The organism is Streptomyces sp. VTCC 41912 (genome assembly GCF_045799175.1).
Taxonomy (GTDB): Bacteria; Actinomycetota; Actinomycetes; order Streptomycetales; family Streptomycetaceae; genus Streptomyces; species Streptomyces albulus_C.
This window is the reverse complement of sequence record NZ_JBJMAB010000034.1, coordinates 1-55,881: the sequence shown is the minus strand read 5'-3', so window position 1 is coordinate 55,881 and position 55,881 is coordinate 1. Positions and strand designations below refer to the sequence as shown.

Sequence of the window (55,881 nt, the reverse complement as noted above, 5' to 3'; positions counted from 1 at the left end):
GCGTCACGCGTGCCGTCAGACGGCGATGGCGACCTCCGCCAGTCCGCCCTTCTGGGCGACGACCGTACGGTCCGCGGTGCCGCCCGGGACGAGCGCACGCACGGTCCAGGTGCCCTCGGCCGCGTAGAAGCGGAACTGTCCGGTCGCGGAGGTGGGAACCTCGGCGGTGAATTCGCCGGTGCTGTCCAGCAGGCGGACGTAACCGGTGACGGGCTCGCCGTCGCGGGTCACGCTGCCCTGGATGGTGGTCTCACCGGGCTTGATGGTCGAGGCGTCCGGGCCGCCGGCCTGTGCTCCACACATAGGGGTACTTCCTTGAGGGGTAGAGAGGGGGCTCTCGGGGTTACTTGTTGGCGCCGAGCTCGATCGGGACGCCGACCAGCGAGCCGTACTCGGTCCAGGAGCCGTCGTAGTTCTTGACGTTGCTCTGGCCGAGCAGCTCGTGCAGCACGAACCAGGTCAGCGCGGAGCGCTCGCCGATCCGGCAGTAGGCGATGGTGTCCTTCGCCAGGTCGACGGACTCCTGCTCGTAGAGGGCGGTGAGCTCGTCGTCCGACTTGAAGGTGCCGTCGTCGTTGGCGTTCTTCGACCACGGGATGTTGCGGGCGCTGGGCACGTGGCCGGGGCGCTGCGACTGCTCCTGCGGGAGGTGGGCAGGGGCCAGCAGCTTGCCGCTGAACTCGTCGGGGGAGCGGACGTCGACCAGGTTCTTGGCGCCGATCGCGGCGACGACGTCGTCGCGGAAGGCACGGATGGAGGTGTCCTGCGCCTTGGCCTTGTACGCGGTGGCGGCGCGGGCGGGGACCTCGGAGCCGTCGACCAGGTCGCGGGAGTCCAGCTCCCACTTCTTGCGGCCGCCGTCGAGCAGCTTGACGCCCTCGTGGCCGTAGAGCTTGAAGTACCAGTACGCGTAGGCGGCGAACCAGTTGTTGTTGCCGCCGTAGAGGACGACGGTGTCGTCGTTGCCGATGCCCTTCGCCGAGAGGAGCTTCTCGAAGCCCTCCTGGTCGACGAAGTCGCGGCGGACCGGGTCCTGGAGGTCCTGCTTCCAGTCGATCCGGACGGCGTTCTTGATGTGGTTCTTGTCGTAGGCCGAGGTGTCCTCGTCGACCTCGACGATGACGACCTTCGGGTCGTCCAGGTGTGCCTCGACCCAGTCGGCGTCTACCAGGACGTCGCTACGGCTCATGTTGTTCTCTCCTCCGGGGCAGTTGCGGGGGCGGCTTCGAGGGGTGCACGGGCGTCCCCCGGGCCTTCCGGCCAGGGGTACCCCCGATCGGCGCGGCACGGTCAGGGCGGGCAGCGCTGTTGCGGGGATTGCGTCAGGACGGCCGTGAGGGCGGCCGGCCGGGGCGGTGGAATCCCGGCTCCTGGGGAGCGCGGGGAGGGTGCCAACGGCCCGTCAGGCAGGGCGACAGAGCATGGCGGCGACGCGGCACAGGTCGACTGCCCGCCGCTTCGTCAGTACCGCTTGTCCCCGTGGACGGAGACCGCTCAATGCGCTCTGCATGGCTCCGATCGTAGGGACGGAGGGCGCGGCATGTCACCGGTGTGTCAAATGCCGAGATGTGATTGTCCGCGATGTGGGATACGCGCCGCGGAGGAGCGGGCGCGCGCCGCCCGTGGGGGCGCCGCCGCAGGTGGGGGGTCTGGCGTACGGACTTCTGTGTCTCAGGGTGTGGACGGGTGGCGGTCCGGCGGGGCGGTGCGCCACCCGTCGGGGCAGGTCAGCCGGTCAGCCGGTCAGCTTCACGTCGGTGCCGGAGGCGGTGACCGTGATGCCCTGCGCGGTCGTGGTGACCTTGTCCAGCTTCAGGCTGCCCGGCAGCTGGTCCAGCTTCCAACCGTGGTCGGTCTGGGCGCGCAGCTTGCTCTCGCAGCCGGGCAGCGCGCGGCACATCCCGGGGATGCTGTCGGCCCGCACCTGCACGGTGTCGCCGTGGACGACCTCGATCGTGCCGGTGACGTCGAACGAGCTGAGCAGCGGGATGTTCGGGGAGATCTTGACCTGCGGGCGGCCGTTCTTCTCGCCGCCGTAGGAGATCTTGACCCCGCCGCCGGCCGCGTTGGTCATGTCCGCGTAGCTGATCTCCGCGGTGGCGGTGGCCGAGGCGGCGCTCTTGATGGAGGTGTAGTCGCTGGTCAGTTCCACGTCGCGGAACTGCGCCGAGAGGTGCTTGAGGGTCAGCGTCCGCCCCTCGGAACGGGCCGCCACGTGGTCGAGGTCGGCGTCGACCTCGTCGAGGTTCCGCCCGGCGACCTGGGTCAGGAACGGGAAGCCCTTGATGGAGACCTCGGGCGTCGAGGTGATCCCCTGCATGCTGCGGAGCTTGTCCGCGGCCTTGCCCTCGGCGAAATTCACCGCGAAGCGGTCCGCCGCGACGAACAGCCCGCCGAATATGACGACGAGCACCAGCAGCACCTTGAGTGCGCGCATCGATCCACAACCCCCACTTGTGACCGTCCGGGCCGGGGCCCGCCCCGGTCGATTCGTCCAGATCCGGTACGCACGGGCCCCCAGCCCGCGCTCCGGGAACCCTAGACGACCCGTTCGGCGGAACGGGAGCGGCGGCCGTACCGAGCGCAGAACCTCGCGCTCCGTACGGCCGCCGCGGCGCCGTGTGCCGGACCCGTGGGCCCGGGCTACCCCAGGGCCCGTCCCAGGACGTAGACCGCCGGGGCGGCCAGGGCCAGCGGCAGGGCGACGCCCGCCGTCATGTGCACGAAGCGGGAGGGGTAGTCGTAGCTGGCCACCCGCAGGCCGACCAGGGCGCAGCCGCCGGCGACCAGGCCGAGCAGCGCACCGGTGGTCCCCATGCCGGTCAGCTGGCCGGCCGCGATGCCCGCGCCGGCGCCGGCCAGCAGGCCGAGCACCAGGGAGAGCGGGCCGGGCAGCGGCAGTGCGCGGGCCAGCGTCGCCAGCGCGACCGCGGCCGCGCCGACCACCACCGCGTCCGGATCGGCGGCCAGGTGCCCGGCGGCGAGCACCGCCAGCGCGGACGAGGCCAGGCCCGCGGTGAGCGCGTACATCCGCTCGTCGGCGCTGCCGCGGTTGCGCAGTTGGAGGACGATCACCAGCAGGCACCACACGCCGAGTGTGCCGATGGCGACCAGCGGCGCGTCCTCGTGCGGGGTGGCGAGCAGTCCGGCGTCGGTGGCCAGGCCGCCCAGGAAGGCCAGGGCGATGCCCTGACGGGCCGGCCACATGCCGTTCAGCCGGAACCAGCCGGCGGCGGTGACGGCCTGCAGCAGCACCACCGGGACCACCAGGAGCGGGCGGGCGACCGGCGCGGCCAGCGCCAGCAGCAGGGCGAGCAGTGCGGTCAGTGCGGCCGGCTGGATGCCGGGCGGGATGATCGGCGAACGGCCCTCGGCGCGGGCGAGCTGGTTCGGCTTGAGGGGCGCGGCGGGGGTCGCCGGTGCGGCGGCCGCCTCGGACGCGGCGGGGGCCGGCTCGGCCGGCGCCGGTTCGGCGGTGGCGGTGACGCCGTGCGCGGGCCCGTAGGCGCCCTGCTGCGCGCCCGGGGGGAGGCCGTAGGGGGCGGCGTCCTGGTGCGGGGCCGGGGGCGCGCTCTGGTGCGGCGCGGGGGCCTGGGCCGGGTAGCCGTCCTGCCCGTAGGGGGCGGCGGCCGGCTGCTGTGGCTGCTGTCCGTACGCCTCGTACCCGTAGGTCTGCTGCGGCTGCGGCTGCGGCTGCTGTTGCTGGTGGGGCTGCTGCATATAGGGGTCGTAGGGCTCGTAGGGCTGTTGCCCGTAAGGGGTGCCGTAGGCCGCCTGCTGGTCGTACCCGGGGTGCGGGGCCGGCGCAGCGTAGCGGGAGGGGTCGTCGTGCAGCGGCGCCGCGGACGGGTGCTGGTCGGGCGACGGCTGGGGGTACGCGTCGTACGGGTTGTGGTGCTGCGGCTGGTTGTCGCTCATGACCCTCTGCTCATCCTCCGGCGAACGGCGGCAGGACCTCGACGGTGCCGCCCTGGGTCAGCGGCACCCCCGCGTGGTCGCGGGAGCCGACCTGGACGCCGTCCACCAGGAAGGAGCAGCGCAGCAGGACGTGGGCGAACTCCGGGTTCGCGGCGTGCGCGGTGCGCGCCGCGTCCAGTGCCTCGGCGAGCGTCGCCGCCGCGTACGGCTCCTCTGCCGCGCCGGCGGCGGCCTTGGCCGCGGCCCAGTAGCGCACGGTGCCAGTTGTTGTCACGGCGGCCTCTTCGTCTCGGGGGCTCTTGCCGCCTCCATGATGGCGTACGCGGCGGCCGGTCCGAATCCGGGCAAGTCTGGGTAAAGACTTGTGGTGATCCGGGATGATTCCTGCACCGTTCGGAGAAATTCGATTGCCGGAGGCAAGCAGTCGCATAGGCTCCGGCCTGTGTTGGTCCGACTCGCGCGGGCGCATCTGCGGCCCTACAGGCGCTCCATATCCCTGATCGTCCTGCTCCAGTTGATCCAGACGCTGGCGACCCTCTACCTGCCGACCCTCAACGCGGACATCATCGACAACGGTGTCGTGAAGGGGGACAGCGGCTACATCTTCGGCGTCGGCGGCTACATGGTCGCGGTGACGCTGCTCCAGATCGTCTGCGCGATCGGCGCGGTCTACTTCGGCGCCCGCACGGCCATGGCGCTCGGCCGGGACGTCCGGGCCGCGGTCTTCGACCGGGTGCAGTCGTTCTCCGCCCGGGAGGTGGGCGGCTTCGGCGCGCCGTCGCTGATCACCCGGACCACCAACGACGTCCAGCAGGTCCAGATGCTGGTCCTGATGACGTTCACGATGATGGTCTCGGCACCGATCATGTGCATCGGCGGCGTCGTCATGGCGCTCAACCAGGACGTGCCGCTCTCGGCGCTCCTGCTCGTCATCGTCCCGATCCTCGGGATCCTCGTCTCCCTCATCGTGCGCCGGATGCGGCCGCTGTTCCGCGGGGTGCAGGAGCGCATCGACACCGTCAACCGCGTGCTGCGCGAGCAGATCACCGGCATCCGCGTCATCCGCGCCTTCGTCCGGGACCGGCACGAGCGCGAGCGGTTCGCCGCGGCCAACACCGACCTGTACGACATCTCGATCCGCGCCGGCCGGTTGATGTCGATGATGTTCCCGCTGGTCATGCTGATCGTGAACCTCTCCAGCGTGGCCGTGGTCTGGTTCGGCGGGCTGCGCATCGACGCCGAGCAGATGCAGATCGGGGCGCTGACGGCCTTCCTCAGCTACCTGATGTACATCCTGATGTCGATCATGATGGCGACGTTCATGGTGATGATGCTGCCGCGCGCCGAGGTCTGCGCGGAGCGGATCCAGGAGGTGCTGACCACCGAGTCCAGCGTCATCCCGCCCGCCGAGCCGGTCACCGCACTGCACCGGCACGGCGAACTGGAGCTTCGGAACGTGGAGTTCCGCTTCCCCGGTGCCGAGCAGCCCGTCCTCAAGGACATCTCGCTGCGCGCCCGCCCGGGCGAGACCACCGCCGTCATCGGCTCCACCGGTGCCGGCAAGTCCACCCTCCTCGGGCTGGTGCCCCGGCTCTTCGACGCCACCGGCGGCACGGTCCTGGTCGACGGCGCGGACGTGCGCACCCTCGCCCCCGAGACGCTCGCCGGCGTCATCGGGCTGGTGCCGCAGAAGCCCTACCTCTTCTCCGGCACGGTCGCCAGCAACCTGCGGTACGGCAACCCCGACGCCACCGACGACGAGCTGTGGCAGGCGCTGCGGACCGCCCAGGCCGAGGACTTCGTGGCCCGGATGGACGGCGGCCTCCAGGCGCCGATCGCGCAGGGCGGGTCCAACGTCTCCGGCGGGCAGCGCCAGCGGCTGGCGATCGCCCGCGTCCTGGTCCGCAAGCCGGAGATCTACCTCTTCGACGACTCCTTCTCGGCCCTGGACTACGCCACCGACGCGGCGCTGCGCGCCGCACTGGCCCAGGAGACCGACCGCGCCACCGTGGTGATCGTCGCGCAGCGGGTCTCCACGATCCGCGGCGCGGACCGGATCGTGGTCCTCGACGAGGGCCGCGTCGTGGGCACCGGCACCCACCAGGAGCTGATGGCCGACAACGAGACCTACCGGGAGATCGTGCTCTCCCAGCTCACCGAGCAGGAGGCGGCATGACCACCGCGGACAAGCAGGGCCCGGCCGCCGACCGGGCCCCCGGGGAGGCGCCCGCCGGCGCCGGTGGGGACGCCCCCGCCGCGGCGCCCCGCCGCGGCCCGGCCCCCGGCGGCGGCCCGATGGGCCGCATGATGGGCGGCCCGATCGACAAGTCCCTGAACTTCAAGGGCTCCGGCAAGCGGCTGCTGGCCCAGATGCGGCCGGAGCGCGGCGTCATCGCGGTCGCGCTGCTGCTCGGTGTGGTGAGCGTGGCCCTGACCGTCGTCGGCCCCAAGGTGCTGGGCCGGGCCACCGACCTGATCGTGGCCGGCATCGTCGGCCGTCACCTGCCCGCCGGCCTGACCAAGGCGCAGGCCGCCGAACAGCTGCGGGCGCACGGCCAGAGCGGGCTGGCGGACCTGGTCGCCAGCATGCCGGTGGCCCCCGGCCCGCACATCGACTTCGGCGCCGTCGGTACCGTCCTGCTCTGGGTCACCCTGATCTACGCCGGGTCCGCGGTCTTCGGGTTCGTCCAGGCCCGGATCGCCACCCGGGTCGTCCAGCGCACCGTCTTCCGGCTGCGCGAGCAGGTCGAGGAGAAGCTGGCCCGGCTGCCGCTGAGCTACTTCGACAAGCAGCAGCGCGGCGAGGTGCTCTCCCGTGCCACCAACGACATCGACAACATCCAGCAGACGCTCCAGCAGACCCTCAGCCAGATAGTCTCCTCGCTGCTGACGATCGTGGGCGTGCTGGGCATGATGTTCTGGATCTCGCCGCTGCTGGCGTTGGTCGCGCTGATCACCGTGCCGGTCTCGGTCCTGGTCGCCACCAAGGTCGGCAAGCGGGCCCAGCCGCAGTTCGTCCAGCAGTGGCGGACCACCGGCAAGCTGAACGCGCACATCGAGGAGATGTACACCGGCCACTCCCTGGTCAAGGTCTTCGGCCGGCAGAAGGAGTCCGCCGAGCTCTTCCGCGAGCAGAACGAGGCGCTCTACTCCGCGGGCTTCAAGGCGCAGTTCATCTCCGGCATCATCCAGCCCGCGATGATGTTCATCGGCAACCTCAACTACGTCCTGGTGGCGGTGGTCGGCGGCCTGCGCGTCGCGTCCGGTGCGCTGTCCATCGGCGACGTCCAGGCGTTCGTCCAGTACAGCCGCCAGTTCAGCCAGCCGCTGACGCAGGTCGCCTCGATGGCCAATCTCGTCCAGTCCGGCGTCGCCTCCGCCGAGCGGGTCTTCGAGCTCCTCGACGCCGCGGAGCAGGACCCCGACCCGGCGCGGCCGGTCCGCCCGGAGCAGGTCACCGGCCGGGTCGCCTTCGAGGACGTCTCCTTCCGCTACGACGAGAACAAGCCGCTCATCGACGGCCTCTCGCTCGCCGTCCACCCCGGCCAGACCGTCGCCATCGTCGGCCCCACCGGCGCCGGCAAGACCACCCTGGTCAACCTCCTCATGCGGTTCTACGAGGTCCGCGGCGGCCGGATCACCCTCGACGGGGTGGACATCGCCCGGATGACCCGCGAGGAACTGCGCGGCAACATCGGCATGGTCCTCCAGGACACCTGGCTCTTCGGCGGCACCATCGCCGAGAACATCGCCTACGGCGCCCCCGAGGGCACCACCCTCGACAAGGTCGTCGCGGCCGCCAAGGCCACCCACGTCGACCGCTTCGTCCGCACCCTCCCCGACGGCTACGACACCGTCATCGACGAGGAGGGCGGCAACGTCTCGGTGGGCGAGAAGCAGCTCATCACCATCGCCCGCGCCTTCCTCGCGGAACCGGCGATCCTGGTCCTGGACGAGGCCACCAGCTCGGTGGACACCCGCACCGAGGTCCTCATCCAGCACGCCATGGCGCAGCTGCGCACCGGCCGCACCAGCTTCGTGATCGCGCACCGCCTGTCCACCATCCGCGACGCCGACGTGATCCTGGTGATGGAGGACGGCTCGATCGTCGAACAGGGCGACCACGACGCGCTCCTGGCCGCCGACGGCGCCTACGCCCGCCTGTACGCGGCCCAGTTCGCCGAGGCGGTCACGGAGGCGGAGTAGCCGGGCGCCCGCCGCGGGCCGGGCGTCCTCGGGGGCGCACGGCGGCCCGCCGCGGGGGCCGCGCCGCCGCCGTCGTGCCCCGGCCGTACCCCCGGCCGGGAGCACTGAGCGCGAGCCCGACGTCCGGGCACGCACCCGTGCGCTCCCCGTGCTCCCCCGGCCGGTGCCGGGCCCGCCGACGGCCCGGCACGCACGGTCGGCGGCCAGCCGTGGGGCCGCCCGCACGGCGTCCGGCGGCGCGGGGCCGGTGGCGTCCTCAAGGGCGGGCCGGGCGGCCGGCCGTGGACCGGTCGGGGAGCCCGCGACCGTCGACGCCGACCCGGCCGCCGGAGCCGTCCGATCACCCTGCCGAGTACGTGATCATGTCCGCATGCTGGGACGACGCGGGGTCGGGACGGCGGAGCGCGGACCGTTCGGGGGAGCCGCCGCGACCGCTCGCGGGCCGGCCCGCGCGGCCTGCCGAGGGGGTGGCGCGGGGCCCGGGCGGGGGCGCGGGATCCGCGTCGGGGAGCGGATTCCGCGGGGTGCGGGTGGCCCCGGCGCGGTGGTCGTCGGCCGTCAACAACGTCGCCCGGTGACCACTCGAAGTGACCGACGGAACACAAGAACGCGCAAAATCGGCCTCGGGTCCGCAACTCATCTGAGCTATTCTGCTGGGCAAGAAGGATCCGGGCAGCGTCGCCCCCGGATCCTTTTGTGCTTTCACGCGCGCAAAGAGTGTGAGCGAGAGCACCCCGTACGAAGCAGTGCCGCAGACCCCCGGCCGAGCCGGGTGGTGCCCCCGTCGCAGGGACCGAGGAGGAACCAGACGTCATGGGCAAGCGAAGTGTGCAGGACAGCGAGCCGCACAGGATGAAGCTCGTCGGAAACCGGGTAGGTGGTCGGAAGTGAGTTCGCTTCTGCTGCTGACCAACGCTCTCCAGCCGTCGACGGAGGTGCTTCCGGCGCTCGGCTTGCTGCTGCACAGCGTCCGGGTCGCCCCCGCCGAGGGCCCGGCCCTGATCGACACCCCAGGGGCCGACGTCATACTGATCGACGGCCGCCGGGACCTGCCGCACGTGCGGTCCCTGTGCCAGTTGCTGCGGTCCACCGGGCCCGGCTGTCCGCTGGTGCTGGTGGTGACCGAGGGCGGACTGGCCGCCGTCACCGCCGACTGGGGCGTCGACGACGTGCTGCTGGACACCGCCGGGCCGGCCGAGGTGGAGGCGCGGCTGAGGCTGGCGATGGGCCGCCAGCAGATCACCACCGACAACGGACCCACGGAGATCCGCACCGGTGACCTCTCGGTCGACGAGGCCACCTACAGCGCCAAGCTGAAGGGCCGGGTCCTGGACCTGACCTTCAAGGAGTTCGAGCTGCTGAAGTACCTGGCGCAGCATCCGGGGCGGGTCTTCACCCGCGCCCAGCTCCTCCAGGAAGTGTGGGGCTACGACTACTTCGGCGGTACGCGGACCGTGGACGTGCACGTCCGACGGCTGCGCGCCAAGCTCGGCCCCGAGCACGAGTCGCTCATCGGCACGGTCCGCAACGTCGGCTACCGCTTCGTGGTGCCGGAGAAGGTGGAGCGGGCGGCCGCGGAGGCCCAGGCGCAGGAGGACACCGCGAAGGCGGCGAAGGACGGCGCACGGGCCAAGCGGGCCGACGGGCGGGCGCCCGCCAGGGCCTCCTCGCCGGCTGCGGGATCCGCGCCCGCGCAGCCTGCCGGCCGGTAGGACCACCCGCGTAGACTGCCGCGCGTGGCCAAGGTGACGCGGGATGATGTGGCAAAGCTGGCGGGGACGTCCACCGCCGTGGTCAGTTACGTCATCAACAACGGACCGAGGCCGGTCGCCCCGGCCACGCGCGAGCGGGTGCTCGCCGCGATCAAGGAGCTCGGCTACCGACCCGACCGGGTCGCGCAGGCGATGGCGTCCCGTCGCACGGACCTCATAGGTCTGATCGTGCCGGACACCCGGCAGCCGTTCTTCGCGGAGATGGCGCACGCCGTCGAACAGGCCGCCTCCGAGCGCGGCAAGATGGTGCTGGTCGGCAACGCCAACTACCTCGACGAACGCGAGGTGCACTACCTCCGCGCGTTCCTCGGGATGCGGGTGGCCGGCCTGATCCTGATCAGTCAGGGCCCCAGCGAGCACGCCGCCGCGGAGATCGACGCCTGGGACGCCCGGGTGGTGCTGCTGCACCGCCGGCCGGACGCCATCGACGACGTCGCGGTGATGACCGACGACATCTGGGGCGCCCAGCTGGCGACCCGGCACCTCCTGGAGCACGGCCACGAGTACGTCGCCTTCCTGGGCGGCACCGAGGAGACCCCGAAGTCCGGCGACCCGGTCACCGACCACGTGGAGGGCTGGCGGCGGGCCATGCTGGAGTCCGGACGGACGCCGGAGGGGCGCTACTTCCAGGCGCCCTACAACCGCTACGACGCCTACCGGGTGGCGCTGGAGGTGCTGGCCGGACCGGACCGGCCGCCGGCCATCATGTGCGCCACCGACGACCAGGCGATCGGCGTGCTGCGGGCCGCCCGCGAGCTGCGGATCGACGTACCGGGCGAGTTGGCGGTGGCCGGCTTCGACGACGTGAAGGAGGCGGGGCTCACCGATCCGCCGCTGACGACGGTCGCCTCGGACCGGCAGGCGATGGCCCGGGCGGCCGTCGACCTGGTGCTGGACGACGGCCTGCGGGTGGTCGGTTCGCGCCGCGAACGGCTGCGGCAGTTCCCGTCGCGGCTGGTGGTGCGGCGGTCCTGCGGGTGCGGGGGCTGAGCGTCGCACGTCCGGCGGGCGCGCCCGCCGGGGACGGCGCGGGGCGCAGCGTGATGGCGCGACAGCGTCGGAGCGGGGGCTTCCTTATACCGGGCATACCCACTTCTGTTGGGTCTCTCAGGGCGTTCTCAGACGGTTCTCATGCAGCGGCCGCAGAGTCGTGACCATGACCGAGAGCTACCGCCGTAGCGGCGAAGAGATGCCCCAGGACCGGCCGTACGCCTACGGCACCGAACACGGCACCGGCCACGGCCCGTACGGGGGCGACGTACCGCCGCCGCCCCCGTACGCGCCGGGCGCGGCGGACCAGGGCGGAGCCGGTGCGCCGGAGCCGCGGCGCCGGGCCCGCCGGCCGATCGCGCTGATCGCGGCGGTGGCACTGGCCTCGGGTCTGATCGGCGGTGGCAGCGCGGCGCTGATCGCCGGCGCCACCCAGCAGGGCAGCACCTCCGGCGGCATCTCGACCCCGCTCGTCAACGCCGGGCAGAGCACCGGCAACGGCTCCGGGGTCGCCGGGGTCGCCAAGGCGGTCAGCCCGGCCATCGTGGAGATCCAGGCGCGGACGCAGGGCGGCCAGTCCACCGGCTCCGGCGTGGTCATCACCAGCAGCGGCGAGATCGTCACCAACAACCACGTGGTGGCCGGTACCCGCAAGGTGAGCGTCACCTTCAGCGACGGCAGCAAGAAGACCGCGACGGTCGTCGGCACCGACCCTGACAAGGACCTGGCGCTGATCAAGGTCGACGGCGCCAAGGGCCTGACCCACGCGGTGCTCGGCGACTCCAACAAGCTCGCGGTCGGCGACCCGGTCGTCGCGATCGGCTCACCCGAGGGCCTCTCCGGCTCGGTGACCAGCGGCATCGTCTCCGCGCTCAACCGCGACGTCTCGGTGCCCAAGGAGAACGGCCAGAGCCAGGGCCAGGACCAGGGGCAGGGCCAGGACCAGGGTCAGGGCCGCGGCTTCTTCGGCGGTGGCGGCGGTGGCTGGCCGTTCGAGTTCGGCGGCAACCAGTACAACGGCGACACCGGTTCGTCCAAGACCACCTACAAGGCGATACAGACCGACGCCGCGCTCAACCCGGGCAACTCCGGCGGCGCCCTGATCGACATGCAGGGCCAGATCATCGGCATCAACTCGGCCATGTACGCGCCGGGTTCCTCCGACAGCAGCCAGGCGGGCAGCGTCGGCCTCGGCTTCGCGATACCGATCAACACCGTCAAGGCCGACCTCGCCGCGCTGCGCGGCGGCGGCAGCGGCGGCAGCAACAGCGGGGTCTGACCGGGCCCGCGCGCGGGCCGGGCGGGCGGCGGCCGTCCTGCGCGCGCGACCCGGGCGGCCGCCCGAACGGTGCCTTCGAAACGGTGCCTTCGAAACGGCGCCTTCGAAACGGCGCCGGCGCCGGGCGGCGGCCCGTCACCGGCGGTTGTCCACAGGGCGTCCGCCGGTGCGGCATCCGTGTCAGGCTGAAGCAGAAGAGGTCCAGTCGGCCGTCCGTCACGCAACCCGAGGTAGTCACGCACATGAGCCCCGCCGAGCACGGTGATCACCCCGCCCGCATCCTGATCGTCGACGACGAGCCCGCGGTCCGCGAGGCGCTGCAGCGTTCGCTCGCCTTCGAGGGGTACGGAACCGAGCAGGCCGTCGACGGGCTGGACGCGGTGGAGAAGGTCGCCGCCTACGACCCCGAACTGATCGTGCTGGACGTGCTGATGCCGCGGATGGACGGCCTGACCGCCGCCCGCCGGCTGCGGGCGTCCGGGGTGACCGTCCCGATCCTGATGCTGACCGCCCGGGACACCGTCGGCGACCGGGTCACCGGCCTGGACGCCGGCGCCGACGACTACCTCGTCAAACCCTTCGAGCTGGACGAACTGCTGGCCCGGATCCGCGCCCTGCTGCGCCGCAGCTCGTACGCCGCGGCGGCCGGCGCCGTCCTGCCCGACGACAGCGAGCTGCTGACCTTCGCCGACCTGCGGATGAACCTCGCCACCCGTGAGGTGCTCCGCGGCCACCGCCCGGTCGAGCTGACCCGCACGGAGTTCACGCTGCTGGAGATGTTCCTGGCCCACCCGCGGCAGGTCCTCACCCGCGAGCAGATCCTCAAGGCCGTCTGGGGCTTCGACTTCGAGCCGACCTCGAACTCCCTCGACGTGTACGTGATGTACCTCCGCCGCAAGACGGAGGCGGGCGGCGAGCCGCGGCTGGTCCACACCGTGCGCGGGGTGGGCTACGTCCTGCGCCTGGAAGGCGGCGCGGAATGAGCGCCCCCGGCGACGCGCCCGCGCGGCCCGACGCCACGCCGCCGGCGTCCGGCCTGACCAGGTTCCACCAGCTGCCGCTGCGCTCCCGGCTGGCGCTGCTCATCGCGGTCGCGGTCGCCTTCGCGGTGGCGCTGTCGGCGGCCGCCTGCTGGTTGATCACCCGCGACCGGCTCACCGAGCAGCTCGACACCAGCCTGAGCACCGTCGAGGTGAACTCCGACTACGTCCAGGCGATCAGCGCGCTCTGCGCCGGCAGCCAGCTCAACGTCCGCTTCCAGCCCACGCCGTACACCATCCAGCTGGTGTCGCCCAGCGGCTACGTCTGCACCTCGCCCAACAAGGCGTCCATCCCCGCGCAGCGCGTGGACCAGGCGGTCGCCGACGGGCGGCTGGCCAGCGCCGTGCACACCACCAAGGACGAGCACGGCGCCTCGATGCGGGTCTCGACCGTCCCCTACCGCGGCCCGATCGCCGACGCCCAGGGCAACCGGCTGGCGATCTCCGTCGCCGCGCCGATGGACCAGGTCACCGACCCGCTCAACCAGCTCGCCCTGGTGCTGCTGGTGGTCTCCGGAGTGGGGGTGCTGGGCGCGGCGACCGCCGGCCTGTGGGTGGCCCGGGCGGCCCTGAAGCCCGTAGACCGGCTGACCGCCGCCGTCGAGCACGTCGCCCGCACCCAGGACCTGACGATCCGCATCCCCACCGACGGGGAGGACGAGATCGCCCGGCTGTCCCGGTCGTTCAACGCGATGACCGCCGCGCTGGCCGCCTCCCGCGACCTCCAGCAGCAGCTCATCGCCGACGCCGGACACGAGCTCCGCACGCCCCTGACGTCGCTGCGGACCAACATCGACCTGCTGGAGCGCAGCGAGCGCTCCGGCCGTCCGATCCCGGCCGCCGACAAGGAGGCCCTGCTCACCTCGGTGAAGGCCCAGATGGGCGAGCTGGCGGCGCTGATCGGTGACCTCCAGGTGCTCTCCCGCACGCCGGAGACGGGCTCCGGCGGCACGTCGGACCTCCGGGTGGTCGCCCTCCACGACACCGTCGGCACCGCCCTCGAACGGGCCCGGTTGCGCGGCCCGTCCCTCACCATCACCGCCGAGCTCGCCCCCTGGTACGTCCGGGCCGAGCCCGCCGCCCTGGAGCGCGCGGTGGTCAACCTCCTCGACAACGCGGTGAAGTTCAGCCCGTCCGGCGGCACGGTCGAGGTGCGGTTGGCCGGTGGCGCGCTGACCGTCCGGGACCACGGCCCCGGCATCCCGCCGGACGAACTCCCGCACGTCTTCGAGCGCTTCTGGCGTTCGCCCTCCGCCCGCAGCCTCCCCGGCAGCGGACTGGGCCTGTCCATCGTGGCCCGCACCGCCGAGCAGTCCGGCGGCGGCGTGCGCCTGCGGAACGCCCCCGGCGGCGGCACGGAGGCCCTGCTGACCCTGCCGGGCGCGGCCACGCCGCCCCCGGACGTGCCGGCGGGCGAGGCCGGTGCGGGAGGTGCGGCGGGCCGGTCGGCGGCGCCCGGTGAGAGCGGGCCGGACGCCGCGCCGGGGGAGCCGGGGACGCCGGAGGGGTAGGCCCCGGGCGCTCCGGCAGGCCCGCCGGCCTGCCGGTTCCCGCCGGTCTACTTCCCCTTCGCCGCGTCGCCGAACGGCAGGTTCGAGCCGGTCAGGTCGGCGTGGATGCCGTCGCTCTCCACGGTGATGTTGCGCAGCCGCACGTCACCCGGCGTCTTGGGGAGTTGGAAGGAGAGCGACAGCCGGTCGGCGAGCTGAGGCTTCGTCAGTTCGGTGAGGGCGCCCAGCATCTTCGCGTCGATGCCGACCTTCTGGAGCAGCCACGGGTGGTCCATCACCACGTCGACGAGGTTGACGTTCATCAGCTGGTGGACGAAGCGCGGCGAACCGATCAGCTCGTGCAGCTTGTCGTCGCTGCGCAGGGCGTCGTCGATGTACTGCTTGGGGATGCCGATCCGCTCGGCGATGGCCGGGATGCTGAGCATGGACTTGACCTTGGCGGCCTGCCGGCTGAGTTCGGCCGCGCCCTTGCGGGTGAGTCGCAGGCCCTCCTCCGTGCCGGTGCCCGGGCGGTAGATCGCGACGTCTGCGATGTCCAGCCGCATCTGCCCGATGTCGGTGGAGATCCCCCGCTCGCCGTTGCGCTGGATGCGCGCTTCGGCCCGGACCCGCAGGGTGTGCCCGGCGATCGGCAGCTCGCCGACCGCGCGCACCCCGTTGTTTCCCACTCCGCTGAACTTGACCTGGGAGGCGCCGAGTTCGCGGTTCATGTCGTCGAAGGCGAGCAGCACGCTGCCGTGCATCTGGCCGATGGTGGCGCCCTTGATGGCGGACGGCAGGTCGCCGTCGAGCTGGATGTTCCGGGCGGTGGCCGCCACCTTCGCCAGCGAGACCCGGTCCGCGGCGACGTCCGGGATCACCACGTCCACCCGGTCGAGCCGCTTGTCCAGGACCTGGGTGAGGAACGGGAAGCCGTGGATGTCCACCTCGGGACGGGCGTGCAGGTGCAGGGCGGTCTTGACCTGCTCCTCGGCCTTGTTCTGCGCGTACAGCACGGCGAACCGGTCGGCGAGCGCCAGCGTTCCCGCGCAGGCCGCCAGGGCGACCAGCGCCTTGACGGTGCGCGGCACGGCCGCGAAGCGACTGATGCCCCGTCTCGTCCTCCGGTGGTTCGGCGGCGCCCAGGCGTCCTCGTCGTCCTCGTCCGAGCGCAGGCCCAGGCCCAGCGGATCGTCGGTGGCGTCCCGCTCGTTGAGGTAGCCGCGTCGCGCCGGCGACGGGGCGTACTCCGCGTCCGCCGGTGCGGCGTCGGGAGGCTCGGGGGCCGGCTCCGGATCGGCGAGCGAGGCCAGATCCGCGTACGGATTGCCGGAGTTGAGTGACGGCAGCTCTCGGGTGTCACCCTGCGGATCGTCCGGCCGGCCGGCTATGTGGGGCCGGTCGCCGGCCTCGCGGGCGGAGCCGGTCGGACGGGCGGGCGGGGACGAGGGTGAAGCTATGCGTGTGGGGGTTCGCATCCGCACATCCCACCACGAGCGGGACCCGGCGGCGCAAGTCCCGCCCGCGGAATGTGAGGAACGCGAAAGACGTCCCGCCGTCCTTGGCGAAATCTTGCCGCGCCCTTGGACGCTGCTGAACCGCCGTCAGACACGCTGGTGGGGTCCCGCCGCCCCTCGTCAACTCCCGACGGCGACGCCCCCGCACGCGGTACGGGGGCGTCGCCGGCCGCGGGACGTCGGCCGCGCGGGCGTCACTTCACGAGCGTGATCCGGTCCGCCGCGGGCGGTGCCAGCGGGCTGGTCGGGGTGGAGTGCGCCGTGAGGTAGGCGGTGAGGGCGTCCAGGTCGGACGGGCCGACGTACTTGTTGGTGCCCTGCTTCAGGGCGGGGAAGCCGTCGCCGCCGCCGGCCAGGAACTCGTTCATGGCGACCCGGTAGGTCTTGGCGGGGTCCAGGGCGGCGCCGTCGAGCTTGACGGAGTCGGCGACGACGCGGGCGGCGCCGGTCTTGGTCATGTCGAGCGTGTAGGTGAGGCCATGCGAGATCTGGAGGATCTTGGGGGACGCCTCGTTGGGGCCGCTGACCTGCTGTTGGAGGGCGGCCAGCAACTGGGCGCCGGTCAGGTCGACGACGTTGGTCATGTTGGTGAACGGCTGGACGGTGAACGCCTCGGCGTAGGTGACGACGCCGTCGCCCTCGCCGCCCGACGCCTTGTAGGCGAGGTCGGAGCGGATGCCGCCGGGGTTCATCAGCGCGAGCTGGGCGCCCCCCTTGCCGGGGTCCTGGGTGGCCGCCAACTGGGCGTCGGCGATGAGGTCGCCCAGGGGCTCCTCGGGGGTGCCGGCGCCACGGCCGTTGATGTCGGCGGAGAGGTAGCCGACGGGCTTGTCGGCGATCGGGGCGGCCAGCTTGTTCCAGCGGCCGATCAGGGACGTCATGTCCGGGGCCTTCGGCTGGGTGCGGTCCACCACGTGGTTGACCGCGTGCGGGCCGTGGACCGCGGTGCGCACGATGTCGTGGCTGCGGCGGTCGTAGGTGAGGGTGGTGTCGGTGTAGAGGCGGCCGTAGGAAGCGGCCGAGGTGACCGTGCGGGGGTGACCGGCCGGGTCGGGGATGGTGCAGGTGTAGGACTGGTGGGTGTGGCCGGTGACGAGGGCGTCGACCTGGGGGCTGACGTGCTTGGCGATGTCGACGATCGGGCCCGAGATGCCGGCGCCCGGGCCGGGGCTGTCGCAGTTGCCGTTGTACGACGTGGAGGCGGGCAGCCCGCCCTCGTGGATGAGGGCGACGATCGCCTTGACGCCCTGGCGGTCGAGGACCTTGGCGTACTTGTTGATCGTCTCGACCTCGCCGTGGAAGGCCAGGCCCTTGACGCCGTCGGCGTTGACGATGTCCGGGGTGCCCTTGAGCGTCACGCCGATGAAGCCGATCTTGACGCCCTTGTGCTGCCAGACGGTGTACGGCTTGAGGATCGGCTTGCCGGTCCGGTCGTCGGTGACGTTGGCCGCCAGGTAGGGGAAGTCCGCGCCCCGGAAGGTCTTGCCCTTCTCGTAGCAGCCGTCCTTGGGGTGGCAGCCGCCGCGCTGCATCCGCGTCAACTCGGCGCGGCCCTCGTCGAATTCGTGGTTGCCGACGGAGGTGACGTCGAGGCCGAGCCCGTTCATCGCCTCGATGGTCGGCTCGTCGTGGAAGAGGCCGGAGAGCAGCGGGCTGGCGCCGATCATGTCGCCGGCCGCCGCGGTGACGGAGTAGGGGTGGCCCTTGCGGGCGGTGCGCAGGGACTGCGCCAGGTACTCGACGCCGCCGGCCGGGACGGTCTTCTTGGTGCCGTCGGCCTGGAGCTCCTCGACGCTGCCGGAGGAGCCCTGCGGCGGTTCGAGGTTGCCGTGGAAGTCGTTGAAGGAGAGCAACTGGACGTCGACCGTGCCGGCGGGGCGGTGGGCGCCGTCGGCGCCGGCCGGCGGCGCGGTGGCGGTCAGGGCGACGCCCGTGGCGGTGGCGAGCACGGCTGCGCAGGCCGCCAATCTGCGGGCGAGACGGCCCCGTTGAGGTGCAGGTGGCATGGTTCCCCTCCGTGGATGGTGCTGAGCGGACGGCAGCATATTGTCGACGCGCGTAGAGGGATAGGGGTCCGCGGTGACGACTCGGTGGCCGTCCGGTGGCCGGGGGGATCGCGCCGGCGTCCGCGGCACCCGCGTGCGGCCGCGACCGCGTCGTACGCTTCAGACATGACTGACGCTGCACAGGAGATGGGTCGGACCGGCCGCAGGATCCAGGTGGTCGACGAGCTCGCGCCGGACGGGGCCGCGGCCGTCCTGGAGCTGATCGAACGGGCCGCACGGACGGACGGGCAACCGGCCGTGTCCGAGCAGGGCCGGCTCCAACTGCGGGGCGGCCGGCGGGACGGCGTGCGGCATCTGCTGGTGTTCGCGCCGGGTGAGGGCGGCGAGGAACTGGTCGGGTACGGGCAGCTGGAGGACACCGACCCGGTGGAGGCGCCGGCCGCCGAACTGGTCGTCCACCCCGGTCACCGCGGCCGCGGGCACGGCCGGGCGCTGGGCGGCGAACTGCTGGCGCAGTCCGGGCGCCGGCTGCGGGTGTGGGCGCACGGCGGGCACCCGGCCGCCCGGCACCTGGCGCAGACGCTGGGGCTGTCGATGTTCCGGGAGCTGCGGCAGATGCGGCGCTCGCTGGCGGACCTGGACCTGCCGGAGCCGGCGCTGGCGGAGGGTGTGACGGTGCGGACCTTCCAGCCGGACACCGACGACGCGGCCTGGTTGGAGGTCAACGCGGAAGCCTTCGCCCACCATCCCGAGCAGGGCGCGCTGACCCAGCGCGACCTCGACGACCGCAAGGGCGAGCCGTGGTTCGACCCGAAGGGGTTCTTCCTCGCGGAGCGGGACGGCCGGCTGGTCGGCTTCCACTGGACGAAGGTGCACGCCGAGGAGGGCCTGGGCGAGGTCTACGTCCTCGGGGTGCGGCCGGGCGCGCAGGGCGGCGGCCTGGGCAAGGCGCTGACCGCGATCGGGCTGCGGCACCTGTCGGCGCAGGGGCTGGCGACCGCGATGCTCTACGTGGACGCGGACAACACCGCCGCGGTGACGGTCTACGAGCGGCTCGGGTTCGTCACGCACGAGACGGACCTGATGTACCGGTCGGAGACGTGACCGGCGCGGCGGGAGCGCGCGGCGGTCGGTGAGCGGGGTGCGGCGGGGCGGGCCTTCGGGGCCGCCCCGCCGTCGTCGTCACGCCGGGGGGTGCTGCTCGCGCAGGGCGCGCCACTCGCGCGCCAGCATCGCGTAGACCACCTCGTCGGCCCACTCGCCGTCGAGGAACTCGTTCTCCCGCAGATGGGCCTCGCGCCGCATGCCCAGGCGCTCCAGCAGCCTGGCGGAGGCGGTGTTGCGGGCGTCCAACTCGGCCTGGATGCGGTGCAGTCCGAGCTCTTCGAAGCCCAGCGCCAGCAGTGCGCGGGAGGCTTCGGTGGCGTAGCCGTGGCCGGCGTGGTCGGGGTTGAAGACGTAGCCGATGCTGGCCTGGCGGTGCTCGCGGTGGGTGTAGACGAAGGTCACGTCGCCGACCAGGACGCCGCTCTCGTGGTGGACGACGGCGAGCTGGAGGACGTCGCCGGATTCCCGGAGCGTCGTGCGGGTCACCTTGCCGGCGACCGAGGCGCGCGAGCCGGCCTCGTCGTGCGGGCCCCAGTAGAGGTAACGGCAGACCTCGGGACGACGCTGGTAGGCGTAGACGGCGTCGAAGTCGTCGTGGCGCACGGGGCGCAGGTCCAGCCGCTCGGTTCGCAGCGGGTAGTCGGGGGTGAACGGGAGCCGGGGCAGGGGCGGTATGGGTGGCGCGGAAGGTCTGAGCACGCGCTTAGCGTAGGGAGCGGGGGCGCGCCGCGCAGCGGACTTTCGCGGATGCGTCGGCGGCGCCGGCCCGGCTTCGGGCGCTTCGCCCTGGTTGGCGGGTGTGAAGATCGAGGGCGGTGCGGCGCCGGCGCAACACCCGGGGGTGGCCTGGTCGCCATGTCCCCGTTACCGGCGATTCAATATCGCTTGCAAGCATCACTGAATGCAGCCCGCTGTGCCGAACGTCCCGAACCCGCGGCTCGAAATCGTCCTCGCGCCGCCGCCTCCTGACGCGCCTGGAAGTGCCCGAGCGCGGAAGAATAAGGACATGAACCAGCAGCGCAGCGCTCAGGCCCCGGCCCAGCCCGAGATGCCGCCCCAGGAAGCGCCGAGGGTGGCGGGCTCCTCGACGCAGCAGCCCTCGGTGCAGCCGTCGGTGGGCTCGATCGCCGCGCACCGCCCGCACGCCGTCCGCCGCGCGGTCTCCGGGCTGGAGCCCGACCTGGACGCCGATCCGGACGCCTACGAGGACCGCGGCGTCCCGGGTGCGAACGGCGAGGAGCTGCCCAGCGGGCGCTTCCTGGACCGGGAGCGCAGCTGGCTGGCGTTCAACGAGCGGGTGCTGGAGCTGGCCGAGGACCCGGCCACCCCGCTCCTCGAACGGGCGAACTTCCTCGCGATCTTCGCCAGCAACCTGGACGAGTTCTTCATGGTCCGGGTCGCCGGCCTCAAGCGCCGGATCGCCACCGGGGTCGCCACCCGCTCCGCGTCCGGACTCCAGCCCCGGGAGGTGCTGGACCAGATCTGGACCCGGTCCCGGGAGCTGATGGCGCGGCACGCCGCCTGCTTCCAGCAGGACGTCGCTCCGGAACTGGCTGACCAGGGCATTCACCTGATCCGCTGGCCGGAGTTGACCGAGAAGGAGCAGGCCCGGCTGTTCACGCTGTTCCGGCAGCAGATCTTCCCGGTGCTGACGCCGCTGGCGGTCGACCCGGCGCACCCCTTCCCGTACATCTCCGGGCTGTCGCTGAACCTCGCCGTGGTCGTGCGCAACCCGGTCAGCGGGCACGACCACTTCGCGCGCGTGAAGGTGCCCCCGCTGCTCTCGCGCTTCCTGGAGGCGTCCCCGCAGCGGTACGTGCCCATCGAGGACGTGATCGCCGCCCACCTGGAGGAGCTGTTCCCGGGGATGGAGGTGCGGGCGCACCACATGTTCCGGGTGACCCGCAACGAGGACCTGGAGGTGGAGGAGGACGACGCCGAGAACCTCCTCCAGGCCCTGGAGAAGGAGCTGATGCGGCGGCGCTTCGGGCCCCCGGTCCGCCTGGAGGTCGAGGAGACCATCGACCCGGCCGTCCTGGACCTGCTGGTCCAGGAGCTGAAGGTCTCCGAGGCCGAGGTCTACCCGCTGCCCGGCCCGCTCGACCTGACCGGACTGTTCGGCATAGGGGCGCTGGACCGGCCGGAGCTGAAGTACCCCAAGTTCGTGGCGGGCACCCACCGTGACCTGGCGGAGGTGGAGTCGGCGTCCGCCCCCGACGTCTTCGCCGCGCTGCGCGCCCGCGACGTGCTGCTGCACCACCCCTACGACTCGTTCTCCACCTCCGTGCAGGCGTTCCTGGAGCAGGCCGCCGCCGACCCGAACGTGCTCGCCATCAAGCAGACCCTCTACCGCACCTCCGACCACTCGCCGATCGTGGACGCCCTGATAGACGCCGCGGAGTCCGGCAAGCAGGTGCTGGTCCTGGTGGAGATCAAGGCGCGCTTCGACGAGCAGGCCAACATCAAATGGGCCCGCAAGCTGGAGGAGGCCGGCTGTCACGTCGTCTACGGCCTGGTGGGGCTCAAGACGCACTGCAAGCTGTCCCTGGTGGTCCGCCAGGAGGGCGAGACCCTGCGCCGCTACTCCCATGTGGGGACCGGCAACTACCACCCCAAGACGGCCAGGCTGTACGAGGACCTGGGGCTGCTGACCGCGGACCCCCAGGTGGGAGCCGACCTCTCCGACCTCTTCAACCGGCTCAGCGGCTACTCCCGGCGGGAGACCTACCGCCGACTGCTGGTGGCGCCCACCTCGCTGCGCGACGGGCTGATCCAGCGGATCAACAAGGAGGCCGCGCACCACCGGGCGGGCCGCCCCGCCTACGTCCGCATCAAGGTCAACTCGATGGTCGACGAGGCGGTCATCGACGCGCTCTACCGGGCCTCCCAGGCCGGGGTCCCGGTCGACGTCTGGGTGCGCGGCATCTGTGCGCTGCGCCCCGGCGTCCCCGGGCTGAGCGAGCACATCCGGGTCCGCAGCATCCTCGGCCGCTTCCTGGAGCACTCCCGGGTCTTCGCCTTCGGCAACGGCGGCGAACCCGAGGTGTGGCTGGGCAGCGCCGACATGATGCACCGCAACCTCGACCGGCGGATCGAGGCGCTGGTGCGGGTCACCGACCCGGCCCACCGGGCGGCCCTGAACCGGCTGCTGGAAACGGGGACGTCGGACTCCACCTCGTCCTGGCACCTGGGCCCGGACGGCGACTGGACCCGGCACGCGGTGGACGCGGACGGCACACCGCTGCGGAACGTACAGGAAATGCTCATCGACGCCCGGAGGCGCCGGCGTGGCCCAGCGACATGACCAGCCGGCCGGGGGGCCGTGGCCCGGTCTCCTCGGTACCGGCACCGGAAGCGGAATCGGAATCGGAAGCGGAATGGGATACGAGCCCGGCCGGACGCCGGGGGCCCGCGCAGCAGGAGCAGCAGTAGTGGACGGGCCGGGGGACGGTGTGTACGGGGACGGGGCGTACGGCGACGGTGCGTACGGGGAGACGCGGCACCACGGGGCGGACGACGGGTTCGACCGGGGGGAGGCGCACGCCGCCGTCGCAGTGCCCCGCGGGCCCGGGGACGGCACCGCAGCCGGGCCCATGGGGCGGACCGCCGAGGAGGTGCTGGCCGGCTACCTGCACTGGCACGCCGCGGAGTTCCTGCGCAGCCTGCGGCTCCACCGGGAGGCCGGCCCGGACGCGACCACCGCCGACGAGGCGGCCCGGCAACTGCGGCGCGCCGCCCGCCGGATCAGCGCCACCCTGCACACCTTCCGGCCGCTGACCGAAGAGGTCTGGGCCGACCAACTCCGCTCCGAACTCGGCTGGTTGAGCGGCACCCTGGCCCGCGAGCAGGCGTGCACGGCGCGCCGCGACCGGCTCATGGGGGCGTTGCAGCGGCTCACCGGACGGGTCGAGCGGATCGAGCGGCCGGCGGAGCGCGGCGGCCGGGGTGGACGCGCCGCCCGCAGTGCCCGGGACGGCCGCCCGGCCGCGACCGGCAGCGTCGCCACGGCCACCGTCCCGGCCGCCGCCACCGAGCCGGACGCGGAGGGCGCGCTCGCCGCCGGGGCCGCCCGGGCCGGTGCGCTGCTCGACCGGCAGCTCACCCTGGCCCGTACCCGGGCGCACTCCGCGGCCCTCCAGGCGCTCGGCTCGTCCCGCTTCCACGCCGTCGCGGACGCCGTCGCGGTGCTCGCCTCCGAGGCGCCGCTGGCCCGCCGGGCCCGCGAGGTGTCCGCCGGGGAGGCGCTGCCGCCGCTCGCCGAACAGGCGCACCGACGGCTCGCCGAGGCGGTCACCGCCCTGCCGCTGGCCCGCGCCGGCCACCCGTACAACGCCGCCGGACTCGCCGCGGGCCAGCACCAGGACGCGCCCTGGCACCAGGTGCGGCTGCTGGTCCGGCTGAGCCACTACGCCCAGGAGGTGATCGCCCCCGAGGCGATCGAGGCGCGGCTGACCGCCTCCGGCCGGGCCCTGGAACACCACCGGGACGCCGCCGAGGCCGCCGCCGCGGCCGCCTCGGCGGCCCGCACCCCGCGGATCGCGCCGGCCACCGCCTACGCGCTGGGCGTGCTCCACGCGGACCAGCGCCACGAGGTCGAGGCGGCGCGGTACGCCTTCGGCCGGGCGTGGCTGCCCGGCCCGACCGCCGAGCGCACCGGCTGAGCGGGGGAGGCGGGCGATGGGCGGGACGACGAGCGGCAAGGGCGGTGGCGGGGCCGGCGCGCGGACACCGTTGGCCGGGCCGATCCGGGCCGCGGGCTGCGTGCTGTGGCGCCGGGCGGCGACCGGCGGGATCGAGCTGGCCCTGGTGCACCGGCCGAAGTGGAACGACTGGTCGCACCCCAAGGGCAAGCTGAAGCCCCGGGAGGACGCGCTGCGGGGCGCGCTGCGCGAGGTGCTGGAGGAGACCGGGATGACCTGCGCGCCCGGCCCGGAGCTGCCGACCGTCCACTACCGGGTCGGCGGCCGCCCCAAGGAGGTCCGCTACTGGGCCGCCGAGGCCACCGGCGGCGGGTTCCTGCCCAACCGGGAGGTGGACCGGCTGCTGTGGGTGCCGCCGGACACGGCCCGCGACCTCCTCACCCAGGACCGCGACAAGGACCTGGTGCCGGCCCTGCTGGGCGCGGTGCCCCCGCCCGGCCCGGTGCCCGGCGGGGCGGGCTGACCGCCGCCGCGTCACCCACCGCGCCGACCGGCGCATACTGGAGTGATGCTGCACGGGGAAATCGAGATCAGTGCCTTCCTCAAGGCGCGCCGTGCCGCACTCGACCCGCGTGAGGTCGGCCTGCCCGACGGGTTCGGCCGGCGCCGGGTGCGCGGCCTGCGGCGCGAGGAGGTCGCCCAGCTCGCCGGGATCAGCGTGGACTACTACACCCGCGTCGAGCAGGGCCGGGCGCCCGCCGTCTCCGACTCCGTCCTGGACGCCATCGCGCGGGCCCTGCGCCTGTCGGACGGCGAGGTGACGTACCTGCGGAACGTCGCGGTGCCGCGCCGGCGGCCCGCCGGGGGCCCGGCGTGCTGCGTGCCGGGACCGGTCCAGACCGTGCGGCCGGAGATCCGCCAGCTGCTGACCGCCATGGACCCCTCGGTGGCCGCCGTGGTGCTGGGCCGCGGGCTGGACGTCCTGGCGTGGAACGACGCCGGCGGCCGGCTCGCCCTCGACCTCGAAACGCTGGACCCCGCGCGGCGCAACACCGCCCTGCTGGTCTTCCTCGAACCGGCGGCCCGGGAGGTCTACCCGGACTGGGAGGAGAAGGCCGAGGAGGTCGTCGGCAACCTCCGGGCCGACAGCGGGCGGCACCCGGACGACCCGCGGATCTGCGAGGTGGTGAACGAACTCCTCGCCGGCAGCCCGGAGTTCCGCCGGATGTGGGCCGCGCAGGGCGTCCGCGAGTGCCTGCGCGGCACCAAGCGGGTGCGGCATCCGGAGGTCGGTGAGCTGACCGTCACCTTCGAGAGCTTCCGGCTGGGCGCGGACCCGGACCAGGTGCTGGTGACGTACACCGCGTCCCCCGGCTCGCCCTCCGAGGCCGGGCTGCGGCGGCTGGCGGCCGGCGCGGCGGTTCCGGCGGGCAGCGTCTCGTAGGGGCCGGCCGCCGGCTGCCGGGAGCGCGCGGTGCGCCCGCCGGCGGTGCGCAGCGGTCAGCCGCCGCGCGGCGCCAGCGCCTCCCACCGCACCGTGACCTCGCCCTGACGCCGGCGGCGCGGGTCCCCGGCCAGCGGCCAGTCCGCCGCCAGGGCGGCCACCGCGGCCCGCCACCGCTGCTTGGCACCCAGCGCGCCGAGCGGCGCGGCGCTCGCCCACGCCCGGTCGAAGTCGCGCAGGAAGGCATGCACCGGTTCGCCCGGCACATTGCGGTGGATCAACGCCTTGGGAAGCCGTTCGGCCAGGTCGGAGGGGGTGTCGAGAGAGCCGAGACGGGTCGCGAAGGTGACCGTGCGGGGGCCCTCGGGGCCGAGCGCGACCCAGACGTGGCGCCGCCCGATCTCGTCACAGGTGCCCTCGACCAGCAGCCCGTCGGGCGCCAGCCGCGCGCACAGCCGTGCCCAGACGGCGGCGACCTCGTCCTCGTCGTACTGGCGCAGCACGTTCGCGGCCCGGATGAGGACCGGGGCGCGGCCGGGCCGACCGGGCAGCGGCACCTCGAAGCCGCCGTGGAGGAAGTCCAGCCCGGCGCGGACGTACGGCAGGGCGGCGGTGACCCGGGCCGGATCGATCTCGACGCCGACGACCCGGGCGTCGGGCCGCACCGTGCGCAGCCGCCCGAGCAGCTCCAGCGCGGTCCACGGCGCGGCGCCGTAGCCGAGGTCGACCGCGACCGGGTCGGTGGCGCGGCGCAGTGGCGCACCGTGCTCGGCGGCGATCCAGCGGTCCATGCGGCGCAGCCGGTTGGGGTTGGTGGTGCCGCGGGTGGCGTTTCCGACCGGGCGGGACGGCGTGGGGGCCGGCACGGCGGCGGTGCGGGAGGCGGAAACGGGGGAGCGGCGGGCCATGCATCGAGGGTATGGGGTCCGGGGGCAGGGTCGGCCGGCTGCCCCGATCCGGGCTGCCCCGCGGAAAGCGGTCAGGTTTTGGCAAAGTGCGACGCCAACCACGCAGAAGACCGAAGCAAACACGAAGAAACCCGAACCGAACCCGAAAAAACCCCGAAGAAAAACCGAAGACGGCCGCCCGGACGGAAATGGATCGCGGTCCGGCGTTGTTGGAGGGGGGCGGAGGCGCGTCACCCGCCCCGCCTAGGAGGTAGCTCGCAGTGAGCCAATACGTGTCCAGGCTCCGCAGCCGGCAGGGGGGTCCCCCCGCACCGTCCAGGCAGTTCGCGGGCCCGTCGCGGCTGCGCCTGCCCGGCGCCCGCCGCCCCCGCCGCGTGGCGATGCTCAGCGTGCACACCTCCCCGCTGCACCAGCCCGGCACCGGCGACGCCGGCGGGATGAACGTCTACATCGTCGAGCTGGCCCGCAAGCTCGCCTCGCTCGGCATCGAGGTGGAGATCTTCACCCGGGCCACCACCGCGGCCCTGCCGCCCGCCGTCGAGCTGGCCCCCGGCGTGCTGGTGCGGCACGTCGCCGCGGGCCCGTACGAGGGTCTCGCCAAGGAGGAGCTGCCGGCCCAGCTGTGCGCCTTCACGCACGGCGTGATGCAGGCGTGGGCGGGCCACCGCCCCGGCTACTACGACCTGGTCCACTCCCACTACTGGCTCTCCGGCCACGTCGGCTGGCTGGCCGCGGACCGCTGGCGGGTCCCGCTGGTGCACGCCATGCACACCATGGCGAAGGTGAAGAACGCCGCGCTGGCCGTCGGCGACACCCCCGAGCCGGCCGCCCGGGTGATCGGCGAGACCCAGATCGTCGAGGCCGCCGACCGGCTGATCGCCAACACCGCCGAGGAGGCCGACGAGCTGGTCCGGCACTACGACGCCGATCCCGGCAAGGTCGCGGTGGTCCACCCCGGCGTCAACCTCGACCGCTTCCGGCCGCTGGCGGAGCACGGCGCCGGCGACGTCGCGGCCAGCCGGGCCGCCGCCCGGGACCGCCTCGGGCTGCCGCAGGACGCGGTCATCCCGCTCTTCGCCGGCCGCATACAGCCGCTGAAGGCCCCCGACATCCTGCTGCGCGCCACCGCCGCGCTGGTCGACGCGGACCCCGCGCTGCGCTCCCGGCTGGTGGTCCCGGTGGTCGGCGGGCCCAGCGGTAGTGGCCTGGCCAAGCCCGAGGGCCTGCAGAAGCTGGCGGCCCGGCTGGGCATCGCCGATCTGGTGCGGTTCCGCCCGCCGGTCGGCCAGGAGCAGCTCGCCGACTGGTACCGCGCCGCGTCCGTGCTGGTCATGCCGTCGTACAGCGAGTCGTTCGGGCTGGTGGCGATCGAGGCGCAGGCGTGCGGCACCCCGGTCGTCGCGGCCGCGGTCGGCGGGCTGCCGGTGGCGGTGCGGGACGGCGTCAGCGGCTTCCTGGTCGCCGGCCACGACCCGGCCGACTACGCCCGGGCGCTGCGCCGCTTCCTCGACGACCCGTCGCTGGCCACCCGGATGGGAGCCGCCGCGGCCCGGCACGCCCAGTCCTTCGGCTGGGACACCGCCGCCACCGCGACCGCCGACGTCTACACCGCCGCGATGCAGGAGCGCCGCCGTCACCTACGATCACTGCATGGGTGAGGAACGGCGGCCCCCCGCGGGCGAGCGGCAGGCGAGCGACGCCGGTGCGGTGATCGAGCGCACCCTGGCGGACGCGGGCCTGGAATGGGAGTCGCCGGCCGCCGGCACGTACGTCGTCAAGCTGCCCGGCACCCGCAAGCTCGCCACCACCTGCTCGCTGGTCGTCGGCCGGCACTCGCTCTCCCTCAACGCCTTCGTCGTGCGCCGGCCGGACGAGAACCACGAGGCCGTCCACCGTTGGCTGCTGGAGCGCAACACCCGCCTCTACGGCGTCAGTTACGCGCTCGACACGCTCGGCGACGTCTACCTCGTCGGCAAGTTCCCGCTGACCGCCGTCACCCCCGACGAACTGGACCGGCTCCTGGGCACCGTCCTGGAGAACGCCGACGGCAGCTTCAACACCCTCCTGGAGATGGGCTTCGCCTCGGCGATCCGCAAGGAGTACGCCTGGCGCGTGTCGCGCGGCGAGTCCACCCGCAACCTCGCGGCCTTCGAACGGCTGACGCGCGGCGACGCGGACGCCTGACGCCCGGCCCGCGGCGCGGCGCACGCGGACCCGGGGCCGGCCACCCACCGGCCGACGGCGTCCGGTGCGGCGCGCCGGCGGACGCGTCGCGCGGGGCTAGGAGTTCGACGGCACGGAGGCGGCCCGCCCACCGTCGGCCCGCTCGTCGGCGACGGGGAGCGCACCGGCCTGCGCCGGGGCCGGCGCGGGGACGGCCCCGGCCTTCGGCCCGGTGCCGTCGACCACGGCCGTCCGCTCCGGCAGATTCCGCAGCAGCAGCCCGTACCCCACCGCGGCCACCGTGCCGACGGCCGCGCAGCCGGCCCAGAGCGCATCGGCGCCGTAGTGGTCGATGACCGTGCCGCCCAGCAGCGGGGCGGCCAGCGAGGCCACGGACCAGGACAGCGCGTACATGCCCTGGTAGCGGCCGCGGCCGTGCAGCGGCGACAGCCGGACCACCAACCCCATCTGCGTCGGCGAGTTGACGATCTCGCCGAGGGTCCACACGGTGACCGCGACCGCGTACAGGGCCACCGAGCCGGCCAGCGCCGTCAACCCGAAGCCGTAGCCGGCCAGCAGCGCCGAACCGATCAGCAGCGCCGCCGGGCTGCGGTGCTCGATGAAGCGGGTGACCGGGATCTGCAACAGCACGATCAGCACCCCGTTCACCGCGATCACCATCCCGAAGTCGACGCTGGAGAAGCCGTCCTGACCCATCGACACCGGCAGTGAGACGTAAGCCTGTTGGAAGAGCAGCGCCAGCAGGAGGTTCAGTCCGACGACGGTCATGAACCGGCCGTCGCGCAGCACGGTCAGCATCGAGACCCGCGGGGCGCCGGCCGCGTCCGCCGTCCCGCCCGCGGCCCCGGCCACCTGCGGACGGGACTCCGGCAGCTTGAAGAAGACCACCAGGGCACAGGCCAGCACGAGCCCGGACTCGCCCAAGAAGAGCGCCAGATAGCCGTGTTCGGCGATCAGGCCGGCGGCGCTGGAGGACACCGCGAAGCCGAGGTTGATCGCCCAGTAGTTCAGGGAGAAGGCGCGGACCCGGTCCTCGGGCGCGACGATGTCCGCCATCATCGCCTGCACCGCGGGCCGCGAGGCGTTGGTCGCCATGCCGACCAGGCCGGCCACCACGGCGATCGCCACCGGATCGGTCATGAACCCCAGCAGCGCCACCGAAGCCGCCGTGGCCACCTGCGCGACGAGCATCGTCGGCCGCCGCCCGAGCCGGTCGGTGAGCACCCCCGCACCCACCGACGAGATCACCCCGCCCAGTCCGTACAGGGCGCCGACCAGTCCCGCGTACGAGGCCGAGTAGCCGCGCTCGACGGTGAGGTACAGGGCCAGGAAGGTGGCGACGAAGGAGCCCAGCCGGTTGACCAGCGTGCTGGTCCACAGCCACCAGAACTGCCGGGGCAGACCGGACACGCTCGCCACGGCGGCCCGCCGGACCCGGGCCAGGCCCCGGGGCGAGGATTCGACACTGGACGCAGGCATGACATTCCCCCTGACGGTCGCCCGTCACCGAAGGGCAGCTCGGCGCGATGACGGGACGGTGTGGTGACCGGACGACGCGGTAAGTGGCACAAGCGTCATGCGCACACTACGAACCGGACGGCCGGCCAACCACTCGATTGACCGGAAGCGTCAAACGTCGCCACCCACCCCGCCCCCGCGTCCGTGCAGGTGACGGCCGCGCGCCGGCCCACTCCCCGGCGTCGATTACGCTCGACGGCATGGCCACCGCACCGTACAAGCTGATCCTGCTCCGCCACGGCGAGAGCGAGTGGAACGCGAAGAACCTGTTCACCGGCTGGGTGGACGTCAACCTCAACGAGAAGGGCGAGAAGGAGGCGGTCCGCGGCGGAGAGCTGCTCCAGGAGGCCGGCCTGCTCCCCGACGTCGTCCACACCTCCCTCCAGAAGCGCGCCATCCGCACCGCGCAGCTCGCCCTGGAGTCCGCCGACCGGCACTGGATCCCCGTCCACCGCAGCTGGCGGCTGAACGAGCGCCACTACGGTGCGCTCCAGGGCAAGGACAAGGCGCAGACCCTGGCCGAGTTCGGCGAGGAGCAGTTCATGCTCTGGCGCCGCTCGTACGACACCCCGCCGCCCCCGCTGGCGGACGGCGCCGAGTTCTCCCAGTCCGGCGACCCGCGCTACGCGTCGATCCCGCCGGAGCTCCGCCCGAAGACGGAGTGCCTCAAGGACGTCGTCACCCGCATGCTGCCGTACTGGTACGACGGCATCGTCCCGGACCTGCTCGCCGGCCGCACGGTGCTGGTCGCCGCCCACGGCAACAGCCTCCGCGCCCTGGTCAAGCACCTCGACCAGATCTCGGACGCCGACATCGCCGGCCTGAACATCCCCACCGGCATCCCGCTCTCCTACGAGCTCGACGCCGACTTCCGCCCCCTCACCCCCGGCGGCACCTACCTCGACCCGGAGGCCGCCAAGGCCGCCATCGAGGCCGTGAAGAACCAGGGCAAGAAGAAGTAAGCCCCCGCGCAGAAGCCCCCCATCCGCGGTGGTGCCGCGGGTGGGGGGCTTCGCCGTGCCGTTGTCGTGCCGTGCGCGCGCCGCTGGTCAGCAGTTGCCGCCGCACTGGCACGGGCCGCCGGACTGGCAGCCGCAACCGCAGCCGGAGCCACAGCCGCACGCGCCGAGGAGCGGGAGCCGCGGCCGGTCGATGGCCGTCGGCTCATCCTGGGACGCGGGGTTCTGGGAGTCCGCCGTGAGTGCCATGTATTCGCCTCCTAGGGGTCACCTGGTGCTTATTGCAAACCCGGGTGCACAGGCGCGTCAACGGCGCGTGGGCGCACGCTACGCGCCCTCCACCGCCGTCTGCGGCGCGATCTCGTCCGGGTGCTCGCCGGTCACGAGGTAGACGACGCGCTTGGCCACCGAGACCGCGTGGTCAGCGAAGCGCTCGTAGTAACGGCCCAGCAGGGTCACGTCCACGGCCGTCTCGATGCCGTGCTTCCACCGGTCGTCCATCAGGTGCTGGAACAGGGTGCGGTGGAGCATGTCCATCGCGTCGTCGTCCTGCTCCAACTGGAGCGCGAGGTCGACGTCCTTGGTGATGATGACCTCGGCGGCCTTGGCCATCAGGCGCTGCGCCAGCTGCCCCATCTCCAAGATGGTGGCGTGCAGGTCGCGCGGCACCGCCCGCTCCGGGAAGCGCAGCCGGGCCAGCTTGGCCACGTGCTGGGCCAGGTCGCCGGAGCGCTCCAGGTCGGCGCTCATCCGCAGGGAGGTGACGACGATCCGCAGGTCGGTGGCGACTGGCTGCTGGCGGGCCAACAGGGCGATGGCCCGCGCCTCCAGGTCGCGCTGGAGGTCGTCGACCTTCTCGTCGGCGGCGATGACGTTCTCGGCCAGCTTCAGGTCCGCGTCGAGTATCGCCGTGGTGGCGCGCCCGATCGCGGAGCCGACGAGCCGGGCCATCTCGACCAGGCCCTCGCCGATCGAATCCAGCTCCTCGTGGTACGCGTCCCGCATCAGTGACCTTCTCTCGCTTCGAGGGATTCCGGTTGCGCCCGGAGTGATCCGGGGAGTGTGGGGGTGGTGCGTGGTGATGAGTGGGAGGTGGCCGTTGCGCCTACGCTCCCACGACCGGCCGCCGGTGGGCCCCCGCACCCTCAATGTGCGGCCGGATCACGACCTGCGGGGCCATCGGGGGTGAACCGCCACCGACCTGAAGGTGAACTCTGGGAAACGCCGGGAAGCCCGGAGGCGGCCGGGACGGCACCGGCCCGGCCCCGCCGGCGCGGAGAGTGAATCGCCACCGACACCTCGGTGAACTCTGGGCGAAGGGTGTCCGAGCAGCAGCTCCGACCGCTGGGGGAGTGTCCGAACCGGCACATACTCTGGATTCATGAACGTGGACGCGGCCGTCGCCGCAATGGCAGCGATCGCCGGGCTCTGCACCGGCGTCTTCGCCATGCTGGCGTTCCGCTGGAGCGAGCGGGACCAGGCCAAGCCCACCCGCACCTCCCTGCACACCGAGGCGGTCCTGCCACCCGGCGTCGACACCGTCCTGTCGGTCCTGCGTTCCTCCGCCGTCGTCCTCGACGAGGCGGACACGGTGGTCAAGGCCAGCTCCGCGGCGTACGCCCTCGGACTGGTCCGGGGCGGTCGGCTCGCCGTCGAGCCGATGCTCCAGATGGCCCGCGACACCCGCCGCGACGGCGAGATACGCCAGGTCGAGCTGGACCTGCCGCGCCGCGGCACCGGCCGCGGGGACGCCCTGGCGGTCTCCGCCCGGGTCGCCCCGCTCGGCTCCCGGCTGGTCCTGCTACTGGTCGAGGACCTCACGGAGGCCCGCCGCATCGAGGCGGTCCGCCGGGACTTCGTGGCCAACGTCAGCCACGAGCTCAAGACGCCCGTCGGCGCCCTCTCGCTCCTCTCCGAGGCCGTGATGGACGCCAGCGACGACCCCGAGGCGGTCACCCGCTTCGCCGGCCGGATGCAGAACGAGGCCACCCGCCTGACCAACCTCGTCCAGGAGCTCATCGACCTCTCCCGGGTGCAGAACGACGACCCGCTGGAGGACTCCGAGCCCGTCCTGGTCGACGAACTGGTCGCCGAGGCGGTCGACCGCTGCCGCCAGCAGGCCGGCACCAAGCAGATCACCATCGCCGCCGGCGGCACCGCCGACCTGCACGTCTGGGGCAACCGCGGCCAGCTCGCCGCCGCCCTGGGCAACCTCGTCGAGAACGCCGTCAACTACTCCCCGGCGCGCACCCGCGTCGGGATCGCGGGCCGCCGGGTCTCCGTACCCGGCGGCGACCTGATCGAGATCGCGGTGACCGACCAGGGCATCGGGATCTCCGAGAAGGACCGCGACCGCATCTTCGAGCGGTTCTACCGCGTCGACCCGGCGCGCTCGCGCGCCACCGGCGGGACCGGCCTCGGCCTCGCCATCGTCAAGCACGTGGCCGCCTCGCACGGCGGGGAGGTCACGGTGTGGAGCGCTGAGGGACAGGGCTCCACCTTCACCCTGCGTCTCCCGGAAGCCGGGACCGTCCGCGACCGCGAACGGCCCTCGGACCTCACCGCGGAGGGCCTCGACGACGAGGACCGTCCGTACGAGACCTTCAACGATCCGCTCCCAGCTCACCCAGCCCCGGAGGTCCTTCCGTGACCCGAGTGCTCGTCGTCGAGGACGAGGAATCGTTCAGCGACGCACTGTCGTACATGCTCCGCAAGGAGGGCTTCGAGGTCGCCGTGGCGGCCACCGGCCCCGACGGCCTGGACGAGTTCGAGCGCAACGGCGCCGACCTCGTCCTGCTGGACCTGATGTTGCCGGGCCTGCCCGGCACCGAGGTCTGCCGCCAGCTGCGCGGCCGCTCCAACGTCCCGGTCATCATGGTGACCGCCAAGGACAGCGAGATCGACAAGGTCGTGGGTCTCGAAATAGGGGCCGACGACTACGTCACCAAGCCGTTCTCGTCCCGCGAACTGGTCGCCCGGATCCGCGCGGTGCTGCGCCGCCGCGGCGAGCCGGAGGAGGTCGCCCCGCAGGCCCTGGAGGCCGGCCCGGTCCGGATGGACGTGGACCGCCACGTCGTCACGGTCTCCGGCGGCAAGGTCGACCTGCCGCTCAAGGAGTTCGACCTCCTGGAGATGCTGCTGCGCAACGCCGGCCGGGTGCTGACCCGGATGCAGCTGATCGACCGCGTCTGGGGCGCCGACTACGTGGGCGACACCAAGACGCTCGACGTCCACGTGAAGCGGCTGCGCGCCAAGATCGAGCCCGACCCGGGGGCCCCGCGCTACCTGGTGACGGTCCGCGGCCTGGGCTACAAGTTCGAGCCGTAGGCCGCCGCCGGCGCCGGCCATGCGTGAAGGGGCGCTCCTCCCTGCCGGGAGGAGCGCCCCTTCACGTGGTGCGGGCGAAGCGGGCCTCAGTGACCGGCGTGCGCCGACTCCGAGGGCTTGCCGGAGCCGCTCGGGGTGGCCGGGGCGCTGGGGCTGCCCGACTCGGAGGGCTTGCCGCTCGCGGAGGTGGACGGCTGCGGCGTCACCGACGGACCGTAGCTCTCGAAGACGTTCTTCGCGGGCACGACATAGGCGTTGATCTTGACCTTGCCGGCGGCGCTGAAGGTGAACGTCAGCGGCTGGGCGTTGCCGTCCTGGACGGCCTCCCGGCCGCTCTCCAGGATGGCGCTGGCGTTGCCCTTGCCGCCGATGACCGCGGAACCGCCGGCCGGCACGTCGATCTTGACGGGCGACAGCTTGGCCGACTGGCCGGTGCCGTCGACCGCGATGCCGGTCAGCTGCTGGTCCTTGGTGCCGGTGTTGAACACCGTGGCGGTGATCGCGGCCGGGCCCTTGGCGTTCGCCTCCGGCTGGGTCACGACGTTGACGTTCTGGATCTTGATGTCGCCGACGCTGGTCTCGGCGTTGTCCGGCTTGACCTCCAGCGTCTGGGCGTCGTTCCCGGCGGCGCACGCGGAAAGGGTGGCGACGGAGAGCGAGAGGACGGTGGCGGCGAGGACGCCGCGTCGAAGGCTGCGGCTCACGGCGGCGGCATCTCCTTGACGAGCTACGGCGGCCGAACGTTCGTGCCCGGTCGCGGATGGACGGCTGGGGCGGCGTTGCGCACACGTCATGACGACGGGCACGTAAAGCCGCCCTAAGGGTGGGTCAGCGCCGCTAGGTTACCGAGCCGTCCTCGCGGCGCCGCACCCGACCCGCCCCCTAGGCGATCACGCGCCTCCCGGTCGCCCCGGTCCACCCGCGGCCGGGGTGACCGGACGAACGGTCCGCACACCCCCGGCGGGGATTTCCGGAACCCGATCTGGGTCCGATCTCAGTCCGATCTCGGCGGTGATCTCCGGAGAACTGGTTGGCATATTCCGCAGCCGGCTGTTCGAGTGGTGGCCGTGGTGTTTCCCCCGGTGAAAAGCGGTATTCACAAGGAATGCACATGCCGCCGGAATTGATCACACGGGGCGGTGCGGGGCCGTTGATCAATTCTGGGATTCCGGCCCGGGCCGTGGGCAAGCGTCCGAACGGAGTAGCGGAACTCGCTCGTGCGGATCGGTGTAAATCGGGACGTTCCGCCCATTGGTCATTGTGATTCCGGTGCACCGCGGGGGGCTTTCCGTGTGCCCGGGAAGCCCCTCCGACCTGCGAATACCTCCACCCCGAGCCCCTTCGCAGCACGTTCCGGTCGCTGTTGTCAAGCCCCGAGATATGCCCTGACCTGCGAAAACGCCATTCAGAACGGCCCGTTCCCGTGTTAGCATGGATAGCCACGGAAGGGGTACCTGTCACATGACGTTCAAGGTTGGCGACACCGTGGTCTATCCCCATCACGGGGCCGCGCTGATCGAGGCCATCGAAACTCGCCAGATCAAAGGCGTGGACAAGACCTACTTGGTGCTGAAGGTCGCCCAGGGCGACTTGACTGTTCGTGTGCCAGCGGACAACGCGGAGTTCGTCGGCGTACGCGATGTGGTCGGTCAGGACGGGCTGGACCGGGTCTTCGAGGTGCTGCGTGCACCGTATGCCGAAGAGCCGACGAACTGGTCCCGTCGTTACAAGGCAAATCTTGAGAAGCTCGCCTCGGGCGACGTGATCAAGGTCGCCGAGGTCGTGCGTGACCTGTGGCGACGTGAGCGTGAGCGCGGACTCTCCGCCGGTGAGAAGAGGATGCTCGCCAAGGCCCGCCAGATCCTGGTGAGCGAGCTGGCCCTCGCGGAGAACACCAACGAAGACAAGGCCGAGGCCCTGCTCGACGAGGTCCTCGCGTCCTGACGACGCACGGCTGACTGTGCCGGCGTGAGGTGACGACACAGCAGCGACGTAGCAATGCCGCGGTGCCCGAGTGACGCCCCCCTAAGCGGAGGGTCTGTTGCCGGGCGCTGCGGCATATCTGCGGGTGGTGCACGGGAAGGCCGGACGTGGGGCTGGCGGCGGCTTCCTCGGCGAAGCCCGCCGGGCCCTCGTGGTGGCGTGCCGGGCTCGGGCTGCTGCCCCGACCGCTGTCACGGAAGGGTTCCGGTCAAGGCATAACGCCCGGCACTCCCAGGCCATACCCACCTCTCCCGAGGAAACAAACCTGTCTGCCCCAATTCCGGGTTCGCCCGGACTCCGGAGCCATCGATGTCAGATCCTTCCCGCCCGGTCCGCATCGCCGCGGTCATCCCTGCCGCCGGCCGCGGCGTCCGGCTCGGTCCCGGCACCCCCAAGGCGCTGCGCACCCTGGGCGGCACCCCGATGCTGGTGCACGCGGTCCGCGCGATGGCCGCGTCCCGGGCCGTCACGCACATCGTCGTCGTCGCCCCGCCGGACGGCCCCGACGAGGTCCGGCGCCTGCTGGACGCCCATCCGCTCGCCGATCGCACCGAGCTGACCGTGGTCCCCGGCGGCGCCACCCGCCAGGAGTCCGTCCGGCTCGGGCTGGCCGCCCTGCCCGACGGCATCGACGTGGTGTTGGTCCACGACGCGGCCCGGCCGCTGGTGCCGGTGGAGACCGTGGACGCGGTGATCGCGGCGGTCCGCGGCGGCGCCCCGGCCGTGGTCCCCGCGCTGCCGCTGGCCGACACCGTCAAGCAGGTCGAGCCGCGTCCCCAGGGCACCCCGGAGCCGGTGGTCGGCACCCCGGAGCGGGCCCTGCTGCGCGCCGTGCAGACCCCGCAGGGCTTCGACCTGCCGACGCTGCGCAAGGCGCACGAGGTCGTCGTGGAGGGCGAGGGTGCCACCGACGACGCCGGGCTGGTGGAGCGGCTCGGCCAGGGCGTGGTGCTCGTCCCCGGCCACGAGGAAGCGTTCAAGGTGACCCGGCCGCTGGACCTCGTCCTGGCCGAGGCCGTACTCGCCCGGAGGAGGGCCACCGATGGCTACGTCTGATGCGTCCGCGCAGGTTCCCGCGCCGTCCGGCCTGCCCCTCGTCGGGGTCGGGACCGACGTGCACGCCTTCGAGCAGGGCCGCCCGCTGTGGTGCGCCGGGCTGCTCTGGGACGCCGCCGAGAGCGACGGGTACGGCCTCGCCGGGCACAGCGACGGCGACGTGGCGGCGCACGCCGCCTGCGACGCGCTGTTCTCCGCGGCCGGCATCGGCGACCTCGGTGCGCACTTCGGCACCTCCCGCCCCGAGTGGTCCGGTGCCTCCGGCGTGACCCTGCTGGCCGAGGCGGCGCGGATCGTCCGGGCCGAGGGCTTCGCCGTCGGCAACGTCGCGGTGCAGGTCATCGGCGTCCGGCCGAAGATCGGCAAGCGCCGGGACGAGGCCCAGCGGGCGCTGTCGGCGGCGGTCGGGGCGCCGGTCTCGATCTCCGGCACCACCACCGACGGACTGGGGCTGACCGGCCGCGCCGAGGGGCTGGCCGCGATCGCCACCGCCCTGGTGGTGCGCACCGGCTGAGCCGATCCGCGGGCCGATCCGCGGGCCGGACCGCGGCGTTCCGCCGATCGGAGTCGCGCCCCGCAGGAATACCCGGCGCCGCAAGGGGCGTTGGGCGAGAATCCGGGGTAGTGGTGTCCATCGGAAGCCGTCGGTTCGGCCCTTAGGAAGGATCCTCCGTGACTGCAACGCTCTCCGACCAGCTCAAGGAGCTGCTCGACTCGCCGGTCTTCGTGACGGTGGGGACGGTCCAGCCGGACGGCAGCCCCCAGCTCTCCCCGGTGTGGGTGAAGCGCGACGGCAACGACCTGCTGATCTCGACGACCGTCGGCCGCCGCAAGGAGCTGAACCTCCGCCGCGACCCGCGGGTGTCGGTCGTCCTCCAGCCGTTCGACGCCCCGTACACCTACGCCGAGATCCGTGGCGAGGCCAGCCTCACCACCGAGGGCGGGCAGGAGCTGATCGACGAGCTGTCGCTGAAGTACACCGGCAAGCCGTACGCCGAGTTCAACCCGACCGCGGTGGACGACAACCAGCGCGTCGTGGTCCGGATCACCCCGCGGAAGGTGGTCGGCGCCGTCTGAGCGCCGCCCCGGCGGCGGGGCACCTCCGCCCGGGCAAACCGGGACGGAACCACCGGCCGACGGGGCGGCGGTGAACCATCCGTGTCCCCGTGCTCAAAGGAGCACGGGGCACTCCCGCGTTCCGACTACCCTTGTCCCGTGACGATTCGCCTGTACGACACCAGCGCCCGGCAGATTCGCGACTTCACCCCGCTCCGGCCGGGCTGTGTCTCGATCTACCTCTGTGGTGCGACCGTGCAGGCTGCCCCGCACATCGGACACATCCGGTCGGGACTCAACTTCGACATCATGCGCCGCTGGTTCGCCCACCGCGGCTACGACGTGACGTTCGTCCGCAACGTCACGGACATCGACGACAAGATCATCCAGAAGTCGGCCGAGCAGGGCCGCCCCTGGTGGGCGATCGGCTACGAGAACGAGGTCGCCTTCAACGCGGCCTACGACGCCCTCGGCTGCCTGCGCCCCACCTACGAGCCGCGGGCCACCGGCCACATCCCCGAGATGATCGAGATGATGCGGGGCCTGATCGAGCGCGGCCACGCCTACGCCGCCGACGGCAACGTCTACTTCGACGTGCGCTCCTTCCCGGAGTACCTCCAGCTCTCCAACCAGGAGTTGGACAACCTCCGCCAGCCGTCCGGCGAGGGCGAGACCGGCAAGCGCGACGCGCGCGACTTCGCCATGTGGAAGGCGGCCAAGGAGGGCGAGCCCAGCTGGGAGACCCCCTGGGGCCGCGGCCGGCCGGGCTGGCACCTGGAGTGCTCGGCGATGGCCCACAAGTACCTGGGCTCCGCCTTCGACGTCCACGGCGGCGGCGTCGACCTGGTCTTCCCGCACCACGAGAACGAGATCGCGCAGGCCAAGGCGTACGGCGACGACTTCGCCCGGTACTGGTCGCACAACGCCTGGGTGACCATGAGCGGCGAGAAGATGTCCAAGTCGCTGGGCAACTCCGTGCTGGTCTCGGAGATGGTCAAGCGCTGGCGGCCGATCGTGCTGCGCTACTACCTCGGCACCCCGCACTACCGCTCGATGATCGAGTACAGCGAGGAGGCGCTGCGCGAGGCCGAGTCGTCGTTCGCGCGGATCGAGGGCTTCGTCCAGCGCGTCGTGGAGAAGGCCGGGACCGTCGAGCCGGCGGCCGAGGTGCCGCTGGCGTTCGCCGAGGCGATGGACGACGACCTGGGCGTCCCGCAGGCGCTGGCGATCGTGCACACCACCGTCCGGCAGGGCAATTCGGCGCTGACCGCGGACGACAAGGACGCCGCGGTCGCCCGGCTCGCCGAGGTGCGGGCGATGCTCGGCGTGCTCGGCCTGGACCCGCTCGACGAGCGGTGGACGGGCGGCGGCGCGGACCGCGGCGAGGACCTGCACGGGGTCGTGGACTCCCTCGTCCGGCTGGTCCTGGAGCAGCGGCAGGGCGCCCGGGCCCGCAAGGACTACGCGACCGCCGACGCCATCCGCGACCAGCTCCAGCAGTCCGGCCTGAGCATCGAGGACACCCCTTCGGGCCCGCGCTGGTCGCTGACCTGAGCCCGTCCCCGGGGTCGTCCCGGGGACCGGCCGCACCCCCGGCCACCAGCCGGATTCGCCCTTCCCGGTGACCGCGGGCGACACTCAATCCATACGTACGTACCCACTCCACGTCGAGAGACGTCGAGAGCAGTGAAGAAACAGGTGACCCATGGCCGGCAACAGCCAGCGCAGGAACCGCCGCACGTCGAACAAGAAGGGCGCTCAGGTCGGCAGTGGCGGTAAGCGGCGCCGGTCTCTCGAGGGCAAGGGGCCGACCCCGCCGGCCTCCGCACGCAAGGGGCACGTCAAGAACCGCGTCGCCAACGCCAAGGCCAAGCAGGCCGCCGGGCGCGGGCCGGCCCCGCGGCGCGGCGGCGCCAAGGGCACCGCGGAGCTGGTCGTGGGCCGCAACCCGGTCGTCGAGGCGCTGCGCGAGGGCGTGCCGGCGACCACCCTGTACGTGCAGCAGTTCATCGACAACGACGAGCGGGTGCGCGAGGCGCTCCAGCTCGCCAACGAGCTGGGGCTGAACCTCCTGGAGGCCCCGCGGCCCGAGCTCGACCGGATGACGAACGGCCTCAACCACCAGGGCCTGGTCGCGCAGATCCCGCCGTACGAGTACGCGCACCCCGAGGACCTCGCCGCGGCCGCCTTCGACGACGGCGAGGACCCGCTGATCGTCGCGCTGGACGGCGTCACCGACCCGCGCAACCTCGGCGCCGTGGTCCGGTCCGTGTCGGCCTTCGGCGGCCACGGCGTGGTCGTCCCGGAGCGCCGCGCGGCCGGGATGACCGCCGGTGCCTGGAAGACCTCGGCGGGCACCGCGGCCCGCACGCCGGTGGCCCGCGCCACCAACCTGACCCGGGCCCTGGAGGCGTACCAGAAGGCCGGCATGACGGTGGTCGGCCTGGCCGCGGACGGGGAAGTGGAGCTCCAGGACCTCCAGGCGCTGGACGGTCCGGTCGTCATCGTCGTCGGCAGCGAGGGCAAGGGCCTGTCGCGGCTCGTCGGCGAGACCTGCGACGTGCGGGTGCGGATCCCGATGCCGGGCGGCGCTGAGTCGCTGAACGCCGGTGTCGCCGCCGGCGTGGTGCTGTGGGAGGCGGCGCGCCGCCGCGGCTGATCGTGGCCGCCGCCGGGCGTTTCCCGGCCGTTCCCGGGCCGGGCGGGGCCGCGTTCCCGCCCGGCCCGGGGCACAACATGACGCTCCGTGCGTCCTCGCCGCATCACGTGATCTTTTGACGGGTCTCGGACAGATCGTGCCGGTCAAGGCAGTGTCTTAACCGCGGGTCACTCGGTTAGATGAGCGTGGACACCAGAACACCCCGCACACCGGGGGGACGCTCGTCGAGCTTCGACGACGAGCCGGTCCTGAGCTCGGTCAAGGTGCCGTGCGATCCCGCGCAGGTCATCGTCAACCACGCCAGCTTCCGCGTGCAGCTCGCCGCCCCGGTGGCCGCGCGTGTCCTGGCCGAGACCCCGCGCGTCCCCGCCCTCCGGGGGTCGCCGCCCAGACGCCGCACGCCCGTGGTCTGGAGCGGCCGCACCGAGCCGGGCGGCGCGGCCGGCGCCACCACCCAACTCCTGCACGCGGTGCGCGACGCGGGCGTCGGCCTGGACCCCGGCCCGGCCGAGGACGTCGGCACGACCCAGGTCCTGCCCCGGGTCCGGCTCGGCGACTCCCCCGCCTCCACGGTGGTCGGCCAGCGCGGCCCCGCCGACGACGAGGACACCCTGCCGCGCGGCACCCGCGCCCTGCCCGGCCCGTTCCCCGGCCCGCGGTACGCCGGCGGCCCGCACGGCGGCGACGACGAGCGGTTCGAGGCGCGCGACCTCCTCGACACCGGGGCCAGGCGGCGCGTCGGCGACGGCGTGCGGCACGCGTACTACCCCGGCCGCCGGATGAACCTCGGCGTCGTCCTGCTGCCGCTGCGGATCTTCCTCGGCCTGATCTCCGTCTACGCCGGGATGGGCAAGCTCTGCGACCCGGTGTACTTCGACGGCGGCCAGCGCGGCTCGATGGTCACCTGGCTGCTCTCCCTGCACCCCTGGGAACTCGCCGTGCCGCTGCGGGACTTCGCGGTCGCGCACCCGGTCGGCGCCGGGCTGACGGTGGCGTTCCTCCAGGTCGTGGTCGGCGTGCTGACCATCTGCGGACTGTGGCAGCGGGTCGCCGCGTCGTTCGGCGCGCTGCTCTCCGCGGCGCTGCTGATGACCGTCAGCTGGCGCACCCTCCCCGCCTACGACGCCCCCGACATCATCTACCTCGCCGCCTGGAGCCCGCTGATCATCGCGGGTGCCCCGGTCTACTCCATGGACGCCCGGCTCGCCGGCGAGGCGTGGCGGCGGCTCGGCCCGCGCGTCGAGGTCGGTGCGCTGCGCCGTCGGGTGCTGCGCCGCGGCGCCATGATGACCGCGGTGGTGGCCGGTCTGACCCTGCTCATCGGTTCCCTGCTGGGCGGTGCCGTGCGGACCGCCCGGGTGCCCACCGTGCCGCGGCCCGGCGAGCCCGCGATCAACAACCTCCCCGGCTCACCCCTGCCCAGCCCGGGCCACAACGGTTCGCGGCCCGGCCACCGCATCCCCCGCCACCCCGGTGCGCCCTCGACGGGCGCCTCCCACAAGGCCCACAAGCCGGGCCTGCCGACCGCCTCGGCTCCCGGCGCCCCGTCGGCCGGCGGCCGCACCGGCGCCGCGACCCGTCGGCCCGGCGCGACCACCAGCGCCCCGCAGCACTCGGCCCCGGCCCATGTCCCGTCCCGCACCCAGTCGCCGGGCGGTTCGGGCGGCACCGGCGGCGGTACGACCGGCAGCTCCAGCAACGGCACCCCCGGAGGCGACTCCGGCCGCGGCAGCACCCTCGGCGGTCTGCTGGGCTGACCCGCCCGCGGGCCGGCCGTCCGCACCACGCGTCCCCGATCGCTCCGCTTCCCCAGGCCCCCGGGCCGAGGGGGGTGGGCGGTCGGGGACGACTGCGTTCGGGGGAGGGGGAGGAGGGCGGCGGGGCTGGCGGCTGGAGAGGGCGCCGTGCCGCGGGTGGCCGTGGGGCGGGTGCCGTGGGGCGGCGGGAGGCGGCTCGACGGACCCGTTGGCCCCGTCGGTGCCCGCGCGTCATCCAGGGGGCCCTGGGGGCCTCAACGGGACTGTGCGGCGAGCTCCTTGGCGGCCTCGGTGAGGTCCTTGGCGGTGTCGATGGCGCGCCAGTAGGCGCCCTGGGGGAGCGGGTAGCCGGCCAGCCGGCGTTCCCGGGCGAGGCGCGGGAAGGTGGTGCGCTCGTGGTCGCCCCGGGCGGGCAGCAGCTCGGTGAAGGCGGCGGAGAAGACGTAGACGCCCGCGTTGATCAGGTACGGGGACGGCGGGGCCTCGATGAAGTCCAGCACGTGTCCGAAGGCGTCGGTTTCGACGGCGCCCCAGGGGATGCGCGGACGGGCCAGCGCCAAGGTGGCCACGGCGTCGCGCTCGTGGTGGAAGGCGGCCATCTCGCGGAGCGGGAAGCGGGTCCAGATGTCGCCGTTGGTGGCGTACCAGGGCTCGTCCGGGCGGGCCAGGGAGCCCGCGGCGTGCTTCAGGCCGCCGCCGCGGCCCAGCGGCTCGTCCTCGACGACGGTCGTGACGCGCAAGGGGAGTTGGGCCTGGTCCAGCCATTCCTGGAGGACCTCGGCGAGGTGCCCGCAGGAGACGACGGCGTCGGTGACGCCCTCCTCGGCGAGCCAGTTCAGCTGATGGCCGATGATCGGGGTCCCGGTGCCGGGAATCTCGACCATCGGCTTGGGTCGGTCGTCGGTGTACGGGCGGAGACGGGAGCCCTGGCCACCGGCCAGGACCACGGCCTGCGTGGGGAACGGATGCGGGGCGCCGGTCATGGTTCGCACCCTAGGCGGTGCGAGCAACGGTCACTGGGCAGCGGCCACGCCGGTGGCGAAGGAGGTGTCGCAGACCGGGCGGGAGAACGCCTGGGCGCGGTGCGCGGCACCGTACTTGGCGACCGCGGCGCGGCCGAGGGCACGGGCGATGGAGGCGCAGTGCTTGGCCAGCGACGGCCGGGCGGTGGTGGCCTCCTGGAGGTGCGTCAGGGCGACGCCGGGGTCCTTCTCCTGGAGTTCCACGAGGAGGCGGTCCCGGAGGACGTCCTGGGCGGCACGGGGGCCGGCCTGGGTGGAGACCTTCCCGGAGGAGGCGGCGAGTACCTGCGACTCGGCGGTCTTCGATGCCCAGGGGACGCGGGTGACCGCGAGGGTCCCGGACAGGACGAGGACGACGGGCAGGACGAGGGCGAGAGTTCGGCCGATTCGGCGGGCTGCGGAGTTCACGGTCGTGATGGTAGCGAGGGGTGATGATTTGGCGACATTCGGTCACCTTATTGGGGGACGGAATGGCTCGTCGGTGCGGTTGTTGGGTTGACGCACTGGTACGAAAAGCCGCTTCCGGGGCGGCAATTGCGGCGAGTTGCCGGAAGTGCGACGGAGCCCTCGCGGGCTTGCGGGCGCGGGCCCGGCCCCGGTCCGGAGGCGCCGCGGCGGCGGTGCGGGGACGCGCACTACCCCACACCGCCGCCGCGGTAAACCCGTCCGGGTCGCGCCCGGTGGTCCTGATCGGCTCGTTCGCCGGCCGGCCGGCCGACGGGCGAGCGGGCCGCTGCCGCCGCGTCGGCGGTGTGCCCGTCGCGCGGGCAACGTGCCGCCGGGTCGGTCAGTCGGTCAGGCGCTTGCCGGTCGAGGTGGAGAAGACATGCGTCTCGCCGGGCTGCGGGACCACGTGCAACTGCGTCCCCTTGGCCGGGACCTGGCGGCCGTTGACCCGCACGACCAGGTCCTTGACGGTCCCGCCGACCTCGGCCGTGCCGTAGACGTAGCCGTCGGCGCCCAGTTCCTCGACGACGTTGACGGTCACCGCCAGGCCGGCCGGGGCGTTCGAGGACTCCTTGGACAGCGACTGGGCGGCCGCGCCGTTCTGCTCGACGATGTCGAAGTGCTCGGGCCGGATGCCGACCGTCACCGTCTTGTCGCCCTCGGCGCCGGCGAGCGCCTCCCGACTGACCGGCACCACGCTGTTGCCGAACTTCACGCCGCCGTCGGTGATCGGCACCTCGACGAGGTTCATGGCGGGCGAGCCGATAAAGCCGGCCACGAAGAGGTTGGCGGGCCGGTCGTACATGTTCCGCGGCGAGTCCACCTGCTGGAGCAGGCCGTCCTTGAGCACCGCGACCCGGTCGCCCATCGTCATGGCCTCGACCTGGTCGTGGGTGACGTAGACGGTGGTGATGCCGAGGCGCCGCTGGAGTCCGGCGATCTGGGTGCGGGTCTGCACGCGCAGTTTGGCGTCCAGGTTGGACAGCGGCTCGTCCATGAGGAACACCTGGGGCTCGCGGACGATGGCGCGCCCCATCGCGACCCGCTGCCGCTGGCCGCCGGAGAGCGCCTTCGGCTTGCGCCCCAGGTACTCCGTGAGGTCGAGGATCTTCGCCGCGTCCTCGACCTTCTGCCGGATCTCGGCCTTCGGCACACCGGCGATCTTGAGGGCGAAGCCCATGTTGTCGGCGACCGTCATGTGCGGGTAGAGCGCGTAGTTCTGGAACACCATGGCGATGTCCCGGTCCTTGGGCGGCAGGTGCGTGACGTCCCGGTCGCCGATGCGGATGACCCCCTCGTCGACGTCCTCCAGCCCCGCCAGCATCCGCAGCGAGGTGGATTTGCCGCATCCGGAGGGCCCGACGAGGACGAGGAACTCGCCGTCCTCGATGGTGATGTCGAGCTTGTCGACGGCGGGCTTGTCGGAACCCGGGTAGATCCGGGTCGCCTGGTCGTACGTGACCGTTGCCATGGTGTGTCCCTTCACCGGCAGGAACGTGCCGGACGATCCGAGTAAAGGAGTGGGCGGCCCGCCACCGGGGACGTGCGCCACACGAAGTGGTGTAGTCCACAGCGGCAAACCGCTGGTGACGCTACCGGCGCGGAAGCCGGGTGTCAGTAGCTCCGCGGTCACGAAATGCCCTCGGACGCCGCGGCCGGGACGGGATGGCACAGCGCTGACCCCATAAGGCAACCGGCACCGGGCACGCCTAGGTACACTTCATCCGGTACGCCTCCTTAGCTCAGCTGGCCAGAGCACCGCTCTTGTAAAGCGAAGGTCGTCGGTTCGAATCCGACAGGGGGCTCTGAGCACACCGCGCTGACCTGGGATTTCTCCCCAGGGAGGCGTCTTATTCGGCCTCGGACTCCGCGTCCGGGGCCGTTTGCGTGCGCGGTGCGTGAGCGGATGGGGCACCAGAGGCAGGGGCGGGTACGGACTTCCCGGCACCGTTCGGAACGGCTCCGGCTCCGGATTCCTCGCCGCCGGACCCGGATTTCTCCGCCGCTTCGAGGTTCTTCTCGGTCTCGGTGGCCGACTTCGTCGGGCGTGCGCGGGGGACGAGGCGGGCGGCGGCCTCGGCGATCGCCCGGTCGGTCTCCGGCAGCAGGCTCGTGTACGTGTCCGCGGTGATCGCGATCGAGGAGTGGCCGAGCATCTCCTGAATGTCTTTCAGGTCGGCCCCGGCCGCGTGGGCGAGGGTCGCGGCTCCGTGGCGCAGGTCGTGGAGCCGGATCGGCGGGAGGCCGGCCTCCGCGCACAGCTCGGCGAACCGCACGGTGACGTTGGCGGGGTGGAGCAACTCGCCGTTCTCCCGGGTGAAGACGCGCCCGGTCTCCACCCAGGCGCTGCCCCACGCCGCGCGGTCCTCGTCCTGCTGGGCACGGTGCCGTTCGAGGGCTCGGATCGTTCCGGAGTCGAGCGCGATGGTGCGTGCCCCCGCGTCGGTCTTGGGGTCGTCCTCGTACACCTCCCAGCCGCTGACGACGAGTTGCTTGGCGACGGTGATGCGGCCGTCGGCGAGGTGCGTGTCGGTCCATCGCTGCCCGCACGCCTCGCCTCGCCGAAGCCCACGGAAGGCGATCAAGTGCCAGAGCGCGTACAGGCGGTCCTCCGAGACGTGGTCGAGGAAGAGGCCGGTGTGCTCCGGCTTCCAGACCATCACCGGTGATGGCTTCTCGCCGGTGCGCTGCCAGTGGAGGACGCGCTCCTCGGTCCACACCAGGGCCTTGGGGCGCTTGCCCGCCTCCAACGCGACGTGGGCGGCGGGGTTGAAGGTGATCAGCTGCTGGGCGATCGCGGTGTTCAGGGCGGCTCGCAGCGTGGAGCGGATGCGCTGGCGCGTGGCCGGGGTGACGACGCGGCGGAAGGGCTCCATCTCGGCGACGGCGGCCTTCAACGCCTTGCGTTGGGCGCGGTGTTCGCGTCCCTTCCAGGGGACCTGGGCAAGGTCCTCGATAGCCCTGCGGCGGGCGGTGTTTCCCTCGATGATCTCGACGTTGGCCTCGGCGATGGCCTCGAACATCTCCGACAGGTGGCTGACGCGGAGACGGTCGAGCCGGATGTGCCCGATCCGCGGTTTGAGGTGGAGGCGGATGTTGCCCTCGTCACGACTGATGGCGCTCGGCCGCCCCTTCTTGCCCGCCAGCCACAGGTCCAGCCAGTCGCCGACCGCGAGGCGGCTGGTGAGGTCCAGGCCGTGGCTGAGGCGGCGACGGGTCTCCTCGACGTTCGGCAGTGGCGTCTTCTCGGCGCTCACCGTCTCCAGCAGCTCGGCGATCTGCGCCAGCCCCTCGGGGTCGTCCGCGTCGGCGAGCCCGAGGAGCGCGCGTATGTGGTCGAGGTCGGCCTGGGCGGCCTTGAGGGTGTCGTAGCCGGCGCGGCTGAAGGAGCGGCGGGTGCCGTCCTCGCGGGGCGGAAGCTCCTGGCGTATCGAGTATGAGCCGTGCTTCCGGTTGGCGAGCTTCGGGCAGTTCTTGCCGAGCGGCTTGGCGGTCTTGGGGTCGCGGCAGTAGCAGCGGCGGTGGGTGGAGCCCTTCAAAGGCGTTCCTCCGGGGTGGTGTTGGTCTCCGGTGCGGGCAGGTCGACGTCGCCCAGTGCGGGTGGCAGGTCGGGTGGGGTGGCTCCTTCGTCGCGGATGTCCCGACGGAGGTAGCGGAGGCTGTACTTGGCGGAGATGGCCTGGTCGGCGTACTCGTTCCGCTTGCGCTCGGCCTCTTCGCGCTGGGCGCGGCTGGTCGCCGTCTTGGCGGCGAAGCGGGCCTGCTCTTCCTCTTCGAGCGCGGCCAGCGCGGTGCGTACGAGGCTGGCGTGGCGCTCGAAGTCGGGGACCAGGCCCGCGTCGTGCAGGGACACCTCCTCCTCGCCGGTGAAGCGGCGCAGGGCTTCCCAGGTGGGGATGAGGTCCTGGAAGGGGAGTTCCTGGGTCCGGTCGACGTAGCCGACGGGGAAGATCAGGCAGGGCGGGTAGGTCTGCAGGGCGGCGGCCAGGACCATGACGTCGACCAGGGGAAGGTTGGCGCGGCGGCCGGACTCCATGTTGGCGATCACGTTGCGCGGGATGGGGTGCCCGAGCTGTTCGCAACGGTCGGCCAGGTCCTGTGCGCTCCATCCCATCTCCTTTCTCCTGCGGCGGACTTCGCCGGCCACGTTGGCCTTGATCCGATCCGCCCACTCGGGAACGTCGTCCTCTTCATCATCGAAACCGCGCTGTGTCATGCAGACACATTAGCTTGGCCATCCTGGTTGGTAGACGCCTGGAGCCGGACGTGTTGCCCGCGTTCGCCGACGGCTGTACCGAAAGGGGTGCGCTGCATGCGCGAAATCGAGATCGCCGACCGGGTGAAGGGCATGACTCGGGAGGAGTTGCTGGCCCTACCGGCGGCCGTTGACCTGGAAACGGGTAACCGGGCGCTCGGGTTGGGGCGGAGCAAGGGATACGCGTTGGCGAAGCGGGGTCAGTACCCGTGCCGGGTGCTGAGGCTGGGCCATGCCTATCGCGTGGTGACGGCGGACCTGCTGGAACTGCTGGGACTGGCGGCGTGAGAGCGGGGCACCGTTGCAAACGTGTCTGCGCTCAGCTGACACAGAAACGCTGGACTGTGCCAAGGGGTGGACGTACTGTCCGTGTTCGGCTGCTGAACGGCCCGCAGGTTCAGGCACTGAACGTCCGCGACGTTCAGAAACCGAACGTCCCTCGTGTCCCGCCACGGAACACCCCGGACGTCCTGCCACGGGACAAAGCGAGCCCCCGGCGAGGCAACGCCGGAGGCTCAGCACGCTCCCACCGCCCGTATCCACCGAACGACCCGCGTGCGCTGAGCCGGCATGCCCGGCGCCGCAGAAGAGGAGCTGCCCTGTGCAACCTACGACACCCGACGCACATTCCCGGACCGGCGAGACGATCTGGCCGGTGGCAGCGATTCCCGGGAAGCCGGGCGCCCACCTGACGGGCGAGCGAGCCGGTGGGGAAGACGCGACGCCATCGGCCGGTGACACGGCCCAGAAGCCATCCGTCCCGCAGCCTCGGACGGCGAGTGCCGGCACGTTCGTCGGTCCTCTGCGCCAGGGCGAGCAGGTGCTGGGCGACCTGCGGGCGCAGATCGCGCGGTACGTGGTGATGCCGAGCCAAGAGGCACTCACGGCAGTGACGTTGTGGGTCGCGGCGACGCATCTGCAGCGTGCGTGGCAGCACGCGCCGCGCCTGGCGATCGTCGCGCCGGAGAAGCGGTGCGGGAAGTCCCGGCTGCTCGACGTGATCACCGAGACGGTGCACAACCCCCTGATCACGGTCAACGCCAGCGCTGCGGCGATCTTCCGGTCTATCGGCGACGAGGACCCGCCCACACTCCTGGTCGACGAGGCCGACACCCTCTTCGGCACCACCAAGGCGGCGGAGAAGAACGAGGAAGTGCGTGGCCTGATCAACGCGGGCCACCAGCGCAACCGGCCGACGCTGCGGGTGGTCGGGCCGGAGCACAAGCCGACGAAGTTCCCCACCTTCGCCATGGCAGCGCTCGCCGGGATCGGCGACCTGCCGGACACGGTCATGGACCGGTCGGCGGTCATCCGCATGCGCCGCCGGGCAGGGAAGGAGAAGGTGGCGCACTTCCGCACCGCTCGCGACACCCCCGCCCTCCACGCCATACGTGACGAGCTCGCCGCGTGGCTGAAGCCGCTGTTCCGGCGGGCGATGGACATGGAGCCGGGCATGCCGGTGGAGGACCGTGCGGCGGACACCTGGGAGCCCCTGGTGACCATCGCGGACCTCGCCGGCGGCGAGTGGCCAGCGCTGGCCCGCACCGCCTGCCGCGCCATGACCGACTACGAGGCCGGGCAGGACGAACAGGGCGGCCTGCGCACCCGCCTCCTGGTGGGCATCCGCCGCGCCTTCGCCGCCGAGAACGACCCCCCGGCGCTCCGCACGAAGCGCCTGCTGGAGCACCTCAACGCGGACAAGGAAGCACCGTGGGCGGACTACAGCAGCGAGGGCCTGACCGCGCGCGGCCTTCAGATCCAACTGCAGCCCTTCGGTCTCAATTCGTCCAACCGCCGCTTCCCCGACGGCACCCAGGCCAGGGGCTTCACCCGCAACCAGTTCCTCGACACCTGGGCGCGCTACTGCCCAGAGCCCAACCCTCCGGTCGGGCCCGCCCAGCCAGCCGTCGAGCCGCTTCCTGACACCGAAGCCTGACCCGCCACGACCCGTACCACCCGTCCCCGCGCAGGTCAGCGCAGGGACGGGTGCCCGACCCGCAACGGGTCAACTCGACATCACCACACCACCCGTACCTGCTCTGACCAGGCATGCAACGGGTGGTACGAGTCACCGCAACGGTGCGGCGGCCACCCCTCCTCGCGCTGGTGGCCGCCGTCCGCCCCGACCTGGAGTACCTCAGCTTGACCTCCCCCAGCACCACCACGCCCGCCATACCGGGCACCGTCGCGATCCGCGCCGGCATCGCCCTGCTCGCCGCGTTCGCCTTCGCCCTCTCCTACGACGCCCTGCGGCAGATGGCCGTCGCCATCCACATCCGCGGGCTGCTCACCTACGCCTTCCCCCTCGTGATCGACGGGTTCATCGCCATCGGCGTCGGCGCCCTGCTCATGCTCCGCACCGCCCCGCTGCGCTCCCGCGTCTACGTGTGGGCCCTCGTCGGCCTGGCCACCGTGACGAGCATCTGGGCCAACGCCCTGCACGCCGTACGCCTCAACGAGCAGAGCCCCCAAGGCGACGGCCTCCGACTCGGCGACCTGACCGTCGGCGCCCTGTCCGCCATCGCCCCACTCGCCCTCGCGGGAGCGGTCCACCTCTACATCGTCATCCGCCGCCACCCCACGCCTCATACCGAGGAGGACGGCACCACAGAACGCATTGAAGCCCTCGGTCCCGACCGTCGCTGTGGTGGCGACGTCCGGCTCCCGATTCCTGTCGAAGGCCAGCTCGATCCGCTGTCCGGTGCCGCTCGCGAATCCGAGCCCGATTCCGGTGATGAGGTGTCGGCACAGGCCCTGCCGGCTCCCCGGCGTACCGGTCGGCCGCCGAACGCGTCGCTCGAAGAACTGCTGGCCATGGCCCGCCCGGTAGTCGAGCGCATGGGCAATGTCGACCGTGACGCGATTGCGGACGAGATCCGGGACGTACAGGGGCGCAAGGTCTCCAACGCCCGCCTGCAGAAGGTGATCGACGCCCTCACCAAGGAGCACGAAGCGGCGTCGGCCTCGCTCGCACGTTCCGCCTGATCTTCCCGCGGCCCTGCCCGCCGAAAGTCCGGAACCACACCCGGATTACCGGTAGCCCGCCGAACCCTGCCTCGGTCCCGCACGACCGCAGAACACCCGCACGGTGCCGTTGGCACCCCATCCGACAAGGAGCCCGCCCTGAAGACCCACCCCACCGCCACCATGTTCCCGATGCTCGGCGAGGACGAGTTGCACGACCTCGCCGAGTCCATCAAGTCCGACGGCCAGCACGAGCCGATCGTCCTCGACGTCGACGGCATTCTCCTCGACGGCCGCAACCGTCTCGCCGCCTGTGAGATCGCCGGAGTGGAGCCCCGCTTCACCACCTACACCGGCGACGACCCGAAGGGGGTGGTCCTCTCCCACAACCTGCGACGCCGGCACATCAGCAAAGGCCAGCAGGCAATGATCATCGCGCTGGCCCGTTCCTTTTCGGAACACTCCCTGCGGCACCACGCCAAGCTCCACCACATCAGCCTGACCCGCCTCTCCAACGCGGCCACGGTCCGCAACCACTCGCCTCACCTCGCCGAACAGGTCCGCACCGGCGCACTCACTCTCGACGCCGCCTACAACACCGTCCGCGAGAACAAGGCCCGCGCCGCCGCGATCCAAGCCCGGCACAACCGCCTGCGCGAGCACGCTCCCGACCTCGCAGAACAGGTCAGCGAGGGCCTCCTCACCCTCGACGACGCCACGACGGCACTCGACCAGCGGGAACAGGAAGAAGAGTTGCAGCGATCCGTGAAGGCCACCGATGCTCTCCGCCTGGCCGACGGCGACCCCGCCCCGAGCCTGGTGCAGCTCGTCGAACAGGGAGGCATCACCTGGGGCCAGGCCCGCCAGCGCGCCGAGCAGTTCCACACCGACCGGCGGGACGCCATCCAGCAAGCGCAGCAAGCCCTCCGGGTGATCGCCGAGAACTGGGCCACCGTCCAAGACCTCGCCGCCCGACCCGACACCCCCTACGCGCGTGACATCCTCGACGGCCTCGCGCCCGAAGCCCGCTCCCTCGCCCAGAGGCTGACCACCCTGGTCTGACGCGGCACATCCCCTCGGAGCCAGCGCCGGGGTCTCGCCGGGCTTCTTCCGAGAACGCTCGATCCGGGTCTCCCGCACCTGGCGGTATGACGCGCTTGACGGCGTCGCGAGGCGTCCTTGCGGCCCTGGACTACCGGAAGTCCGTTGCCACTTCCGGACTTCCGGTAGCCCGCCGACCCCTGCTCCAGCCTGGACAGCAACCACAGCACCCTGGCGAGTCAGCTCCGCGCCCCAAGACGGTGCGCGCCGACGCAATTCACCCCATCCGATCCCCACGCACACCGCAGAGGCCCGAACGATGTACGACCCGCACCACGAACTGCCCACAGGCCAGGAGGAGATGACCACGCCCTCCAAAAGCGGAGCAAGTTGTACCGGGAGCAATGCTCCCGGGTCTCCCGCCCCGGGGGTGGCGGGAGAGGATCGGTGCCAGGGGGCACCGGACCGGGAAGCTGCGACCGAGGGCGGACCGCAGCCTGGAGGGGAACGGCAGGCCGAGAGCCTTTCGCCGAAGCGGCAGCGTGCCCGTCAGCCGAAGCCGCTCAAGCGCCTGCACCAGCCCAGCTGCCGTATGAACGAGCCCGAGTACGCGCGCTTCACCGCCGCAGCCACCCACTGCAAGATGACCAACGCTGCTTTCCTCGCCTACGCCGTCGACAAAGCCGCCCGCGACCTGAACCGCACCGCCGCCGAGATCGCTACCGAGCGGGAAGTCATCGACGAGATCTTCGCCGCCCGTCGGCACCTCGGCCGCATACACGGCCTCTTCAACCAGGTCGCCAAAGCCCTCAACTCCGGCGCCGACACACCCCACCTCGATGCCACCGCCCGGGCGGTCCACGACGCAGCCCGCCGCATGGAAGCCGCCGCCGACGCCCTGCTCGCCCACCGCGACGACGGTGCCCCGGCATGATCCCCAGCATCCACAAGCGCGGCAGCGAAACGATCGGCCTGATCCGCTACCTCTACGGCCCCGGCACCCACGAGGAGCACATCGACCCGCACCTCGTCGCCGCGTACGATCCGCTCACCCCAGACCCTGGCCGCGACCCCCACACCACCTACAAGCAGCTGCAGCACCTACTCGACCAGCCGATCGACGCCCTGCCGAAAAGCCGTCGCCCCAACAAGCACGTGTGGCACATCTCCGTACGGGCCAGCCCCGAAGACCCGATCCTGTCCGACGAAGACTGGGCCGCCATCGCCCGCCGTACGGTCGCCGCCACCGGCATCGCACCGGAAGGCGACGAAGCGGCGTGCCGGTGGGCGGCGGTGCGCCACGCCGACGACCACATCCACATCATCGCCACCCTCGTCCGCGACGACGGCCGACGCCCCCGCCTCCACAACGAAGCCCGCCGCGCCCAGGCCGAGGCTCGCCGCATCGAGGCCGACTACGGCCTCCGCCGCATCGCGCCCGGTGACGGAACCGCCGCCAAGCGCCCCACCACTGCCGAACGCCACAAGGCGGAACGCCTCGACCAGGAAGCCACCTCACGTGAGCTCCTGCGCGGACACGTCCACCGGGCGCTGGCCGGTGCAGTGGACGAGACCGAGTTCTTCGACCGGCTTACTGCCGAAGGCGTACGGATCAAGAAGCGGGTCGCGCCCTCCGGGGACGTACTGGGTTATTCGGTCGCCATGGTCGGCGACCGCAACAAGGACAACGAGCCGGTTTGGTTCTCCGGCTCCAAACTCGCCCCGGACCTTTCCCTGCCCAGGATCCGAAAGAGGTTCGCGACCACCCCGGACATGCCCGAGCTTCCGACGGTCTTGGATCGCAGCGCTGCCTCAGCGCCCGTCCGCGCCCGTCACCTCGCCGCCGAGACCGCAGGCTCGGCGCTGGCATCATTGGCGTCCGACGACGACAGCGCGGCAGCGGCCCAGCTGGTCGGTGTCGGCGAGGTCCTTGATGCCCTCGCTCAGACCTCCCTCGGACCGACGCAGGCGGAACTGCGAAACGCCGCTCGGCACTTCGAGCGCGCCACTCGCTCCCACATCCGCGCCAAGAACGAGGAGATGCATGCCCTGCGCCGCGCGGCCCACCAGATCGTCCACTCCGGGCCCGCCCGCGGCCGCGGACCGGACGGTGCCGCTACCGTCCTGGTCCTCGCCATCATGGTCCTCGCCGTCATCGCCGCCGCCCGTTGGCACGCTGCCCGAGGCCACGCACACCAGGCCGAGGCAGCTCAGCAGGCGGCAGACCACCTGCGCACCGCCTACCAGGCGACCGCTGCCGGCCCACTGGCCGCCCTGCGCGCCTACGGACAGCACCTGCCTGCCCCGTCCCGGAGTCGCCACGCCGCCACCATGCGGGCCGCGCTCCCTCACCTTGCCGACCGTCTCCAAGCCGAATCTGGTCGGGACGCGCTGACTGCAGTCCTCGACCAAGCCGAGCGCGCCGGTCACGACACTGTCGCCCTGCTGGCCAAGGCGGCCTCACAACGCGAGTTGGGCAGCGCCGAGTCGATCAGCGACGTCCTGGTCTGGCGGCTCCACCACCTCGGCTACATCACCCGGCCCGCATCTGCGCCCGGGCTGAAGCGTCCGCGTGGCAATCCTGTCGCTGCCTCCGCTACAGCGGCAGCCACCCACCAGGAGGTGCGCCGGTCACCACGTAGGTGATCACGTGCGCACCGAACACCATCGAGCGAGCAGGGCCAATGCTTCCCTCACCGGAAGCAGTCCATCGGCCAACTCCCGGACTGGACCGCCCTGTGTTGCCGCGGTCAGGGCGGTCCGGTCTCGTTTCTCGTCCGGGGCCTGCAATCCGGCCGTTTCGTCAGGTGGCGAATGTCCTCCCGACCACCGTGACGTTGCACAGTTCGCGGTAGAGCCGTGATCCGAGCACCGCGCGAAGGCTTGGTTCGCCTACGGGGCAAAGGGCGTCATGCTCACCCACCGACCAGCCGTCGGAAGTCAGGCTGTAAGGCGCCCCGGAATAGCCCCAGATGCGAGGCGCGCGGACCCGAAGGGTCAGGAACTCCGTACTCCTCAGGTGCGGGCATTCGGCCATCGACGTTCGGGCGTGTACGTCGCACAGCGGTGGCATGGCTGTCACGGAGCCCTCCGGCCAGGTCGGCGGGTCGTGTTCCTTGCGCCAATCCAGGAACAACCAACCGTCCTTGTCCCTGGAGGCCGGTTCGCCGCAGACCTGGCACTTCATCCACCGCATCGCGTAGTACTGGCGCCCCGGATGCATGGAGTCGTAGACAGGCCGTCCCTTGCCGGGTTGGTTTGGGCTTGATGCGCTTTGACGGACATCTGAGATCAGGGGTTCTGCCCCGGAAGGATGTCCATCATGGAGAGCATGGG

The 55,881-nt window shown here is 72.4% G+C and carries 49 protein-coding genes and 1 tRNA gene; 31 read left to right on the top strand and 19 right to left on the bottom strand.

Going from position 1 to position 55,881, the window contains the following annotated elements; translation table 11 throughout:
* Positions 1–15: 15 nt before the first annotated feature.
* The 6 genes from ACJ6WD_RS32305 to ACJ6WD_RS32280 form a co-directional block, all read right to left on the bottom strand.
* Positions 16–303, bottom strand: coding sequence for a DUF1416 domain-containing protein (locus tag ACJ6WD_RS32305; RefSeq protein ID WP_016579053.1), 288 nt, complete (start codon positions 301–303; stop codon positions 16–18).
* 40 nt (positions 304–343) lie between these two features.
* Positions 344–1,189, bottom strand: coding sequence for a sulfurtransferase (locus ACJ6WD_RS32300; RefSeq protein WP_016579054.1), 846 nt, complete (start codon positions 1,187–1,189; stop codon positions 344–346).
* Positions 1,190–1,402: 213 nt separating this feature from the next.
* Complete coding sequence (locus tag ACJ6WD_RS32295; protein WP_351473977.1) at positions 1,403–1,510, bottom strand: Ms5788A family Cys-rich leader peptide; 108 nt, start codon at positions 1,508–1,510, stop codon at positions 1,403–1,405.
* Positions 1,511–1,735: 225 nt separating this feature from the next.
* Positions 1,736–2,437 carry a DUF2993 domain-containing protein gene (locus ACJ6WD_RS32290; RefSeq protein ID WP_233658645.1) on the bottom strand — a complete coding sequence of 234 codons (702 nt, stop codon included), beginning with the start codon at positions 2,435–2,437 and terminating at the stop codon, positions 1,736–1,738.
* A gap of 206 nt (positions 2,438–2,643) precedes the next feature.
* Entirely contained in the window at positions 2,644–3,918 is a 1,275-nt protein-coding gene (locus ACJ6WD_RS32285) for a hypothetical protein (protein WP_407617076.1), read from the bottom strand.
* A 10-nt stretch (positions 3,919–3,928) separates the two neighbouring features.
* Positions 3,929–4,174, bottom strand: coding sequence for a MoaD/ThiS family protein (locus ACJ6WD_RS32280; RefSeq protein WP_275467625.1), 246 nt, complete (start codon positions 4,172–4,174; stop codon positions 3,929–3,931).
* A 186-nt stretch (positions 4,175–4,360) separates the two neighbouring features.
* Here ACJ6WD_RS32280 and ACJ6WD_RS32275 point away from each other — a divergent pair, with 186 nt between their 5' ends.
* From ACJ6WD_RS32275 to ACJ6WD_RS32245, 7 genes are all read left to right on the top strand, one after another.
* Positions 4,361–6,094 carry an ABC transporter ATP-binding protein gene (locus tag ACJ6WD_RS32275; RefSeq protein WP_233658642.1) on the top strand — a complete coding sequence of 578 codons (1,734 nt, stop codon included), beginning with the start codon at positions 4,361–4,363 and terminating at the stop codon, positions 6,092–6,094.
* The gene (locus tag ACJ6WD_RS32270) at positions 6,091–8,124 is read left to right on the top strand and encodes an ABC transporter ATP-binding protein (RefSeq protein ID WP_374206822.1); all 2,034 of its coding nucleotides are present in this window, start codon (positions 6,091–6,093) and stop codon (positions 8,122–8,124) included. Before ACJ6WD_RS32275 ends, ACJ6WD_RS32270 begins: the two co-directional genes overlap by 4 nt.
* Positions 8,125–9,011: 887 nt before the next feature.
* On the top strand, positions 9,012–9,836 hold the full coding sequence (locus ACJ6WD_RS32265; RefSeq protein ID WP_233658641.1) for a response regulator transcription factor: 825 nt from the start codon (positions 9,012–9,014) through the stop codon (positions 9,834–9,836).
* Positions 9,837–9,860: 24 nt separating this feature from the next.
* Positions 9,861–10,886, top strand: coding sequence for a LacI family DNA-binding transcriptional regulator (locus ACJ6WD_RS32260; RefSeq protein ID WP_016573422.1), 1,026 nt, complete (start codon positions 9,861–9,863; stop codon positions 10,884–10,886).
* A 166-nt stretch (positions 10,887–11,052) separates the two neighbouring features.
* A complete protein-coding gene (locus ACJ6WD_RS32255; RefSeq protein ID WP_376447106.1) occupies positions 11,053–12,165 on the top strand; it encodes a S1C family serine protease in 1,113 nt (370 codons plus the stop codon).
* A 242-nt stretch (positions 12,166–12,407) separates the two neighbouring features.
* Entirely contained in the window at positions 12,408–13,148 is a 741-nt protein-coding gene (locus ACJ6WD_RS32250; RefSeq protein ID WP_016573424.1) for a response regulator transcription factor, read from the top strand.
* Positions 13,145–14,716, top strand: a complete 1,572-nt coding sequence (locus ACJ6WD_RS32245; protein WP_331248598.1) for a HAMP domain-containing sensor histidine kinase — start codon at positions 13,145–13,147, stop codon at positions 14,714–14,716. The genes ACJ6WD_RS32250 and ACJ6WD_RS32245 overlap by 4 nt, the downstream gene beginning before the upstream one ends.
* A gap of 47 nt (positions 14,717–14,763) precedes the next feature.
* Here the strand turns inward: ACJ6WD_RS32245 and ACJ6WD_RS32240 are convergent, their stop codons facing one another.
* On the bottom strand, positions 14,764–16,173 hold the full coding sequence (locus ACJ6WD_RS32240; protein WP_376447108.1) for a DUF2993 domain-containing protein: 1,410 nt from the start codon (positions 16,171–16,173) through the stop codon (positions 14,764–14,766).
* A 233-nt stretch (positions 16,174–16,406) separates the two neighbouring features.
* Complete coding sequence (locus tag ACJ6WD_RS32235; protein ID WP_376447109.1) at positions 16,407–18,218, bottom strand: bifunctional metallophosphatase/5'-nucleotidase; 1,812 nt, start codon at positions 18,216–18,218, stop codon at positions 16,407–16,409.
* A 186-nt stretch (positions 18,219–18,404) separates the two neighbouring features.
* Here ACJ6WD_RS32235 and mshD point away from each other — a divergent pair, with 186 nt between their 5' ends.
* Positions 18,405–19,322, top strand: a complete 918-nt coding sequence (gene mshD / locus ACJ6WD_RS32230; RefSeq protein ID WP_103377279.1) for a mycothiol synthase — start codon at positions 18,405–18,407, stop codon at positions 19,320–19,322.
* A 78-nt stretch (positions 19,323–19,400) separates the two neighbouring features.
* Here the strand turns inward: mshD and ACJ6WD_RS32225 are convergent, their stop codons facing one another.
* On the bottom strand, positions 19,401–20,024 hold the full coding sequence (locus tag ACJ6WD_RS32225; protein WP_331248596.1) for a GNAT family protein: 624 nt from the start codon (positions 20,022–20,024) through the stop codon (positions 19,401–19,403).
* Between the two features lie 307 nt (positions 20,025–20,331).
* Between ACJ6WD_RS32225 and ACJ6WD_RS32220 the strand changes: the two genes are divergently transcribed.
* The 4 genes from ACJ6WD_RS32220 (at position 20,332) to ACJ6WD_RS32205 (ending at position 25,409) form a co-directional block, all read left to right on the top strand.
* Positions 20,332–22,629 (top strand): RNA degradosome polyphosphate kinase, encoded by a 2,298-nt coding sequence (locus ACJ6WD_RS32220; RefSeq protein WP_233658636.1) that lies wholly within the window; start codon positions 20,332–20,334, stop codon positions 22,627–22,629.
* A gap of 73 nt (positions 22,630–22,702) precedes the next feature.
* Positions 22,703–23,986: a CHAD domain-containing protein gene (locus ACJ6WD_RS32215; protein WP_376447188.1), complete on the top strand. Its 1,284-nt coding sequence runs from the start codon at positions 22,703–22,705 to the stop codon at positions 23,984–23,986.
* Positions 23,987–24,002: 16 nt separating this feature from the next.
* Positions 24,003–24,488, top strand: coding sequence for an NUDIX hydrolase (locus ACJ6WD_RS32210; protein ID WP_233658635.1), 486 nt, complete (start codon positions 24,003–24,005; stop codon positions 24,486–24,488).
* Positions 24,489–24,533: 45 nt separating this feature from the next.
* Positions 24,534–25,409, top strand: a complete 876-nt coding sequence (locus ACJ6WD_RS32205) for a helix-turn-helix transcriptional regulator (protein WP_233658634.1) — start codon at positions 24,534–24,536, stop codon at positions 25,407–25,409.
* Between the two features lie 56 nt (positions 25,410–25,465).
* Here the strand turns inward: ACJ6WD_RS32205 and ACJ6WD_RS32200 are convergent, their stop codons facing one another.
* Positions 25,466–26,317: a class I SAM-dependent methyltransferase gene (locus ACJ6WD_RS32200; protein ID WP_407617075.1), complete on the bottom strand. Its 852-nt coding sequence runs from the start codon at positions 26,315–26,317 to the stop codon at positions 25,466–25,468.
* Positions 26,318–26,577: 260 nt separating this feature from the next.
* Between ACJ6WD_RS32200 and mshA the strand changes: the two genes are divergently transcribed.
* Together mshA and ACJ6WD_RS32190 are read left to right on the top strand one after the other, a co-directional pair.
* On the top strand, positions 26,578–27,975 hold the full coding sequence (mshA, locus tag ACJ6WD_RS32195; protein WP_376558826.1) for a D-inositol-3-phosphate glycosyltransferase: 1,398 nt from the start codon (positions 26,578–26,580) through the stop codon (positions 27,973–27,975).
* On the top strand, positions 27,968–28,501 hold the full coding sequence (locus tag ACJ6WD_RS32190) for a YbjN domain-containing protein (RefSeq protein WP_233658632.1): 534 nt from the start codon (positions 27,968–27,970) through the stop codon (positions 28,499–28,501). Before mshA ends, ACJ6WD_RS32190 begins: the two co-directional genes overlap by 8 nt.
* A 96-nt stretch (positions 28,502–28,597) precedes the next feature.
* Here the strand turns inward: ACJ6WD_RS32190 and ACJ6WD_RS32185 are convergent, their stop codons facing one another.
* Positions 28,598–29,980: an MDR family MFS transporter gene (locus ACJ6WD_RS32185; RefSeq protein WP_407617074.1), complete on the bottom strand. Its 1,383-nt coding sequence runs from the start codon at positions 29,978–29,980 to the stop codon at positions 28,598–28,600.
* Positions 29,981–30,219: 239 nt separating this feature from the next.
* Here ACJ6WD_RS32185 and ACJ6WD_RS32180 point away from each other — a divergent pair, with 239 nt between their 5' ends.
* A complete protein-coding gene (locus ACJ6WD_RS32180; protein ID WP_233658630.1) occupies positions 30,220–30,981 on the top strand; it encodes a phosphoglyceromutase in 762 nt (253 codons plus the stop codon).
* Between the two features lie 324 nt (positions 30,982–31,305).
* Here ACJ6WD_RS32180 and phoU read toward each other — a convergent pair whose 3' ends face one another.
* Complete coding sequence (gene phoU / locus ACJ6WD_RS32175; RefSeq protein WP_233658629.1) at positions 31,306–31,983, bottom strand: phosphate signaling complex protein PhoU; 678 nt, start codon at positions 31,981–31,983, stop codon at positions 31,306–31,308.
* A 376-nt stretch (positions 31,984–32,359) separates the two neighbouring features.
* On the opposite strand from phoU, the gene ACJ6WD_RS32170 reads away from it, so the two are divergent.
* Together ACJ6WD_RS32170 and ACJ6WD_RS32165 are read left to right on the top strand one after the other, a co-directional pair.
* On the top strand, positions 32,360–33,628 hold the full coding sequence (locus tag ACJ6WD_RS32170; RefSeq protein WP_016572019.1) for a cell wall metabolism sensor histidine kinase WalK: 1,269 nt from the start codon (positions 32,360–32,362) through the stop codon (positions 33,626–33,628).
* Positions 33,625–34,305: a response regulator transcription factor gene (locus ACJ6WD_RS32165; RefSeq protein WP_016572018.1), complete on the top strand. Its 681-nt coding sequence runs from the start codon at positions 33,625–33,627 to the stop codon at positions 34,303–34,305. The genes ACJ6WD_RS32170 and ACJ6WD_RS32165 overlap by 4 nt, the downstream gene beginning before the upstream one ends.
* Before the next feature lie 86 nt (positions 34,306–34,391).
* Here ACJ6WD_RS32165 and ACJ6WD_RS32160 read toward each other — a convergent pair whose 3' ends face one another.
* The gene (locus ACJ6WD_RS32160; RefSeq protein WP_016572017.1) at positions 34,392–35,009 is read right to left on the bottom strand and encodes a lipoprotein; all 618 of its coding nucleotides are present in this window, start codon (positions 35,007–35,009) and stop codon (positions 34,392–34,394) included.
* Positions 35,010–35,766: 757 nt separating this feature from the next.
* Between ACJ6WD_RS32160 and ACJ6WD_RS32155 the strand changes: the two genes are divergently transcribed.
* The 7 genes from ACJ6WD_RS32155 (at position 35,767) to ACJ6WD_RS32125 (ending at position 42,816) form a co-directional block, all read left to right on the top strand.
* Positions 35,767–36,249, top strand: coding sequence for a CarD family transcriptional regulator (locus ACJ6WD_RS32155; RefSeq protein WP_003953493.1), 483 nt, complete (start codon positions 35,767–35,769; stop codon positions 36,247–36,249).
* 348 nt (positions 36,250–36,597) lie between these two features.
* Positions 36,598–37,344, top strand: a complete 747-nt coding sequence (ispD, locus tag ACJ6WD_RS32150; RefSeq protein WP_407617073.1) for a 2-C-methyl-D-erythritol 4-phosphate cytidylyltransferase — start codon at positions 36,598–36,600, stop codon at positions 37,342–37,344.
* On the top strand, positions 37,331–37,858 hold the full coding sequence (gene ispF, locus ACJ6WD_RS32145; protein ID WP_016572015.1) for a 2-C-methyl-D-erythritol 2,4-cyclodiphosphate synthase: 528 nt from the start codon (positions 37,331–37,333) through the stop codon (positions 37,856–37,858). Before ispD ends, ispF begins: the two co-directional genes overlap by 14 nt.
* A gap of 158 nt (positions 37,859–38,016) precedes the next feature.
* The gene (locus ACJ6WD_RS32140) at positions 38,017–38,421 is read left to right on the top strand and encodes a PPOX class F420-dependent oxidoreductase (protein WP_331248591.1); all 405 of its coding nucleotides are present in this window, start codon (positions 38,017–38,019) and stop codon (positions 38,419–38,421) included.
* Between the two features lie 138 nt (positions 38,422–38,559).
* On the top strand, positions 38,560–39,954 hold the full coding sequence (gene cysS, locus ACJ6WD_RS32135) for a cysteine--tRNA ligase (protein ID WP_331248590.1): 1,395 nt from the start codon (positions 38,560–38,562) through the stop codon (positions 39,952–39,954).
* 151 nt (positions 39,955–40,105) lie between these two features.
* A complete protein-coding gene (gene rlmB, locus ACJ6WD_RS32130; RefSeq protein WP_233658625.1) occupies positions 40,106–41,059 on the top strand; it encodes a 23S rRNA (guanosine(2251)-2'-O)-methyltransferase RlmB in 954 nt (317 codons plus the stop codon).
* Between the two features lie 179 nt (positions 41,060–41,238).
* Positions 41,239–42,816, top strand: a complete 1,578-nt coding sequence (locus ACJ6WD_RS32125) for a DoxX family protein (RefSeq protein WP_407617072.1) — start codon at positions 41,239–41,241, stop codon at positions 42,814–42,816.
* Positions 42,817–43,070: 254 nt separating this feature from the next.
* Here ACJ6WD_RS32125 and ACJ6WD_RS32120 read toward each other — a convergent pair whose 3' ends face one another.
* The 3 genes from ACJ6WD_RS32120 to ACJ6WD_RS32110 all read right to left on the bottom strand — a co-directional run bounded on the left by ACJ6WD_RS32120 (position 43,071) and on the right by ACJ6WD_RS32110 (position 45,756).
* Positions 43,071–43,799 (bottom strand): nucleotidyltransferase family protein, encoded by a 729-nt coding sequence (locus ACJ6WD_RS32120; RefSeq protein WP_233658623.1) that lies wholly within the window; start codon positions 43,797–43,799, stop codon positions 43,071–43,073.
* Positions 43,800–43,829: 30 nt separating this feature from the next.
* Positions 43,830–44,246 carry a hypothetical protein gene (locus ACJ6WD_RS32115; protein ID WP_016578428.1) on the bottom strand — a complete coding sequence of 139 codons (417 nt, stop codon included), beginning with the start codon at positions 44,244–44,246 and terminating at the stop codon, positions 43,830–43,832.
* Positions 44,247–44,625: 379 nt separating this feature from the next.
* Complete coding sequence (locus ACJ6WD_RS32110; RefSeq protein ID WP_233658622.1) at positions 44,626–45,756, bottom strand: ABC transporter ATP-binding protein; 1,131 nt, start codon at positions 45,754–45,756, stop codon at positions 44,626–44,628.
* Positions 45,757–46,016: 260 nt separating this feature from the next.
* On the opposite strand from ACJ6WD_RS32110, the gene ACJ6WD_RS32105 reads away from it, so the two are divergent.
* A tRNA-Thr gene (locus tag ACJ6WD_RS32105) sits at positions 46,017–46,090 on the top strand.
* Between the two features lie 45 nt (positions 46,091–46,135).
* On the opposite strand, the gene ACJ6WD_RS32100 is transcribed toward ACJ6WD_RS32105, so the two are convergent.
* Both ACJ6WD_RS32100 and ACJ6WD_RS32095 read right to left on the bottom strand, forming a co-directional pair.
* Positions 46,136–47,824: a tyrosine-type recombinase/integrase gene (locus ACJ6WD_RS32100; protein WP_407617071.1), complete on the bottom strand. Its 1,689-nt coding sequence runs from the start codon at positions 47,822–47,824 to the stop codon at positions 46,136–46,138.
* Positions 47,821–48,501: a helix-turn-helix domain-containing protein gene (locus ACJ6WD_RS32095; RefSeq protein WP_376441944.1), complete on the bottom strand. Its 681-nt coding sequence runs from the start codon at positions 48,499–48,501 to the stop codon at positions 47,821–47,823. The genes ACJ6WD_RS32100 and ACJ6WD_RS32095 overlap by 4 nt, the downstream gene beginning before the upstream one ends.
* Positions 48,502–48,597: 96 nt before the next feature.
* Between ACJ6WD_RS32095 and ACJ6WD_RS32090 the strand changes: the two genes are divergently transcribed.
* The 6 genes from ACJ6WD_RS32090 to ACJ6WD_RS32065 all read left to right on the top strand — a co-directional run bounded on the left by ACJ6WD_RS32090 (position 48,598) and on the right by ACJ6WD_RS32065 (position 55,191).
* Positions 48,598–48,828 carry a hypothetical protein gene (locus tag ACJ6WD_RS32090; RefSeq protein ID WP_376441947.1) on the top strand — a complete coding sequence of 77 codons (231 nt, stop codon included), beginning with the start codon at positions 48,598–48,600 and terminating at the stop codon, positions 48,826–48,828.
* Positions 48,829–49,402: 574 nt separating this feature from the next.
* Positions 49,403–50,476 carry a DUF3631 domain-containing protein gene (locus tag ACJ6WD_RS32085; protein WP_407617089.1) on the top strand — a complete coding sequence of 358 codons (1,074 nt, stop codon included), beginning with the start codon at positions 49,403–49,405 and terminating at the stop codon, positions 50,474–50,476.
* A 206-nt stretch (positions 50,477–50,682) separates the two neighbouring features.
* Entirely contained in the window at positions 50,683–51,525 is an 843-nt protein-coding gene (locus ACJ6WD_RS32080; protein WP_376171757.1) for a DUF2637 domain-containing protein, read from the top strand.
* Positions 51,526–51,696: 171 nt separating this feature from the next.
* Positions 51,697–52,566 carry a ParB N-terminal domain-containing protein gene (locus ACJ6WD_RS32075; RefSeq protein ID WP_407617070.1) on the top strand — a complete coding sequence of 290 codons (870 nt, stop codon included), beginning with the start codon at positions 51,697–51,699 and terminating at the stop codon, positions 52,564–52,566.
* A 571-nt stretch (positions 52,567–53,137) separates the two neighbouring features.
* The gene (locus ACJ6WD_RS32070) at positions 53,138–53,479 is read left to right on the top strand and encodes a plasmid mobilization relaxosome protein MobC (RefSeq protein ID WP_407617069.1); all 342 of its coding nucleotides are present in this window, start codon (positions 53,138–53,140) and stop codon (positions 53,477–53,479) included.
* Complete coding sequence (locus tag ACJ6WD_RS32065) at positions 53,476–55,191, top strand: mobilization protein (RefSeq protein WP_407617068.1); 1,716 nt, start codon at positions 53,476–53,478, stop codon at positions 55,189–55,191. Before ACJ6WD_RS32070 ends, ACJ6WD_RS32065 begins: the two co-directional genes overlap by 4 nt.
* A 157-nt stretch (positions 55,192–55,348) precedes the next feature.
* On the opposite strand, the gene ACJ6WD_RS32060 is transcribed toward ACJ6WD_RS32065, so the two are convergent.
* Positions 55,349–55,881: hypothetical protein (locus ACJ6WD_RS32060; RefSeq protein ID WP_407617067.1), on the bottom strand; the 533-nt coding region annotated here is incomplete at its 5' end.

Bases quoted from the DNA above. Each gene is read 5' to 3' on its own strand.
- ACJ6WD_RS32255 (WP_376447106.1), top strand. From the start codon at position 11,053: ATGACCGAGAGCTACCGCCGTAGCGGCGAAGAGATGCCCCAGGACCGG.
- ispF (WP_016572015.1), top strand. From the start codon at position 37,331: ATGGCTACGTCTGATGCGTCCGCGCAGGTTCCCGCGCCGTCCGGCCTG.
- ACJ6WD_RS32065 (WP_407617068.1), top strand. From the start codon at position 53,476: ATGATCCCCAGCATCCACAAGCGCGGCAGCGAAACGATCGGCCTGATC.
- ACJ6WD_RS32285 (WP_407617076.1), bottom strand. From the start codon at position 3,918: ATGAGCGACAACCAGCCGCAGCACCACAACCCGTACGACGCGTACCCC.
- ACJ6WD_RS32185 (WP_407617074.1), bottom strand. From the start codon at position 29,980: ATGCCTGCGTCCAGTGTCGAATCCTCGCCCCGGGGCCTGGCCCGGGTC.
- ACJ6WD_RS32300 (WP_016579054.1), bottom strand. From the start codon at position 1,189: ATGAGCCGTAGCGACGTCCTGGTAGACGCCGACTGGGTCGAGGCACAC.
- ACJ6WD_RS32190 (WP_233658632.1), top strand. From the start codon at position 27,968: ATGGGTGAGGAACGGCGGCCCCCCGCGGGCGAGCGGCAGGCGAGCGAC.
- mshD (WP_103377279.1), top strand. From the start codon at position 18,405: ATGGGTCGGACCGGCCGCAGGATCCAGGTGGTCGACGAGCTCGCGCCG.
- phoU (WP_233658629.1), bottom strand. From the start codon at position 31,983: ATGCGGGACGCGTACCACGAGGAGCTGGATTCGATCGGCGAGGGCCTG.
- ACJ6WD_RS32200 (WP_407617075.1), bottom strand. From the start codon at position 26,317: ATGGCCCGCCGCTCCCCCGTTTCCGCCTCCCGCACCGCCGCCGTGCCG.
- ACJ6WD_RS32155 (WP_003953493.1), top strand. From the start codon at position 35,767: ATGACGTTCAAGGTTGGCGACACCGTGGTCTATCCCCATCACGGGGCC.
- ACJ6WD_RS32270 (WP_374206822.1), top strand. From the start codon at position 6,091: ATGACCACCGCGGACAAGCAGGGCCCGGCCGCCGACCGGGCCCCCGGG.
- ACJ6WD_RS32170 (WP_016572019.1), top strand. From the start codon at position 32,360: ATGAACGTGGACGCGGCCGTCGCCGCAATGGCAGCGATCGCCGGGCTC.
- ACJ6WD_RS32245 (WP_331248598.1), top strand. From the start codon at position 13,145: ATGAGCGCCCCCGGCGACGCGCCCGCGCGGCCCGACGCCACGCCGCCG.
- ACJ6WD_RS32250 (WP_016573424.1), top strand. From the start codon at position 12,408: ATGAGCCCCGCCGAGCACGGTGATCACCCCGCCCGCATCCTGATCGTC.
- ACJ6WD_RS32125 (WP_407617072.1), top strand. From the start codon at position 41,239: ATGAGCGTGGACACCAGAACACCCCGCACACCGGGGGGACGCTCGTCG.
- ACJ6WD_RS32095 (WP_376441944.1), bottom strand. From the start codon at position 48,501: ATGACACAGCGCGGTTTCGATGATGAAGAGGACGACGTTCCCGAGTGG.
- ACJ6WD_RS32110 (WP_233658622.1), bottom strand. From the start codon at position 45,756: ATGGCAACGGTCACGTACGACCAGGCGACCCGGATCTACCCGGGTTCC.
- ACJ6WD_RS32240 (WP_376447108.1), bottom strand. From the start codon at position 16,173: ATGCGAACCCCCACACGCATAGCTTCACCCTCGTCCCCGCCCGCCCGT.
- ACJ6WD_RS32305 (WP_016579053.1), bottom strand. From the start codon at position 303: ATGTGTGGAGCACAGGCCGGCGGCCCGGACGCCTCGACCATCAAGCCC.
- rlmB (WP_233658625.1), top strand. From the start codon at position 40,106: ATGGCCGGCAACAGCCAGCGCAGGAACCGCCGCACGTCGAACAAGAAG.
- ACJ6WD_RS32070 (WP_407617069.1), top strand. From the start codon at position 53,138: ATGAACGAGCCCGAGTACGCGCGCTTCACCGCCGCAGCCACCCACTGC.
- ACJ6WD_RS32180 (WP_233658630.1), top strand. From the start codon at position 30,220: ATGGCCACCGCACCGTACAAGCTGATCCTGCTCCGCCACGGCGAGAGC.
- ACJ6WD_RS32220 (WP_233658636.1), top strand. From the start codon at position 20,332: ATGAACCAGCAGCGCAGCGCTCAGGCCCCGGCCCAGCCCGAGATGCCG.
- ACJ6WD_RS32215 (WP_376447188.1), top strand. From the start codon at position 22,703: ATGGGATACGAGCCCGGCCGGACGCCGGGGGCCCGCGCAGCAGGAGCA.
- ACJ6WD_RS32075 (WP_407617070.1), top strand. From the start codon at position 51,697: ATGCTCGGCGAGGACGAGTTGCACGACCTCGCCGAGTCCATCAAGTCC.
- ACJ6WD_RS32290 (WP_233658645.1), bottom strand. From the start codon at position 2,437: ATGCGCGCACTCAAGGTGCTGCTGGTGCTCGTCGTCATATTCGGCGGG.
- ACJ6WD_RS32085 (WP_407617089.1), top strand. From the start codon at position 49,403: ATGCCGAGCCAAGAGGCACTCACGGCAGTGACGTTGTGGGTCGCGGCG.
- ACJ6WD_RS32210 (WP_233658635.1), top strand. From the start codon at position 24,003: ATGGGCGGGACGACGAGCGGCAAGGGCGGTGGCGGGGCCGGCGCGCGG.
- ACJ6WD_RS32295 (WP_351473977.1), bottom strand. From the start codon at position 1,510: ATGCAGAGCGCATTGAGCGGTCTCCGTCCACGGGGACAAGCGGTACTG.
- ACJ6WD_RS32090 (WP_376441947.1), top strand. From the start codon at position 48,598: ATGCGCGAAATCGAGATCGCCGACCGGGTGAAGGGCATGACTCGGGAG.
- ACJ6WD_RS32205 (WP_233658634.1), top strand. From the start codon at position 24,534: ATGCTGCACGGGGAAATCGAGATCAGTGCCTTCCTCAAGGCGCGCCGT.
- ACJ6WD_RS32120 (WP_233658623.1), bottom strand. From the start codon at position 43,799: ATGACCGGCGCCCCGCATCCGTTCCCCACGCAGGCCGTGGTCCTGGCC.
- ACJ6WD_RS32235 (WP_376447109.1), bottom strand. From the start codon at position 18,218: ATGCCACCTGCACCTCAACGGGGCCGTCTCGCCCGCAGATTGGCGGCC.
- ispD (WP_407617073.1), top strand. From the start codon at position 36,598: ATGTCAGATCCTTCCCGCCCGGTCCGCATCGCCGCGGTCATCCCTGCC.